This is a genomic window from Lactobacillus melliventris, from assembly GCF_042679465.1.
GTDB lineage: Bacteria > Bacillota > Bacilli > Lactobacillales > Lactobacillaceae > Lactobacillus > Lactobacillus melliventris.
Genome location: NZ_JBHTMT010000002.1, coordinates 57,672 through 115,342, shown reverse-complemented (window position 1 = coordinate 115,342; position 57,671 = coordinate 57,672). Strand labels below are relative to the sequence as shown.

Here is a 57,671-nt window from a genome sequence, read left to right as displayed (position 1 = left end):
CAAGCTTTTCGTGGTTACTTGTTGCCCAACTAATGATACCTAATGCGTCATTAATTGCTGCTGGATAAGGGTTTTCTGGAGCTAGTCGATAATGGGGAAAGATAACTGTTGTTTGTGCCTGTTCAGCAATATATTTCATTTGTTTACCAAATTCTTCTATTTTACCGGTCATATAGGCTCCACCATGAAAATAAACTAAAATGGGATTGTCATGGTTTGCATTTTCAGCTTTAAAAATAAAGGTATCAATGTAATGGTCATTATCAATTTCAACTAATTGTTCTTCTTCAATTACCTTACTAGTTGTTAAATCATAGGTAATATTTTCTGGACGATTGCGGTCAAAATTTAGTGAAAATGGTTTAGATCCTATACCCTCATCCATCTTTTTCTGAATAACTTTTTTAACATATGGATCTACTATATTTAGCTTTGTTTCTCCTGTTTGACCAGGTACAGGTTTAACAGTTTCTTTAACGCCATTAATATTTTTTTCAAAAGTCTTCGTCTGTAATTCAGTTATTAAAGACTGTGAATATTGCCTTTCCTCCATGATTGCTCTCCTTTTTTGCATAAAAAAACCGAAAAAGCATACTTACATATACTTCTTCGGTTTCGCCAGTTTCTAAGCTGTTACGATCCTAACTAACTTTTAAAATTATATTAACATACTTTTATGATGTTGGAAAGCGCTTGCTTAAAAATTTTTTCACAGCAATGACTTAGCTCCTAATAATATAAGCAAAATACCGATTGTAGGTTTCATGTAACGAGTAATTTTAGTTTTAGCTAAAATCTGGGCTAGTCTTGGTGCAATTATTGCACCTACTATGGCACCAATCATCAAGGGTAAGCCAGCAGTCCAGTCTACCCGGCCGTCAGCAATATGAAAGATTGCGCCTGTAATGGTCATAAAAACTAAAACGTAAGTTGAAGTTGCAGTAGCTTGAAAATCTTGTAACCCCAGCAAAAATAAACCACCGATAATAACAGCACCACCGCTCATGCCGGCTACGCCAACCATTAAGCCGCCCAAAATACCATAAATTCCAGCTTCCATTCTGGCAAACTGCGTTTTCTTAACTGTTTCTGCGGTTTGCGCTTTTTTCTTAAATAACATATTAATGCCAAGCACTACTAAGACAATTCCTATTAGCCACTTATAAATTTTAGCGGGAATATATTTTGAGACCAGTGCCCCGATTATTACAGCTGGAATTGCCGTGAGTAACATTTGATTACCCACTTTAGTATTAATTTGTCTTTGGTGGTAATAACTAATTGCTCCGATTATTAATGAAGGTAAAGCAGTCACTAGTGAAGTTGAAGAAGCTGTTGCCGCATTTAAGCCAAACAAACCGGTCAAAATTGCCAGGTAGATGGCTGCGCCGCCACCACCAAAAAGAATAACAAAGGTTCCTATTACTAACCCTATTAATCCTAATAAAAAAATTTTCATAATGCTTGACCTCTTAATTTTTGCCATATCTTGTGTTATAGTTACAATATGTAATTATAATTTACAAGTTGTAAAAGTCAAGCAAACAGGAAGTTTAGTATGCCACGTCAAATTTTATCTAAAGAATTAATTATAAAAACCAGTATTAAATTAATTGAAAACAAAAAAGAAAATAATTTTGCGACCATTGCCAGAGAACTTGGTACTCAATCACAGGCTTTATATAACTACTTTCCTAATCAGTTAGCGCTAAATTATGCTATAGTTGCTCGGATAATTAGTTTAATGACTGATCAGCTGCGACGAAACTTATTTGGTAAAGCCGGCATGACAGCAATTATTGATTTTGCAATGGAGTTTCGCCAAATAGCTCTTAATCATTTTCATTTAACACAATTTGTTTTGAAAATGCCGCGTACCAATATGTTTCCTGAAACTAACGCAGCTTTTAATGAACTAAAATCTATCTTTAATCAAATGATAGCAACTGAGTTTACTGATCCTAAAAAGCAATTACTGGCAAGCAGGTGCATTAGAGATTTAGCAATAGGAGATATTGTCAACGTTGGAACAGGTTGGTTTGCGGATAAATCGTTACCAGCCGATAAAAGCTTTCGCAAATTGCTGGAGCAAAGTCTTTGCGTTATTGCAAATTAAATTATATATGTTATCTTTATTTTAGATATTTGTTCAATAATAGTTTTTAATACTGGGAGGAAAAATTGAATTTTAATCATAGCGAGTTTATCAATGTTAATACACAAGCTAATACTGTTGACCTAAAGGAAGAGCCCATTCTTCGTGTGATAAAAGCTAAAAAACTCGCAAAGCCTGATGAAAATACATTTACTAAATTAGCTAATTGTAATTTTCATAATGGTATCATAGAGGTGCAAGTTTTAAGTCGACTATTGCCGGATGCTCCAGACTATGCACGTGGCTTTATTGGAATTGCTTTTCGAATTAATAAAGATAATTCGGCTTTTGAATCTTTCTATATCAGACCCACAAATGGTCATACAAAAGATCCAATAAGAAAGCGCCATGCTGTTCAATACTTTTCGTATCCACATTATACTTTTAAATACTTTCGCGATAATAAGATTACTAAATATGAAAATTCAGCAGATATCGGGCTCAATCAATGGATCACCATCAAAGCAGAAATAAAAGATGAAACTGGAAAGTTTTACTTAAATAACAACAGCAACCCTATTTTAAAGGTCTCGAGCCTTAAACATGGTTCAAAAGCCCAAGGTAGTGTCGGCCTTTTTGTTGATATTGGTACTGAAGGCTTCTTTAAGAATCTAAAAATTATTTCGACAGATTAAAAGATTCTGGTGAATAACAAAGTCTAAATTGGATACTAAAGCAGTCTGACCTGTGGTATAATTTCGATACATGACGATTGGTCTCTGACCTATTTGAGTTTGGTAAATAAATAATATCAATACCGAGCAGAATGTATATGAAAAAAGCACTGAGTCGTAAAATGATATGACCCCCAAATTTAGGAGTCATATCAAAACTCAATGCTTTTTTGTTGGTTTGGGAAGAGATAATTTTTTCCCAGACTCTTATGTTCCCGATATTTAAACTTATTCTACTGTTTGGACCCAGCCCTCTGGGCCTTTTTTATTACCATACTGAATATCAACTAATTCATTATAAAGCTTAGTCGTTACCGGTCCAGTTTCTGTTTCACTGTAGATAACGTGCTTTTCTCCCTTGTAGGTAATTGAACCTACGGGTGAAATTACAGCAGCTGTACCCATAGCACCAGCTTCTTTCATGTTGAACGCTTCTTCCAAAGTGATTTGACGTTCAACCGGGTTTAGGCCTTGCCACTTAGCGACTTCCAAAAGTGAGCGCTTAGTAATAGAAACCAAAATCGATTGTGATTTTGGTGTGACAAATTGACCTTCTTGGGTAATGCCGTAGAAGTTAGCACCACCAAATTCATCAATATATTTATGTTCACGTGGATCCAAGTAAAGACAATCGGCAAAGCCGTTCTTGTGTGCTTCAACGGACGGAAGCAAGCTGCTGGCATAGTTACCTGATGTCTTTGCTTGACCAGTACCGGCATATGCGGCACGGTCGTATTCACTAACAATGTAATCTGCAGGGTTCAATCCTTTAATATATGCGCCAACTGGAACCGCAAAAATGCGGAAGGTATATTCGCTGGCTGCTTCAACACCTAAAACTTTTGATGTTCCCACCATAAGTGGCCGTAAATACAGGGTCGCACCACTGTCATATGGTGGTACAAACTCTTCGTTAGCCTTAACAACTTGCTTTACTGCAGCAACAAATCTATCTTCAGGGAAAGGCGGCATGGCTAACCGCTTTGCTGAAAGAGTAAAGCGGTGTGCGTTTTGATCAGGTCTAAACAGGTTGATTTTACCGTCTTTTCTACGATAGGCCTTTAAGCCCTCAAAAATTTCCTGACCATAGTGCAGGACTTCTGCACCTTCAGAAAATGTCATGGTTGAATCTTCAGTCAGTTTTCCTTCCTGCCATTCACCATCTTTATATTTTGCCTCATAGCGATAAGGCAGATCTCGATACTTAAATCCCAGATTTTTCCAATCTAGGTCTTCTACTCGTTGTTTCATTTGAACTGTCCCCTATAAAAAACTACATAAGCTAAAAATTTCTCTTTAGCTTTTAATATTAATTTAATTGTTAACTAATTTAAACTAATTTCTTTTTATTGTCAATAGTTAAACTGCTCTATTCCCCAATAAAATAATTTGAACTTCTAATAATAAAACAAAAGCATACTTTTGTATGTGCATATAGTTTCACGTGAAACGAATATATACAAAAAAAGAGTCATCCCTTTGTGATATGACTCCCCCAAATTTGTCCTAATTTCAGGGCTTACATCACTTTCATAGGATGACTCTCATTTTAAAATTAGTCTTGCTTTGCACTATCTTTAGTTTCAGTATCAGTTTTTGCCGAAATGTCCAAAATTGCGGCATCATTTAGGTATACATGCTTATCATCTGCTGTAAACTTAACTTCTTTAGTGTCAGGCTCCTTCATTAATAATTTGGCAATTGGCGTTTCCAAATCTTGCTCAACGACTCTACGTAAAGGTCTAGCACCAAATTTCTTATCATAGCCCTTGGCTGCTAAATAGGCTTTAGCTTCATCAGAGACTTCAACCTTAACACCTTTTTTGGCCAAAACATGTGCCATTTTATTCAAATAGATATCAATGATCTTATTCATATCATCTTTGGTCAATGAATTAAACGGAACAATAGCATCAAGTCTATTCAAAAATTCTGGTCTGAAGTAGGCCTCAAGAGCTTTAATCAGCTTATCATGATCAACTTTGCCGTCTTTTAATAATTGGTCAGAGTAGCCTGCATTAGAAGTCATGATTAAAATTGTATCCTTAAAGGAAACAATTCTACCTTGAGCATCGGTTAAGCGCCCATCATCCATGATCTGAAGCAAGGCATTGAATACTTGTGGATTGGCTTTTTCAATTTCATCAAACAAAATCAAACTGTATGGTTGATGACGAACTTTTTCAGTTAATTGGCCGCCTTCACAATAACCAACATAGCCCGGTGCTGAACCGATCAATTTATTAACTGCCATCTGATCTTGATATTCAGACATATCCAATCTAATAAGATGATTTTCACCACCAAATAGTTGAATGGCTAATTGTTTAGCTAATTCCGTCTTACCTACGCCAGTAGGACCAGTTAGCAAGAACGTACCAGTAGGACGATCATTGTCTTTGAAAACTTGTTTACGGGCAATCGCATCTGTAATGACGTCAACAGCATTATCCTGATCAATAACTACTTTCTTTAATTTCTCTACCAGATCAAGGTTCTTTTGTCCTGCACTTGCATGCAATTCACTCATTGGAATCTTGGTCTTAGCTTCGATTAAAGCGTAGATATCTTCATCAGTAACATGTGGAGTGGCAGCGTCATCCACGTGATTAGCCTTATCACGCAAGTCTTCGACTTGCTTTTTCAACTCGTTTGCTCTACTATAATCTTCTTTTTTGACAGCTGCTTCTTTTTCACTTTCAAGCTTGTTAATCCGCTCTTTTAAAGTTGCTTCATCGCTGGGAATTGTATCAAGGCCCTTTTTAGCACCTGCTTCATCCATTAAGTCAATGGCCTTGTCAGGTAAATAACGTCCCTGAATATAACGTTGTGACAATTCAACTGCGAGTTTCAAAGCACTGTCATTATATTTTACGTGATGGAAGGATTCATATTTATCTTTTAGTCCTTCCAAGATTTTAACGGTAACCTCTGCTGATGGTTCCGGAACTTGTACCGGTTGGAACCGACGTGCTAGTGCCGCATCATTTTCAATTCTGCGGTACTCACTTGTAGTCGTTGCACCAATTAAGTTTAAATCACCACTAGCTAAAGCCGGTTTTAAAATATTAGCGGCATCACCGTTATTATTCTCAGAATCAGTAGAACCGGCTCCAACTATATTATGCAATTCATCAATGAACAAGATAATATTCGGATTCTTTTTTGCTTCGTCAATCACTTTCTTAAGGCGTTCTTCAAAACTGCCACGCAAGCTTGATCCTGCAACCATATCATTAATATTAATGGCAATAATATGCTTGTCTTTCATTTTATCAGGAACATCGCCTGCAGCAATCTTTTGTGCCAAGCCCTCTACAATGGCTGTTTTACCAACCCCGGCAGGTCCAATTAATACTGGATTATTCTTCTTGCGCCGACTTAAAATTTCAATTACTTCCTGAATTTGTTCATCACGCCCAATTACAGGATCGTACTTATTCTTCTTAGCTTGTTCAACCAGATCAACACCGATTGGTTTTTGACCTTGTTTTTGTCCCATTTGTCCACCTTGATTCAAATCTTGCGGAGAAATATTCATACTACTGGAGTAATGAATAGGAATAGCACCACCGTTGTCGTTAGTATTGTTAAAGAATGAATTGTTTAGTTCGTTAAATAAATCGTCAAAATCGTTATCAAAATATGCCATATGCAAACACCCCTTTGATAGGTTATAAATTTGTAATTAGCACTCGTTGCGTTCGACTGCTAATTACTTACATATAATATTATAGCAGGTTATCCACAGAAAGCAATAATTATGATTAACTTATCCACAGATTTTCCGTTTTTTTCCACAAAAGAAAAAAGCCTTAATATAAAAGCTTTTATACTTCTTTTAAAGACTTTTCACTGCTATTTTTGATACAATTTAAATTGTTTTTGCAAATATTTACCTGTTAAACTATTAGACTTTTGCGAGATATCCACAGGTGTGCCACTTGCAATAATTTTCCCACCTTGCAGCCCACCTTTTGGTCCCATATCAATCATATAATCACTGTTAGCCATAATATCTAAATCGTGTGTGATTGTAATAATAGTTCCTTTTTGCTCAAGTAATCTTTGAAAAACATGCAAAAGAGTTCTGACATCTTGTGGATGTAAACCAACGGTCGGTTCATCAAAAACAAATAATGTTCCTTTTTGTCTTTGGTGGATATGACTGGTTAGTTTCAAGCGCTGCGCTTCTCCTCCTGATAAAGCTGGAGTAGATTCTCCCAAGTGCAAATATCCTAGACCCATATCATGCAAAGTTGTGATTGTTTTATTGATCTTTGGTTCGTTTTTAAAAAGTTCTTTGTCTAGCGCATCATCAACGGAATAATCTAAGACATCCGCAATACTTAAGTTATGCCATTTTACTTGTAAAACAGCTTGGTTAAAACGGTGACCGCCACATACAGAGCATGTTTCAACCATGTCTGGTAGATATTGGATGTCAAGTGAAATTACACCGGTTCCGTTACATGCCGGACAGGCACCCTCTTTGTTATTGTAAGAAAAATGAGACGCACGGTATTTTAATTTTTTTGCTAATGGCTGCTTGGCAAAGAGTTTACGCAAATTATCCATAATATCAGTATAAGTTGCAACAGTCGAACGTTGATTTTTACCAACAGGTGTAGAGTCAACACTAATTACATTTTTAATAGCATCATTTTTTAAATTTTTTACCCAATCAGGACCATTTTTAAGATTTTTTTGTGCTTTAAGTGCAGGAATGAGGGAATCGAGAATTAGGGTAGTCTTACCAGCGCCAGAAAAGCCGGTAACGGAAGTTAAGCGATTGAGTGGAATTTGCGCGTGAATATTCTTTAAATTAAAACGTTCAGTAACATCAAATTCAACCTTACCGTGTTTAAAAATTTGGTCAGTTTTGGCCCTGTGACGAACTAGGAGTGGTGCCTTACCAGTTAAGTAAGGACCAATTAGAGACTGTTCACTTTGCTCAATCTCACTAGGTATTCCCTGGGAAATAATCTCACCACCCCGGCTGCCTGAACCAGGACCAATTTCAATTACCCAATCGGCTGCCTTAATGATTGCAGTTTCATGATCAACTACAACTAAAGAGTTTCCTTGATTAACCAGTTCATGAAATATATCAATCAGTCCAGCCACATTATCAGGGTGCAAACCAACAGATGGTTCATCTAAAACGTAAAGCACCCCGGTGGTTTCCGTACGCAAAGTTCTACCAAGCTGAATTCGTTGCAGTTCCCCCGTAGACAGACTGGCAGCCTGTCTATCTAAACTCAGATAGTCTAAGCCTAATTTTAGCAGGGGCTTGACTTGATGCATCAATTCACCAGTTAAATTTTCCGCTAATTCCTGCATATCTTGCGGCAGGGAAGCTAAAATCTCACTCATATAGTGGCTCAGTTCACCCAAAGTTAATTGTTCAGCTGCTACAATACTTTTTCCAGCAACTAACTGCTGCCAGCGACTTGGATCAATGCGATAGCCTTGGCAGCGGGGACATGTACTGAATTTATAAAAGGAGTTAATTCTTTGCAGTCCGCGTTCAGACTTAGTAGTTTTGCGTGAATTAGCTATCGCATTATAAGCATTCTCATATAGCGCATCTAGATGATATACGCGACCAGTTGAAGTTGGCAAATCAATCGGGACTTTCCGCTCTTTTCCATGAAGTACAATTTCTTTTTCTTTAGCATTCAGCTCTTTATATGGAATATCGGTCCGTACCCCTAGTTCCCGGGCAATACGCCACATCCAATTTCGTCCGGGAATTTGCCAAGTTGCCACTGCTCCATTTTCAAGAGATAAATTCTCATCTGCAATGATTTTGCTATCATCAATTTCTTCAACAGTTCCCAGTCCCTGGCATTTTTGACACGCACCATCAGAATTAAACGCAAAATCTTCTGCACTAAAAGCATAAAATTGTCTCCCACATGTAGGACAAGTTAATCGTCCCATGGCTGCCCCCGTTAGATCCATGGCTTCAGCTATTTTAATCGTTGCTGGTACTCGGTGACCGTTGGGGCATACAGGTGAACCTAAACGGGAAAAAATCAACCGTAAGATGTTAAAAACTTCTGTAACTGTACCTACCGTGGAACGGACTCCAGGCACAGCAGGCCTTTGCCTTAGAGCTAAAGCTGAAGGAATATGTTTTACTTCGTCAACCTGTGCACGACCAACTTGACTAATACGTCTTCTGGTGTAAGCTGCCAAGGAATCAAGATAACGTCTTGCACCCTCTGAGTACAAGATTCCCATCGCTAAGCTTGATTTGCCAGATCCGCTTAACCCCGATATCGCTACAAATTTATGCAGGGGAATATCAACGTTGATGTTTTTTAAGTTATTAACTTTACCACCAATTACTTCAATTTTGGTCGGCTGCTTTTGATATTTCATTAGTGATTGCCCCTTCTTTTAGCCGGTTTTAACGGCTTTTCTGGCTTCTTTAATAAGTACTGTCTTATGGCCTGAATTACTTGCTTGTTCTGCGGCAAATCAGAATGATCTGCCTTTTCACCCGTAACTGTTATCGCAGTATAGTTTTTTACTTGATTTTGAAAAATAAATTTACCTGCAGCTACACTTGATTCAGGTACAATACCATCAGATTCGTAATTTTTGCCACCAGAAAGAGAATAAACCTTTAAATAGGTTGGCAGTGCTGAACGCTTTTTAATAAAATCAGCCAGCATTTGTGTTCTATTATTAATATTATTTTCAGTAAAATTATATGGCGTACCTAAAGTCATTAATTTCTTGATTTTGATATCATTTGAATACTCAGAATAATAGTGCTCCAGCCAGTAAGTCCAAATCAAACCGCCGTTAGAATGACCAAACGCCTTAAAATTATTGAACTTATAATTTTGAATTAACGATTCAAATGCAACATTTAGCCACTTAGCTTGTTTTTTAATATTGGAATAGCCGTCTTTATTGTTATCAAAACCAATAATAATAAAGGGCTCCAAGTCATTTTTACCTATAGAGCCAGTGTAAGTCAATTTTGCTTCACGTGAAACTCTAATTTTTATTACGCTATGCCTATTAAGTGTCGTTTTATTAAGTTCATCAATTAACTGGTTAAAGCGTTCGGTGGTAGCACTTGAACCCGGGACCATAATTACAGGCGAGAGAAGCGATTTACTGAGTTCTGCTCGTGATTTATTATCTTTTTTCATCCAAAAGAAGCTGGGAACAGCAAGCATAATTAAAATAATAATAATCAGGAGCAACCATTTATAGTTAGGATTTTTTTGCATCTGCTATTTCATCTCCTGCTTTTTAATTCTTAATTCAACTTTTTCATTTATCTTAATTACAGGTAGTAATAAAAAGATATCTAATAAAAACAACAATAATGTAAAAATTAGTGTTGCCCAATTGCCGTTAGTGCCAAAAAAGGAAACCAATAGTCCCGGAGTCCCTTTTAAATTCTGGTAAACGCAAACTGGGATAATGTGTAAACTAATAGCTGCCACGGCTATTGTCATATTAATCAGAGGAATTAAAATGCTCGGTAAGATAAAAACAGGATTTAACATTAAAGGTAAGCCAACTGTAAATCCTAGTCTTGAACCAAAAGCAGCAGGCAACAAGTTAATTTTAGCATTTATTTCGTTTTCCCTGTTATCTCTTCTGATAAGCAGTAACACAATAACAGCCAAAACAACACTGGCACCGCCCATTATGCCGTAACTGTTAATAAGTGAGCTGCCCAGATATTTATATGGCACATTCCAAGAATTACCGTGTTTTAATGTATATGTTAAATTCTCTGCAGTAAAGGCGTTATTTACTATTCCCGCTAAGGAGTGCAACGGATAACCAATTCCAAGCCAATCAAAAAAAGTAATTACGGCTGTCAATAACAGCACTTCGCCAAAATTATTAGTAGTCTGAACCCTGCTGACAATTTCAGTAAAACTGGCGGAATTAAGTAATTTAAGCTGTAGTTCATAAATTAAAATACCTAAAAAGACACCCAATAATAATGAAACAGCGCTTGGTAAAACGGCATCCCCTGCTCTTTTTTGAATTACTTTTGTGCCCTCATATTCAACGTAAGAAAAGTCCTTTCCTAATAAATGAAATATTTGGCCCACACAGTATCCTACAATTAAGGCAATAAAAACTGCATTAATTTGTAATAAACTGGCGGTAAAAGGCATACGAGCATTGCGTCCACTACTGGAAGCATATGAGCAGAAAAGCATTATTAAAACTGCTGTTAGACCTGCCATAGTTGAATCTTTATGGTAAAGGCGTGCGGTGTAACGAGCCATAAAATAACTGGCATAAACGCCAAAAACCCCAAAAGTAATTTCTACCATTCCCCGGCACACAAAAGAACCGCCATACCAAATGTGATCTGATAAAACTTTATCCAAATTGAAAATATTATAGATTAACCCGTTAGGTGTAAAGATCAAATCACCTAAAAGTTTAAAATAGGAGCCAACTACAGCAATTGGCATTAGCATCGCCATTGTCCGTCTTGTGGCTCGAAAAAAAGAAAATTCCTGCAGGCGAGCTATAAAATTGATTGTACATTCTGTCATTATTTCAAACCTTTATTTTAATTATTATATTTAAAATAAAATAATACTCTATTTTTTTAATGCAAGCCATTTTTGTTACCCATTATCTTTTTTATTATTAGTTGTGAATAAAATGGTATAATGAACTTGTATTTTAAGAGGCGAGAACATGAGCAGAAAGAAAATTGAATTAACTGACAAAGTGGCAAAACTGACTGATAAATACTTAGAAACCAATGATACAGATTTTAATGCCCTAATTAATAAGGCATTAAAACTGTACCTATTAGATCATTTAAGTTCCAGCCAAATCAAAGATGCGCTTAAAAAAACAGATGATTTTACTTCTGAATATGCGGGAAAATGGTTTCAGGAAAGTATTGAGGATTTAAATAAATACTAAACTTTCTTAAAGCAAAACAAAAAGAGCAAGACAGTTATTGTCCCGCTCTTTTTGTTTGTTACCAATTTACTTTTTTAAATACCGCTCTCCGGCCAATTGCCGATAAAAATTAGCTTTGGTTGTGCGTTCATAGGGAATCAGCCAAATAAACCCAATACCTAAAGTAATAATACACAATAGGTACCAGCCAATAAAGCTTAAATCAAGCACGAACAATTCCCACTTATGACCAGCCATTAACTGGCGACTTGCAGTAATTGCTGTTGTGGCATGCACCTCTTGTCCACTTTCCACTAAATCATTAACAATATATGGTGTCATAGCATAAGAATAGGATTTGATTATCCCAGGAATGAATAATAATAAAGTCCATAAAAATTGAAAAATATAGCTAAAAAGAAAGTTCAAAAATTCCGGAATAAAGCGACCATCAGTAAAAACAGAAAAAATTCCCTTAAAAAAGCTTAACCTTTCTCCGCGAGCAAAATGTAAAAATGTTATCACCATACTCAACATGAAAAAGCTGCCAATAAAAGTTAAACCTGTATCAGGTCCTATTTGTCCTGCCCAAAACGCTGGCTTAAACAGTGAATCAATTGAGCCGGTTCCCATAACATCATTTACATTATTCGCAGTCTTAAGTGAACCACTTACTGCTGGTCTAGCAAAAAAGAAGCCGACAAATAGCGTCATTACGATACCAATACTAACTGCCCAGCCCCAGTTATGACGAAGCCGATTTCTAGCTTCTAGTTTCAGTTCTGCTCTGTTCATAACTTATCTCCTTATCTAGTATATACTAATTACATTTTACTCTCGAATAATGGTACATCGCAAAGAAAAGACAAAAAAAGCCTAGTTCCACCAACATCGGAACTAAGCTCACACAGTGTTTGTGTCACCACTACTGACCACATATAGAAATTTACATTTTCGCTACCGGAGAAAATGATTACTTCCCTATGGCGACACAACAGAATTTTAGCATGCAATTAACCAAAAAACAAGTTTTAGCCAATTATATTTGCACTGTAAGCCTTACGGCCAAGCAGTTCCAACATAATTTGATTTATTTGCCCTTTTAGTTGGCCAAATCGACCTTCACGAGTTTTATTAGACTGAATAATCAGAATAGTTTTGGCATTATTAGTGCTACGCATGAAAGTATAATAGCCTTGTCCGGCTCCATTAGCCGTTTTGGTTTTCAGCTTAATATTGTTATAAAAGCCACCATTATAATAGGCTGGAGGGGCCGCTTGGTAAAGCAATTTGCGACTCCTGCGAGTTAGTAAACTACCAGTCAGCAGATACCGTATTACTTTAGCTAAATCATGATTGGACATTACTACTGACCCTGCGCCTAACTCACTATGAGCATCCCTGAGAGCTGCTTGATGCTTAACTACATCATAGCGGCCTTTGCGGTAAATCATGCCCGGTACTAAATGACTGGCAATAATTTTGCCTGGCTTTGACCACAAAAATTCTGTTTGTCTCAACTTTAACGGTCTGACATAGGTGTCGCGGAATAACTGCTCGTAGCTTTGACCCGTTATTTTACTCATAATGCCGCACAAGTAAACATAATTTAACGAGCTATAATGCCACTTATTTAACAAACCAGGCTCAAAAACAGTGTTAGCAGCATCATGTTGGATATTATCTTGATCCGAAACAAAATGCTTTTGTCCCAGTCTTGCCCCTGGTTTAAGATCAAGACCGGCTGTCATTGCCAGCAGGTTCTTCAGCCTAACCTTCTTTGCCCCAGCAATTTGCGGATAAAATTTATTTAATTTATCCTGCAGACTTAACTTGCCCTCCTGCACCAAGTGCATGATAATTGCGGCGGTCATTGATTTTTGTACTGAATTAATTAGATAACTAGTGTCAGTGTTATTGCCTAAAGCATAGTTAAGCATTATTTTGTCATTTTTAATGACTAGAATTGAGCCCTTTATTCTGAGAGCATCAATTTGCTGGCGCACTATTTTCCTTTTAAAGATTCTTTTGCAGTGCCATTTACCGGATTTTCATCTGTTAAACTAATCTGGTACGGCTTTTTTTGCCACTTTTTACTATAAAAATAGTTATGAATATTATAGTTATGCGGCACATTTGCTTGCGCCATAAACGGTTTTACTGCCCGGTCGACTGCTACCCAACCGCGCCAACCTAGGTGAATCGTATCTTCCATGAAATACTGTTCACCGCCGCGCTTAGACAAATCGGTAACGTTAGCAAAGCCCTGGCTGGCCAGCTGGTACTTAATCTTGGAAACGGCCTTTTGGTACATCGTTTGTGACAAGCCCGTATAATTAGACCACTTTTCATTGATCGGCGGGATAATGAATAGCACATTGGTATGCTGCTTGGCAAACTGGTGCAACATCAGCTCAAAATCACTGTATTCTACTGATTTAGTGTAGTTAAAGTGGCGCTGACTGCCCTTCAATTTAACCAATAAACGTTTATTCAAGCGCCGCTTAAAAAAGCGGTTATTAATACCAAAGCTATTCGAATTAGTGTTAAGTTCAGCCTGCTCACTTGCCACTTGGTCTAAGGCCTTGACTGAATAAGTAGCCGGCAAAAGTTTAGCCTGCTTATTGATCCTTTTGATCCGGTCACGTAATTGAAAGGTACTAAAGAACTTGTCTTCATTGTTAAGTATGCGCCGCTGGTTCTCCAAGTAGAAACGCTGAAAACCGGTCAGCTTTTCCCCGCGGGCAACTCTTTTCATTCCCAGCTTAATAACGCCTTTTACTTCCGGCATCTGCAAGAAGCGTTTAGCCGCATAGCGGTTTGTCGGTGTATCTTTTTTAATCCCTAACAGAAAATTGCAGGCCTGCAGCGGTGAATAATACAGTGCGAAGGCATCAGGATTTTGCCCTTTCTTGGTAAACCATTGCGGTGAAACAATCACCACGGCTTTTTTGCCCTTAAGCTGTTTTGATGTGCCCTGCATCTCTAAGAAGTGTGCCAAAGACTGGCTACCTGGCCCACCTAATAAAAACGGCCGGTAATTGCGGTGATATTTTTGCGCAATTACACTCGGGTGCAGCGGGTCAAGCCGTGACAGTTCACTTGAGCCATAAAAAGGCACATAGTCATCTTTAAAGGCATCCTGTTTCATTAAAGAGCCTTTAAAAATGGTCGTAGTCTGGGAATTAGCTGCTTGGTAAATAGCACCTTGCGAAAAAGTTCGTTCCCACGGCAGTAAAAAGATGACCAGTAACAAGATGGCGGCGCAGAGTACTGGGCCAAAAATCTGCCACAGCCGGCGTTTGTTACTCATTTTCTAAATTTTCCACCTTTGCCACAATTTTATTAGGCGTATCCCATTCGTTTCTATCAAATTCAGAAACTGGTACATCAATTTGAAATTTTTCCTGTAAATTTAACAACATTTGGACACTAGCCATTGAATCCATTAAACCGTTGGCAAAAATATTTTCATCCATTCTGTCTGCTAAATCTTCACCAGTTAAATCTTGTAAAATTGCTAAAACTTCTTTTTTGGTATCCATTGTAAAAAACTCCTTAGATAAAATTCTTGCTTACTTCCAGCCAAACCAGAGTTGACTGAGAAAACCTGAGAATATCAGGAAACTAAAACACACTACATTAAAAGTAACAAAAATTGCCAGCCATTTAGTGTATTTATTAGATGGCAATTTGTCTTTGTGCTTCTTCTTAAACCGCAGCCAGCAATCATTGATGATAATGGCCACAGCATGAAACAACCCATAAACAATATAATACCAGGTTAGTCCATGCCAGAAGCCCATCACTAAGAATAATAACAGATAAGCTGCTTGAGATAGTCTGACCGGATTCTTGAACAGCTTTTTCTTCATGGCGAAGAAGGTAAACCGCATATAGATGTAGTCGCGAAACCAAAAGGACAAAGTCATGTGCCAGCGGTTCCAGAATTCTTTAATATTTTGTGAAATAAACGGCTTATTAAAGTTCATTGGGGTGTGAATACCCATAAAGTAGGAAATTGACACGGCAAATAAAGAATAGCCGGCAAAGTCAAAGAACAAATACATGCTGTAGCAGTACATATAAGCCACTAACCACCAGGAAAGTTTTAAACCGCCATTAGCCGTACCTGTTATCATTGCTGCTCGGGTAATTCGAGGCAGCCAGTAGGTACCAAAGAACCAGCCCAGAACAAATTTATATAAGAATCCTTGAAATAAATAGCGGGTTGCCAGCTCTAAATCGTTTAAATATTGCTCACGCTTTGGCACCGTGTCACATTCTTTGGCAAATCTGCGGTAGCGATCAATTGGTCCGGAAGAAATGGTGGGAAAGAACAAGAGAAAGCGCAAATACGTTCCCAGATTAAGTTCTTTAATAGCGCCATCGCGCACTTCCATCACAACCTGAACGGTCTTGAACGTAAGATAGGAAATACCCAGAAAGGCCAAGACCCCCGGAATTTTAGCTTGCGGAAAAGCAGTCTGCACTTTCACTAAAATCAGAGGCACAATTGCTAAAATCACCGCTAGGTAAAAGACCCAGGTTTTATTCGGACTATTTTTACGCCTGCGATAATAGAGATAGCCATAGGAAACCAGGAGCTGAAACAGAATATAGATGATCAGGCTAACGCCCTGTTGCCATTTTTCACCATCAAAAATGAGAAATAAAAAAACTAACGAGAACACAACTTCATAGATTTTGAAGCGGTGACCCCAATACAGCCCGATAATAATGGGAATTAAACCAATCATCAAATACACAAAATAATGCGGATTAGAGTATGGCTGTAAGTTAATGAAGTTAAAGTTCACTACTCGTTGACCTCCTTAATGACGGCCTTAATATCAACTTTGCCATTTTGGGAGACTGGTAATGTTTCACGGTAAACATAACGTTGCGGAATCATGTATGGCATCAGATCTTTAGCTAAATCATCCCGAATCATTTTGGTAATTTCTGCTTCGGAATATTGTTCTTTAACGCCATCTTTCAGCTTAATTTCGGCAACAATTTGCTTAACCGTATGATCCTGATTGTATTTAGGTGCAGCTACTCCGTGATCAACCAATTTATTCATCCCGATATAATGGTTGATTTCTTCCAGTTCAATGCGGTAGCCGTTAAATTTGATTTGGAAGTCAATCCTGCCTCGATAAAAGAGCATATCCTGGTCAAAGAAGCCTTCGTCGCCTGAACGATGACTGAGATATTGGTCACCCGGCTTTTTAAAGAAAGCCTTAGCGGTCTTCTCCTGATTATTCATATAACCCTTAGATGTACTTGGGCCAGTAATAATAATCTCGCCTTCATCAGGCTGATCACCCTTAGTTTTGTCAATAGTGATTTTGGTGTCCGCTTTAACCTTGCCAATTGGCAAGCGGTCATATTTCTTTAAAACTGCATCTGTAATTTCTACTTGAGTGACTGCAACTGTTGTTTCGGTAGGTCCATAGGTGTTAAAAATGCGTGCCTGAGGAAATTTCTTTTTTAGCATTACTACTTCATTGTGGGGCAATTCTTCACCACAGAACAAAAAGTGCGACAAGCTTGGGTGATAAGCAGCAGTAAAAGTTTTATCCAAAAAACACATTTGCGCAAATGACGGGGTTGAAACCCAAACATTAAATTGTAATTGAGGCAGAGTCTGAAATAATTGAGCAAAATTTTGTGTTACTTCATGCGGCAAAGCCACTAACTTTCCTGCTCCAACTAAAGCTGGATAAAGACTCATCACTGAAAGATCAAATGAATACGGTGCTTGTGACAAAAATGCGGGATGCTCGGGCAGATCAAAGTCCGTCATTTCCCAATTGATAAAGCTAAGCAGGTTATTATGACTAATCTGCACGCCTTTAGGTTTCCCACTGGTGCCTGAAGTAAAAATAATGTAAAAGTTAGCATCACCTTGGACAAAGTTGGCAGGATCGGGTTCATAATTTCCCTTTTCTACATCTTGAGGATGTACAACCTTAATAGGTGGTAAGTCAATTTCAGGCAGATCATCAATTGCTAAAATTGCTTCAGACTGAGAAACTTCTTGAATCATAACTATCCGTTCTGCATTAGAGTAACTGGCAATGGGGATATAAGCATGACCTGATTTAACACAGCCCAAGAAGCTGGCAACCATTTCAAAGTCCTGACCGCCCCAGACCATAACGGGACTTTGCGCTGAAAGTCCTAAACCAGTAATTTTATGAGCCCATTCATCTGAGCGTTTTTTGAGATCACCGTAGGTATTAGTTTGACCTAAATAGTCATAGGCAATGCGTTCAGGTTCTTTTTGGGCAACTTCATCAATTTTTTTAATTACATTTTCAATCATGATTTGTACCAGCTTAAAATTCGTTATAAATAAAGTGAACAGAAGTCAGCCCACTATATTGATATAAATAAATCAACACCATTAAAATGACACAATAGATAACTGTCGTTAAAATGAACTTCCCAATACGTTTTCCACGTGAATCATTTTTCTCTTTTTTAGCCATAATTTCATATCTTTCTCAATATTAATAAAATGTACTATCGAATATAGTACTACTAAAGTTTTGTCACCCAAAAATCCACCTCAAATTTTTACCAAATTTAAATATTTTCCCATTTCAACCGTTTATCGTTCGTCGTTTAGCTTGCGACAATCATTATAAGCAAAACAAAGCGGAATTAAAATTATGAATGAACCAAATAGTATAGTAATTACTAATAAGATAAAAAGATTAGTTGGCTTTAACCAGCGCTCACTCTCTGCTGTAGTTAAAATATAAGCAGCAAATAAAACTGTAAAAATTAGTTCCCCTAAAATCGTGTATGCCAATGCGCCTTGACCAATTAATTGGTATAGCCGCAGCCAGACGCTTGCCGGAAGTAAACAAAGCCACCCAGAAAAGCGTAACCAGAAAGTGATTTTTTTACGATAATCTTGTCTACCCATTTTTCTCCTTAAAATCTCAATTATCCCTTTCAAATAAAGTAAACCTAATTATAACAATGAGTTTTGTAACAAACAATTTTGTAGCAACCAAAATTTGTATTTTGCCATTTTCGTCATACTTTTTTCACATTTTATAGTTATACTATAATTGTGATATAGGAAAGATATAGATCTTTTTTATATCATACTCAACTTTTTGTTTTTCATTCATACTCCTCCAAGTATAATAATGAAAAAACCGAAATGACTTTACAGGTCATTTTCATATCTATCCCTTTCGACTCACGTGCGTTACGTGAGTTTTTCTATACTCTTAAACAGTTCTAAAGAAATTCTTTACTCTTTTATAAGAGATTTTCTACCTTAACTTCATAATTTAGAGATATCATTTTAAATGTAGTAAGCAGTAGCAATGCTTACTACATACTCCCACTTTTTTATTTCATTCATTCTTACTCCTTCAAAGTAGATGAAAACTAACAGGCTCGCACACCTTGCGAGCCTTTTTTCTTTGTTATAGGATTAATTTAGTTATTTATTACTTATTAATATGAGAGGTTTATATTTAATGTTCTCACCCACAATAAAACACTTACTGGAAGAAAAATCAGGTTCATTCATTATCCCTGCTTCCCGTATTGCATTTGTCGAAGACGACAATCCTTTGTACCACGCCTTTATGATCTTGACTCGCGTAAAATACTCAAAAATTCCAGTCCTTGACCGCCAAAGCCGCGTTGTTGGCCTACTGAGCTTAGCAATGATTACAGATAAAATGATGGAAACGGACGACATTTCTCTTGAACCATTAAATCAATTAAAAGTGCGTGATGTCATGCAAACCAAGTTTGACAAAATCAACTTTGTGCAAACTACCCTGGAAACGCAGCTTCATTTACTAGTTAACAATGCCTTTTTACCCGTTGTTGATGACTATGGCGTTTTTCAAGGACTATTGACAAGACGCGAATGGATTAAAGCATTTAATTACATAGCGCACAACTTTGAAAAGGAATATAAAGTTACTCCTATTACTAAAAATAAGCAATTATGAGATATACTGTAAATTTATAATTATTTATTACATTTTTAGTGTACTTTATTTCAAATTAAGCTATAATATAATTAGCTAGGGAAATCTAGGTTTTATTTGGTAATCCAGCTATTTAGTTAATACAATGTAAAAATTCGATTTTAATTTTGTGTTATTTTTTAAACATATACGAAATTACAATATTAACATCTTTAATCTTAAAAAAATTAAATAACGCTTTGCTAAATTAGTTATTAAAAATTAATAGATATTTCTTGAATAATTAGAAAAGAAGAGCACTAATATGGCAAGTAAAACAATTTCTGCGCAATTGACATTTTTGATAAGCGCAATTATAAAAAATTGGACTTACCCAAATGATCAAGAGCTATCACTAAAAGACAAAGCTGAGCTGGTTTCTCAACTAAAAAATTTGACAGAGAGTCCAGATAGTATGGATGATGCTGCTAAAATTACTGATGCTTTTTACAAAGATAAAATAAATAAGCGGCTTAAATCAATAGATTCCAATTTTTCGTGGATTTTTATAATTTTGCAGCATGAATTGGTATCAGCTTCGCGCTTACACGCTCTTCTCCTTGATTTAGCCAAAGAAGAACACTTTTCAGAAAAGGGAATTGCGAAGATTAACCAGTATTTTGCAGAAACTGATGATTATGGTGATAATAATGACTTTATTACAATGTCTTCCTCCGATTTGATTGACTCATTAGGACGGACTAAAATTTTCCACATTCATCCAGCTAAAGATGAATACAAGGCTTTTAAAGTTAAAAAACACACAACAAAAACTACATCCAAGTCAATTAAAGCGGAAAATCAAGCAAATAAGATCATTAAGTTAAAAAAGCACTAATTAAAAGGAGCAGTCAGATGACTGGTCTTTTTTTTACCTAAAATTTAGCACTAATTTAGAATAAGTCTAAATTAGTGCTAAAATATAATTATATTTCTTTTTGTAGGAGGCATAATGCATGAGTTTTAAACGTCAATGGAAGTTTTTTTGTGTTTTAGCTATCGGAATAATAGCTCTTATTTGTCAGTTTGGCTTAAAAACAAAAAGTCTTTTTCAACTGGGAAGTCTGCAGTTCCCGATCCAAACTATTTTAATGGATTTAGTCGGTATTATAATGGCATATTCCTTGATCACTGAAATAGTTGGCGACTTTAAATCGGGACGTTACGGCGTTGATATTTTAGCTGTAATAGCAGTCGTTTCTACTATTCTAATTGGTGACATTTGGGCTGAATGGATGATTCTAGTGATGATGACTGGCGGGCAAGCTTTAGAAGATTACGCCACTGGTCAAGCGGATAAAGAACTTCGTTCACTTTTAAATAATTCTCCTACTATTGCCAACAAAATCAGTAATCAAAAAATTATATCGGTAAATGTAGAACAATTAGCAATTGGCGATCACATTCTAATTAAGCCTGGTGAACAGGTACCTGTAGATGGGAAAGTTATTAAAGGTGAATCCAGTTTTGATCAATCTTCTTTAACCGGTGAGTCGGTGCCAGTTGCCAAAAACCCCGGGGATCAATTAATGTCCGGTTCAATTAATGGCAATGTTGCTGTTGAAATGGCTGTTACTAAAAAAGCCAGTGATTCAGAATATCAAACTATCGTTTCATTAGTTAAATCTTCGCAAGCGCAACCGGCTAAATTTGTCAAAATGGCTGATCGCTATGCTGTTCCTTTCACTATTATTTCCTTGGTAATAGGAATCGCCGCTTGGATTCATTCCGGTAATCCAATCAATTTCGCAGAAGTTATGGTTGTTGCTTCGCCCTGCCCATTATTAATAGCAGCACCTGTGGCATTAGTATCCGGCATGAGTTCCATGTCTAAACACCATATTATTGTCAAATCTGGTCCTACTTTAGAGAAATTAGCCTCAGCTAAAACTTTTGCCTTTGATAAAACTGGTACTTTAACGGAAAATCAACTGGTAATTGATGAAATCATTCCCGCTGATAATAGCAGTTATAGTGCAGAAACTCTGCAAAGCTACGCCACTAGTGTCGAACAACAATCAAGTCATATTATTGCCAATTCACTAGTTAGGGTAGCGGATAACAAACTCTTAAAACCCGCTACACAAATTAAAGAATCAACTGGTCAAGGCGTTAGCGGAATCGTTGAAAACCATTTAGTCAAAGTGGGCAAGCTGAGCTACATAAAACCAGAAGATAATTCGCAAAAAGTGCAGGAAACCAATGCTACAGCTATTTATATCTCAATCGATAATAAATACGCTGGCTATATTACATTTAAAGACCAAGTTAGGCCTGAAAGTGCGCAGACTATTAAGCGTTTACGGCGCCAAAGCAATGCTCATATTATGATGTTGACAGGAGATCATAAAGATGTTGCAACTAAAATTGGCGAAGCACTTAATGTAAAAGATATTCGCTATGAATTATTACCAGCAGAAAAAATAGCTGCGATTAAAAATGTAAAGAAAGAAAATCGACCAGTTGTAATGACTGGTGACGGAATTAATGACGCACCTAGTCTATCTGCTGCTGATGTTGGTATTGCGATGGGAGCCAAGGGAGCCTCGGCAGCCAGCGAAAGTGCAGATGCTATTATTATGGTAAATGATTTATCTAAAATTAACGATGCCGTAGCTATTTCTAAGCATACGATGAAAGTCGCTAATATTGATGTATTAACAGCTATCACAATAGTAATTATAATTGAATTAATTGCCTTTACCGGTGCTATTCCCGCTTTTTGGGGTGCTATTTTACAGGAAGTAGTAGATATGATTTCAATTAGCTTGGCGCTTTTAGCTAAAACTACGCCTACAAACCCAGAACAAACAGGAATCAGTAAAACTACTAATTAAGAAATTTTCCTATTTAAAAAAGCCTGATAAATCAGCGTTTTAGACGAGACGTAATTTATCAGGCTTTATTTATAGGAATCCTAAGGAATTAAAAATCATATGGGATAAAATCGAATAGCGTAAATCCTTGCTAGTAGTGTAAACCCATGCTAATACACAACCTAAGGCCCAATAAACGAGCAGATATTTGGTTAGTCCGGGATCATGAGCATAACCAAAAATAAGTCCACTTAAAAGTATGCCCAACCATTTGTTACTACTTGTGTTTTTATTGAAAAAAGTATTAAAGAATAGTCCGCGAAAAATAATTTCCTCAAATATTGGTCCCACAATTATAACCATTACGGGGAAAAAGTAACCTGCCTGATAAGAAATTTGATCAAGAAGATTTTGATTAGTAGAAGTCTGATTAGTATTAAAACCTAGAGCCAATTGAATAGTTGCACTGACAAAAATGAGCATTATTGCCCCTAAAAGAGAGAGCAATACTTTTCTAATCTGCCAGTGTGGTTTACTATTATAATTTTGCTCGTTACTACGCCTTAACTGCAGGCAATAAAAGTAAAATACTAAAAGCAAAGCTATGATTGTAATTATGGCAGTCAGCACCACAAAAGGAATATTGCCTAAGCCCAATGATTTTCTTAACTTGTAAGGATAAAAATAAAACTGTTGTACAATCGTATAAAGTATAAAAGCAAGCACTATTGTAATTAGATTTCCTAGAAAATAGAAAAACTTTTTCATTCACTAAGCTCCTTTCTGACCAAAATAAAAGCAAAGCCATAACTAATTTATCTAGTATCTCAGTATCAATATAACCAGTCTTTATTTGATGTTATGGCTCAGATATCATAATAAGGCCGGTAATTATTTCCTGGGAAATAACTTTCTTATTCTAGCATACTTTAATTTACTAGGACTTTTTAAACATATTTATTATAATAGACTTATCTCTAGAGCAAAGGCAGGTTATTATGATTAGACTTTTTGAGATTCTAAACCAGAACCGATCTTTTATAATTCTTTCACTTATTATGTTAGCAACACTCACTGTTTTTTTGGTTTCTTGGTTAAAAGAACCTCGGAGATTACTTAATGGTATTCTTTTCACGATTTTTTTGTTAACATTCGGTGTTTGGCTCACAGTAATGATTCTATCTACGAGCTTAAGGCCGCTCATTTTAACTTATGAAATTCTAGTAGTTTTATTTGTAGCCGCAATTACTCTGATGGCTGCCTTTTCCTGGCTGTTTTTCTTATGGAATGCTTATATTGTCTGGAAACGCGAAAGTCACACACTATCAAACTTATTAACACTCTTTATTGGTATCGGAATAATTGTCGTGTGGTTAATTGCACTAATTGGTCCGTTTAAAAATATGCCGTCTTGGATCAGAATACTATTATATGCGCCAACAGCTGTTTTCGATTATCTGCTTTTTGTTGCTTATAACTTTTTAGTAAATTTGACTTTCTATCAAATTGTACCAAGACAGTATAACCAAGACTACTTAATTGTTTTGGGCGCCGGGCTGTCGCAAGGTGAAACAGTTACACCACTTTTAGCTAGTCGCATCAATCGTGCAATTGAGTATGCTCAAAAGCAGGTCACTAAGGGAAGAAAAAAGCCTAAGTTTATTATGTCTGGTGGTAAAGGCGGAGACGAAAAAGTTGCTGAAGCACAGGCAATGACTGAATACGCAATCGCTCGTGGAATCGAGCCTAATGATATATTACTAGAAGATAACTCCAAGAATACCTACCAAAACATGAAATTTTCAGCTGAAGTGGCCGCAAAAGATTTTGGCAGTAAAAATTACAGAGCAAAATTTTTCAGTAATAATTATCACATTTTTAGGGCTTCCCTTTATGCTAAAGCCGCTGGGCTTAATGCCAATGGCGTAGGCTGCTATACTCGTTTTTACTTTCTGCCCAATGCAATCGTGCGTGAATTTGCTGCAGTTTTACTTTTAAACAAGAAACGGCATATTATTGCTATTCTATTAATTGTATTATTCTTCATTATTTATGCTTTATTTGATTTAACTGGACTTATTCATTAAAATAGTCATCTTCTTTTGGCTTTGCTCTTTCATTAATGTTAAACTATCTGTTATTAATTAATTATTAAAAAGAAAGAGAAAAAGACATGTTACAATTAAAAGATTTACGCAAGTCATATCATGTCGGTGATACGGTTACGCATGCACTTGATGGTGTTTCCATATCATTTCGTAACCAAGAATTTGTGGCAATTTTGGGTCCTAGTGGGTCTGGTAAAACCACGTTATTAAATGTCATTGGTGGACTTGATCGTTATGATAGTGGAGACTTAATTATTAACGGTAAATCCACTAAAAATTTTAAGGAAACAGACTGGGACGCCTACAGAAATAATTCTGTCGGCTTTGTTTTCCAAAACTATAACTTAATTTCGCATTTATCAATTATTGCTAATGTCGAATTGGGCATGAATTTATCCGGAGTTTCTGCTTCTGAGCGTCATAAGCGAGCAGTAGACGCTTTAACCCAAGTTGGCTTAAAGGACCATATTTCTAAAAACCCCAATCAACTATCTGGTGGTCAAATGCAGCGTGTCGCAATTGCGCGCGCTTTAGCCAATGATCCTGATATCTTACTGTGCGACGAACCGACCGGTGCTCTTGACACTGAAACATCTGAGCAAATCATGAAGCTGATTAAAAAGCTGTCAAAAGACCGCTTAGTAGTTATGGTTACACATAATCCTAATTTAGCTCAGGAATATGCCACCCGAATCGTCAACTTTCAGGATGGTAAAATTTTAAATGATTCCAATCCTTTTAATCCAGAAAAAGAAAAAGATACTTTTAAGCTGAAACGGACAAAAATGTCGTATTGGAACGCCATCAAGTTAAGCTTTACCAATATTATGACTAAAAAAGGCAGAACAACTTTGACAGCCTTTGCGTCAAGTATCGGAATTATATCTATCGCAGTTGTTTTAGCCTTATCCAACGGCTTTCAAAAGCAGATTGATACAACGATGAGTAAGGCACTAGCCAAATATCCCGTTACCATCAATCAAACCGCCACCGATGCTTCAAGTATTGAAGACCGTAACGAATCTGATAAGAATGTCAAAAATCGGGGCTATTTAACTGTTGAAAAAGATAGACTGCAAGAATCGACTCATCAAAATAAAATTAGTCAAAAGTATGTTAATTACATTAAAAAAATAAATCCTGATTATGCTAACAATATTTCCTATCAGCGTGGAATTAACTTAAATTTACTAACACGTAACGATAATAAAATTAAGCGAGTCCAATTCTCCCCCATTTCTGCTAGTTCAGACAGTTCTCAAGCAGCTGCCCAGATGCGGATGCAAGCAATTAGTGCTACTGGGTTAGGCTCATCAGTATTTCCTACTACACTTAATTCTGGTAAAAGTAATTTCCTGAAAGAAAATTATCAACTTTTGTCTGGAGCGTGGCCACATAAAGCTACCGATTTAGTCTTAGTAACAGATAATGAAAACAAGTTAAATATTAATATTATTAAAAACCTAGGTTTCAAAGTTAAAGCTGGTCAAAAAATAAAGTATCCCAAATTTGTTGGTAAAACCTTCAAAATTGTCGCCAACAATGACTATTATCAGAAATTACCGACAGGTATGTTTATTCCGCAAAAAATCAGTAATTCTATGTACGATAATAGCAAAACCAAACTGCGGATTGTAGGCGTCATCAGGCCAAAAGACCAAAATTCTATGGCACTTTTGTCAGCAGGAATTGCCTACAGTGACCAGTTAACACAAAATGTTATCAATAAAAATAAAGCTTCAGAGATAGTAAAAGCCCAGAAAAAGACCACTCAAAATGTCATGACTGGTCAAAGTATGAATTCTCAGGAAAAGAAACAAATGATGCAGTCAATTGGTGGTTCCACCATACCAACTAGTATGATGATTTATCCTAATGACTTTGATGCCAAAGATAAAGTACTTGATTACTTAGATAAATGGAATCGTGGTAAAAAGAAAAAAGATAAGATTATCTATACTGATATGTCAAGCGCTGTTACTTCGATGACCGGCGGCTTGCTTAATGGTATTACTACTGTCTTAGTTGCCTTTGCCGCAATCTCTTTAGTCACATCAATGATTATGATTGGTATTTTAACTTATACTTCTGTTTTAGAAAGAACTAAGGAAATAGGAATCTTAAAGGCACTTGGTGCCCGTAAAAAAGACATTACCAGGGTATTCGATGCCGAAACATTTATTTTAGGTGTTTTTTCTGGGGTTTTAGGTGTATTCATTGCTTGGTTGCTGGTCTTCCCTATTAATAGTCTTCTTTACTCAATTACTGACTTAAGCAATGTGGCGCAGCTTAACCCTACGCATGCCCTGATATTAATCATTATCTCAACCATTTTAACTATGATTGGCGGCCACTTGCCAGCGCGGATGGCAGCTAAGAAAGATGCAGCAATTGCACTAAGAAGTGAATAAAAACAGTATTTTAGAGTTTGCCTAATATTTGTTACATGTGAAACAAATATAGGTAAGCTCTTTTTTGCATAATTTTAAAGTAATATCTATTGTCGCATCCTGTTGACAAATTGGAATATACCAATTTATAATTAACTTAACTAATATGGAGGCGTAAATAAAAATGAAAATTATTATCACAGAAGATAAAGCCAGTGGCAGTAAGAAGGCTTTTGACTTATTTAAAGATAGTATTGCTAATGGCACTAAGGTAATCGGTTTGGCAACCGGCTCAACTCCCGTTACTTTATACCAGCAATGGACCGAAAGTGATTTGGATAACAGCAATTTAATTAGTATTAACCTTGATGAATATGTTGGCTTAACTCCCGATAATGACCAAAGTTATCATTATTTTATGCAAAAAAACTTGTTTGATAAAAAGCCTTTTAAACACTCTTATGTTCCTGATGGAATCAAAGCCATTAAGGATCCCGAAGGTGCTTCAGCTGACTACAACAGAATAATTGCAGAAAATCCAATTGATCTTCAATTATTAGGATTAGGACAAAACGGTCACATTGCTTTTAATGAGCCTGGAACTTCATTTGATTCTATTACCCACGAAGTACAATTAACAGAGAATACCATTAAAGCTAATTCTCGCTTCTTCAATAACATTGACGAAGTCCCTAAATCAGCTATCTGCATGGGCATTGCAAATATAATGTCTGCCAAAGAAATAGTAATTATGGCTTTTGGCGATAATAAGGCTGATGCTGTACAAAAGATGGTTGAAGGTCCAGTAACAGAAGACGTACCAGCTTCAGTTTTGCAACAACATCAAAATGTCACTCTTATTGTGGACCAGGCTGCAGCAAGTAAATTAAGTTCAACATACAATAAGTAATTAACTGATATTAAGCTAAAAAGGGCGGTGCATTAAAACACCGCTCTTTTTGTGCGCAATTTTGCGAACTGTTATTGTATACATATGGTGCATATTATTAGTCTGTTAAAATAATCAGTATTATTATTAAGATGAACCCTGAGAGGATGGTGATAAGTTGAAGAGGAGTAAAAAGTGGCTATTGGTATTAGGCATGTTATTACTATTACCTGTGCCTTGTTACTTAATATGGGAAACCAGTAGTTTTTGGCAAAAGTATTTAAAGATTAAATTACCTCATTTAGGTACTATTAACCCGATATTTGCCTGGTATTTAATTGGTATTAGTATAATTGTTTTTATAATACTAATTGTTAGTTTAATTGTCATCCTATTTTGGCCAGTCCAAAGAAACTTTAATTTAATTCATAAAAGTGATGGTCAAGTTAAGGTTACTTCCAAGGCCATTAATGGCTATGTAATGAATTCACTTGCCGATTTACCTTATTTAAATAATGCAAAGGTTAGTTCCAAGTTAACAAAACGCCGAATTAAAATTAAAATCGGCGGTGACTTGGGCCCTGGTGAAAACATTGCTGCCCTGCTTAACGACTATCTTGAAGAATTAAAAAAGAATCTGAAGCAATTGCTAGGAATTGAGCAAAAACCAAAAATTAACATCAAGTTTATCAATTATCACAAAGCAGATAAGCCTGAAAGGCGCGTTCAATAAAGGAGGTCAAAATGAAAGAAGAATATAAAAAATACCTCCCAGAAATAAGCGGTGCCGTAATTGGCGTGTTACTGGCATTTTGCTTTTTGATACTGGGATTTTTCAAAACTATTTTCGTCATCGTAATGTTAGTCTGCGGCTTTTTAGTTGGACATTACTGGCCGGTATTCAAAAAAATGTTGCAGAATAAATAATTTATATAAGGAGTATATACAATATGGTACAATCAAGTTCAAATCAAAGTAGTTCAAAGCCTGAAGTTAAAGGCGATTTAAAATATGATTCAAAGGTAATTCAAAAAATCGTGGGTATTGCCTTATCTGACATTAAAGGTCTTTTAACAGTTAACGGCGGCTTTTTCTCAAATATTGCCGATAAAATTGTTAATAGCGATGACGTCACTTCAGGCGTAAATGTTGAAGTAGGCAAAAAGCAGGTAGCCGTTGATATTGAGATCGTTGCAGAATATGGCGTAGACATTACCAAGCTATATGATCAAATTAAAGAAAAGATCCAAGAAAAAGTTAAAGAAATGACCGGTCTTGATACAGTTGAAGTCAATGTTACAGTAGTTGACATTAAAACTAAAGAGCAACACGAAAAAGATTCTGTCAGCTTACAGGACCGTATCACCGGTGCTGCTAATGACACTAAGGATAAAATCAGCGATCAAAAAGACAAAGCTCAAGATAAAGTTGAAGAAAAGAAAAAGGAATCTAAAGAATCTAGAGTTAAATAATAAGCATAATTTTTGATGTTAACCCTAAAATTTGGACACTTTTTTAGTTGATATCTAAGGACTAATTGCCGATATTCAATCGGAGTTAGTCCTTTTAGTTTGATTTTAATTTTATCTTGTTTAGATAATTTAGTCATAAAAATAGCCTCCAAATTTGTCCTAAATTTGGGGGTCATTTCATAACTCTACTACCTTTTATGAATTAATGAAATTAACCGTAATATTGATCCTGGTCTAAAGCAGTTTCATCGAAATTAACTATCATAAATTCATAGTTTGAAAAACACTCCATCCAATTGTTAAAATAGTCGTTCTCTTTTTTTAGCGACTTACTGCTTTCTTCTCCTTCTATTATAAAAGGCTTTGAACGTATATTAAAATTTGCATGTATTGCACCCAGCAAGTTCAATAAACACAAGAAATCTTTTGCTGAATCCACACTTACATGAAAAGATTTAAACGAGTTATTATTTTCGCCAAGATATCTTTTTGCTCTATTATACTCATCAGCAGATTCTGCCTTATAATTTTCAACGCTATTTACATTCTCTTCAATAATAGCTGTCGGAGCTTGATTTTTAAAAAGATCTAGTATCTTTCTTAATTTAAAAAATTGTTCATCATTCATTTTTATCATTCCATTTAAAAGGCGGTGCGTGGAAACATTATATCTCCTAGGAAGCCATCAATTTTGCCGCTTATTTCTGCAGAATATTAGGTAATAGCTACATTTGCATTTAAGAGTATCTTCATTGACTGTATCTGCATAAAACACTATGCCCATAATCTAAAAGACTAGAGTTTCACAGCTTATTTAATTGGTCAATAAAAGACTCAGCATTCTATTTTCCTAATTCAATTACTTGATCAAACTGCTTTTTAATTTCAGGTCGCAAGTGGTGGGAAATGTAGACTAGAGTGATATCGTTCAAATTGAGCAAGCTCTGTTCGATTTTTTGTCCGTCCTTTTCATCAATTGCGGAAGTAATTTCATCGGCCAAAATAACCTGCGGGTTACCCAGCAATTGCCGTGCCAGTGCAATTCGCTGCTTTTGCCCACCCGAAATATTGTTACCGGCGTGTTTTAAAACAGTGTCAAGCCCGCTGGCGCTGTCAGCGACAAATTTTTCCAAACCTGCACGTTTAATCGCAGTCTTCAGCTCTTCTTCAGTTGCCTCACGATCTAAAGTGATGTTATAACGCAGGCTGCCATCAAAAATATAGGCTGACTGGTCAATATAAGCGATCTGCTTATGTAGCGACCGCAGACTAAGCTCACGGTATTCATTGTTATCCCAGGTAAGTGATCCTTGGTAGCCGGTTAATAAACCACCAATTAATTTTACCAGGGTCGACTTACCGCAGCCTGACGGTCCAACAATAGCTACCCGTTCTCCTCGCTTAATGCTGCCGGCAACATTCGTTAAAATAGGTCTATCACTATTGGGGTAGCTGAACGAAAGATCGCTAAATGCAATTTGCTGGGTCAAAGGAGCAACATCCTTGTCCCCTGTTTTTTCCTGCGTATTAGCTAATTTATTATATTTGTCAAAAATAGGTTGAACTGCCCGAATTGAAGTTAGATCAATACTGATTTCTGTCAAGCTGCCAAAAACATTCCCGGACATTGAACCAACAATTAAAATAGCTCCAATTGGAATCTGATTGTGAAAGGCCAGGTATCCGGATTCAACAGTTAAAATAGTTTGAGCAGATATACTTATCAGATTAATCAATGAATTAGAGAATGACATTTCCGTAATGTAATTAACCCGAGCCTGTCCAGTCTTATCTGATGCCGCAAGAACTATTTTATTGAGCAATTTTTGCTGACCAAGCGTGAGCAGGTTGACAAAGCCCTCAAGAACATCGGTTATTTTTGACGTTAACACCTCATTTTGCTTGCTTTGTTTTTGCGATAATTCCTCCAACTTTTTCTTAAAAAGACGGGGAAATAAAATCATAATAACAGCAAAAACCAAAGTGGTTACAAATAAGAGTGGATGGTAAAAAAACAGGATGACACTGGCAATAATTCCTAGGAGTGCGCTGCTAAATGTTTGCTCTAAACTGAAAAAGCCATCTTGATTAATTTGGTTAATATCGTTAGTAAACCAGGAAACATAATCAGCTTCCGTGTGCTTGTTGAAATCTTCATACTCTTGGCGACCAATTATATGGGCTAATGCGTTCCTAATGGAATTATCGACGGCCTTGATGATTACAGCGGAATACCGTGAACTACAAAAAAAGAAAATCAGAAAAAAGCCCCAGCTAAGCAAGTTTAAACCTGTATCAACAATAAAGCCCTTTAAACTGTGCTGAGTCAAAGCAGTAAGTGCATTACCTTTAAAAATGCTGGCAGCAGTTTGTGCTAAATTCCGCCCAAAATAGAGGATGGCTAAAATTACATACATGCCTGAATTACGTTTAATGTAGGTCCAAAGCGAAAATTTTGTTATAGTATCGTCCATGATTTACTTCCTGTCTAAATCCCTATTTTTAGAGTTAATACTAAAATGATTTTGGTTTAATAGAATAATATGGTTTTTGCATTACTTCTTCAAAAGACTCTTAAATGGTACTTACAGCAGGAGTTGTACTATCTAAAGATAAAAATCTTTTCAAGATATCAGTTATGCCCTCTTACTTCCATCATTTACTAATAATTTTATAATTTACTTACTATCTTATATCTTTTTTAACATTAAAACAATTTCTTTTTAATTTTCATTCTTAGAATTTTCCCATAGCAGCAGTATATAAATATCAACTGCAACTTTTTCGAGCCTTAAAAAAATAATTCGTTCTATAATTGCAAAATCACTTATTATACTTAATGCAATCAAAACGAGCAATTATTGACTACTTTATTTATCACAGCATCGAAAGAATCAAAGTACAGAATAAAAGGGCTTAACACCGAATGATATCGGCATCAATCCTCAGTAAAATAATTAATTAAGATTTATCAGTCAGATTTTTTGGTTTCACGTGTAACATCTAATTTTGTAATAAATTATTTACTTGAATACTTAATTTTTTATTCTGTATTATACAAAATTACTTGACTTTTTGATTAAAATTTTAATTTACTTTTTGCTTGTATACCACTATATCTCGTATTAAACTAAATAAGAATCTATATATTGTATTTATGAAAGAACGTGATCCAAGTTATTGTTTTAAGTGGGCCAATTGGAGCCGGTAAATCCAGTTTAACTAGTATTTTAGCTGAGCACTTAGGTACACAAGCCTTTTATGAGGGAGTTGATAATAATCCTGTTCTTCCTTTATATTACCAAGACATGAAACGCTATACTTTTTTGCTTAATATCTATCTGCTTAACCATCGTTTAGCACAAATCAACCAGGCAATTCGTGAAAAAAATAGTGTATCAGACCGTTCAATTTATGAAGATGCACTCTTTTTCAAAATGAACGCGGACAGTAAAGTAGCTGACCCTACTGAATTTAAGATATACGACAGTTTACTCGAAAACATGATGGAAGATACCCCAGGTAATCCCAGCAAAAAGCCAGATTTACTAATTTACATTCATGTTTCCCTGGATACAATGCTTAAACGCATTAAAAAGCGGGGGCGTTCATTTGAGCAAATCAGTACCGATCCTAGTTTAAAAGACTATTACGCTAGGCTAATTAAGTACTATGAACCATGGTATGAGAAATATGATGCATCTCCTAAGATTAAGATCGACGGGGATAAATACGATTTTATCTGCGATGAAGATGCCAAAAAAGAAGTTTTAAATCAGATTGATGACAAATTGCACGCAATAGGCAATTTAGAATAGAGAAGGAACGTGATGACAGTTATTGTTTTAAGCGGGCCAATTGGAGCCGGTAAATCCAGTTTAACCAGTATATTAGCTAAGTATTTAGGAACCAAACCATTTTATGAAAGTGTCGATAACAATCCTGTATTGCCACTTTTTTATGCTGATCCTAAAAAATACGCATTCTTACTTCAGGTATTTTTCCTAAACACTCGTTTTCGTAGTATCAAGGATGCATTGACTGATGATAACAACGTTCTTGATCGTTCAATCTATGAAGACGCCCTTTTCTTTCAGATGAACGCAGATATTGGTCGGGCCACCAAAGAAGAAGTAGCTACCTATTACGAACTGCTTAATAATATGATGAGTGAGCTCAAACATATGCCTAAGAAAAATCCAGACTTGCTGGTTCATATTAAAGTTTCATACGATACCATGATTAAAAGAATTCAAAAACGTGGTCGACCTTATGAACAATTGAGCTATGATGCAACACTGGAAGATTATTATAAGCGGCTTTTACGCTACTATAAACCTTGGTATGAAAAGTATGACTACTCACCTAAAATGGAGATAGATGGTGACAAGCTAGACTTTATGACTGATAAGCAGGCTAGAGAAGTTGTACTTGATCAAATTGTTGCCAAATTAAAAGAAATGGGTAAATTACCCGAATCATGGAATAAGTCTACAAATATTCAAATAGATTAACAATAAATAAATTATGATCAAAAGGTCATTAGAACTATGTGCTAATGGCCTTTTTATGTTGCCTATTGCTATTTTAAAGTACTGTTTAATTTATAGTAAAAGCTCTAAAAGTGAGCTCTAGCAATTAGATAGCTGGATGACAATTTAAATATTTTGTTACTTACTCAAATAAAAAATCAGAAAACTATGTTATTATTGAATCATATATTTTTCACATATTTTTTTAATCAATTTATCCAGTTTTATTTGCTCGAGCAGGCTAATCATTTACCCGCCCTATTAAATTAACTTTATAAGAAGGAGAAAAATGAATTATATCCTTTCAATTATGCCCTCTCTCTTTGCAGGTGCAAAAATGACATTAATTTTATTCTTTTGGACTTTAATTACTGCTATTCCCTTAGGGATTATAGTTAGCTTAGGCTTACTGTCACATTTTAAGCCTCTACGATTAATTCTAAAATTTTATATCTGGATTATGCGGGGTACCCCACTCTTGTTACAATTAATTTTTATTTTTTATGGCTTACCCATAGTCGGAATAATTTTTCAACGCTACGATGCAGCGCTTTTTGCTTTTATCTTAAACTACACAGCTTATTTCGCAGAAATTTTCCGTGGAGGCTTTCAGTCAATTCCAATAGGACAATATGAAAGTGCACGGGTTTTGAGACTAAATTACTGGCAAACTTTGACACATATTATAATTCCGCAAGTTAGTAAAATTGTCATACCCTCAATCGGAAACGAAGTTATCAACCTGGTTAAGGATACTTCGCTTGTTTATGTCATCGGTCTAGGTGAACTTTTACGTGCCGGCAATGTTGCTACTGCCAGAGACGTAACACTGATTCCTTTAATGATAGTCGGGATAATCTATTTACTAATGACTGGTATAGCATCATTTTTGCTAAAGAAAATTGAACGCAATTTTGCAAAGTGGAAGTAAATTAAAGGAAACAATATGCTAGAACTTAAAAACATTACCAAAAAATTTGGCTCACGCACTATCTTAAACAAATTAAACCTCACTATTCCTGACCAACAGATTTTGGCCATTGTAGGACCTTCGGGAGCGGGAAAAACCACTTTATTGCGCTGCTTAAGTGGTTTGGAAAGAATTGATTCAGGTGAATTCTTATGGGATGGGCAAAAATTCGACCCGACTGCTCCTGATAGCAAAAGTCATATTATCGGAGTCGTTTTTCAAAGCTATGAGCTTTTTCCTAATTTAACTGTAATTGAAAACATTACTTTGGCACCAACCCTAGTTTTAAAAGAAACTGCAGAGCAGGCGCAAACTCACGCACAAAAGTTATTGCAACAACTGGATTTAACTGGTAAAGAGGATCTTTATCCCTATCAGCTTTCTGGAGGTCAGCAACAAAGAGTAGCTATTGTACGTGCGCTAGCAATGGAGCCTCATATCTTATGTTATGATGAGCCCACCTCTGCTTTGGACCCAGATTTAAGAACAAAAGTCGGAAAAATAATTTTAAAACTTAAAAATAATAACAAAATGACACAAATTATTGTGACTCATGACATGGAATTCGCCAGTCAAGTTGCTGATCAAGTATTTAGAGTTAAAGCATTAGATGATAAGAAGGTAATATAAGTGAAAACTAAGCGCCTCTTAATTCTTGCAATAACGCTCGTCTGTTCTATCTTCTTTGTTTCTGGCTGCAGTGGTGTGTCAATTAATAGAAAAGCTAACGAAGTTGATAATTGGTCCCATATCAAGCAGCGTGGGTATGTTACAGTTGGTGTAGATGATACTTTTGTGCCCATGGATTTTAGGCAAAAAAATGGTCAGTTAATTGGTTATGACGTTGATCTAGCTAAAGCAGTATTTAAGCAATATGGCATCAATGTCAGCTTTCAAACTATTGACTGGTCTATGAATACTACAGAGCTTAAAAACGGCACAATCGATCTGATATGGAATGGTTTTAGCAAGAATCCAGAACGTAAGGCCAAAGTTAATTTTAGTAAAACTTATCTGTATACTTCACAAGTATTAGTAAGCCTCAAGAAGAATAAAATTAATACTATTGCTGCAATGAAAAATAAGACTTTAGGAGTTCAAACCGGCTCTTCTGGCTATAACGATGTAATGAAATACCCTAAAGTTTTTAAAAACCATATTAAAAATCATGATCCTATTCTCTATGATTCCTTTACCAATGCTTTTATAGATTTAACTGCTAGCAGGATTGACGGCCTTTTAATCGACAGTTCTTATGCAGACTATTACATTTCTAAGCAAAAGCATCCGGAAAATTTTACCGAAATCGATAGTCCCTTCCCTAAAGAAGAATTTGGTGTCGGTTTGAGAAAAAGTGACGTAACCATGAAGCGCAAAATCAATCAAGCACTAGAAAAACTAGCACGAAACGGTACTCTCACAAGAATTAATCACAAATGGTTCGGTAATCAAGCACGATCTCCCTTGCTTGAAACGAACTAAGCTCTATTAATTTATTTTGTCAAGGACTGCTGCTATGCCATCATGATTGTTGTCTAAAGTAGTTGTAAATTTTCTCTTTAGGTCCTCCGGTGCATTCCCCATTACTACAGGGTGACCCACTGATTGCAGCATTTTTTCATCATTATAATTGTCGCCAAATGCCCAGCATTCTTTTAAGTCTGCGCCCAAGGCCTGAGCTATTACTTTTACACCCTGACCCTTAGAAACGCCCTTAACAACAACTTCCAATAAATTTGCAGCAGATTTTACGATGTAAAATTCAGGATAAAGTTGCTGCAAGTCTTTTTGCGTAGCATCTAATAAATCGGGCGTGCCCATCAGCAAAATTTTATGAACATTTTCAAGTTGGCTGATTTCAGCAATTGAACTTGGTTGCGCCCTGAATTTAACTATTTTTTCCTCGTTCTTAACTAATTCATCATTATTACCTGGGAAATAATACCAGTTGTTACCGCTGTAGACATTCCAAACCACACCATTATTTTTATGTTCAATATAGGTGCATATTTCTGCAGCTTTTGCAGAAGGCATGGAACGTGAATCAAGCGTGTGACCCATTTCATCCAAAACCAAAGCTCCATTATATGCAACCATTGGACATGCTTTAGTAATTTCACCGACAACTGACATAATTGCCTTGGGCATGCGGGCAGAAACTGGCACAAAAACATTACCCTTAATAATTTGCTTCCGAATAGCCATTTTAGTTTTAGGTGTAACTTCTTGTTTTGAGTTAATTAAAGTACCATCTATATCTGAAAAAATTAAATTTCCCATTTTTTCTCCTATCGAGTTTCATAAATTAATACAGTTTTACCCTCATTTTACCGATTAAAGTATTAACAGGTCAATTTGTTCATAAATGTAACTATTAATAAATTATGCTTATTTTGCCTAATTATAGCTAGTATTATTCGTGTTTGCATTATTTTAAATGAATGGTAAACTAGAATAGTCGTTAGTTTGATTTAAAACACGAACAATATATTTGGGAGAGGTTAGATGAATTTTATAAAGAGTTATTTTCAACTCGATAAATACAAAACCAATGTTAAAATTGAATTTCTTGCTGGGTTAACAACTTTTATCAGCATGTCATACATTTTATTTGTTAACCCAAGTGTCTTGGGAGCCAGTGGCATGGATAAAGGGGCAGTTTTTACAGCCACTGCTTTAGCCAGTGCTTTAGGTACTGCTATTATGGGGATCGTTGCCAACTATCCTATTGGAGAAGCTCCTGCCCTTGGTATTAATGCGTTTTTTGCTTATACCGTTTGTGTAGGTATGCATGTTTCATGGGAAACAGCCTTAGCCGCTGTCTTTGTGGCCTCTATTATCTTCATTTTAATTACTATGTTTAAGTTAAGGGAAAAGATTATCAATGCTATCCCTGCTGACTTAAAATTCGCTATTTCTTCCGGAATCGGCCTGTTCATCGCATTTTTGGGAATGCAAGATGGTGGTTTAATTGTAGCAAACAAATCAACACTGGTCGGCTTGGGTTCACTTCATGATCCGGCTGTCTGGATTACCATTTTCGGCCTTATTGTTACTGTTGTTTTAATGATTTTAAATGTACCGGGAGCTATTTTTATTGGTATGATCCTGGCAGCTATTTTTGGTGTAGTTACAGGACAAATCCCTTTACCAACTAAAATAGTTTCAGTAGCACCAAGTATTGCCCCATCATTTGGCCAAGCGATTTTCCATGTTAAAGATATTAATACTCTGCAAATGTGGGTAGTTGTACTTACCTTCCTCTTAGTAACTTTCTTTGACACTGCCGGTACTTTAATTGGCTTAGCCCAACAAGCCGGCTTTATGAAAGACAACAAAATGCCCCGTGTAGGTAAAGCTCTGGCGTCAGACTCAACTGCTATGATGGTTGGCTCCGTTTTAGGAACTTCACCAGTCGGTGCTTTTGTTGAATCAAGTGCCGGTATTGCTGTTGGCGGCCGGACTGGTTTAACTGCTGTCTTTGTGGCTATTTTCTTCTTAATATCAATGATATTCAGTCCCCTGTTAGGCTTGTTTACCACACATGTTACAGCGCCAGCATTAATTATTGTTGGTGTTCTGATGGCACAAAACACAGCACATATTCAATGGGACAAGATGGAAATTGCAGTTCCTGCTTTTCTAATTTTAATTGGTATGCCTTTAACCTATTCAATATCCGATGGTTTGGCTTTAGGGTTAATAACCTACCCTATATGCATGGTTGCTGCCAAGAGAGTTAAAGAAATTACACCAATGATGTGGATTCTTTTCTTCGTCTTTATTGTCTTTCTATGGGTACTAAATTTCTAAGACTTACTAATTGTTAAAAAAATATAATATGATAAACTAAGCAAATATATTGATGTCAATCGTACTCATATATTTGCTTTTTATTTTGGAAGAGGTTTTTATGAAAACAATAGATTACAAAAAATTTATATTGCCACTATTGTTTGGCCTTATATTCTGGTTGACGACGCCAATTCGTCCAGCCGGAGTATCAGTTCAAGCCTGGCATATGCTGGCAATATTTATTGGAACAATTATTGGCTGTATCACATTGCCAATAGCAATCAGCGGCGTCACTTTAATTGGCTTTACTTTAACCATTTGTCTTGGACTTGCACCACTTGCAGACAAAATTGTTAACGGAAAAGTAATCGAAAAGGGAGCCATTAATGCATTTGCAAATTCATCTGCCTGGCTTATAGTCATGGCTTTTATGATTTCGCGAGGTATCGTAAAAACCGGCTTGGGGCAGAGAATTGCTTTATATTTTGTTAAGTGGTTTGGTCATAAGTCCCTAGGTTTAGGTTACGCAATAGGAGCTATCGATTTAATAGTATCCCCTGCAACTCCTTCAAATGGTGCAAGAGCAGGTGGTGTGGTATATCCATTAATTCAATCATTAGCAAATACATTTGACTCTAAGCCCAATGATCCTTCACGTAAAAAGATGGGAGCTTACCTAACTTTTACGGAATTTCAAGTTAATATCATAACTTCGTCATTATTTATGACCGCATGTGCGCCTAACTTAATCGCCGTTGCACTAGCCGGTAAGGCCGGCGTAACTCTTAGCTGGATGCCGTGGCTTATGGCCAGCATTGTACCTGCAGCAATTTGTCTAATTGTGGTGCCATATTTTGTTTACAAACTTTATCCACCAGAAATTAAAGAAACTCCTAACGCCAAAGAATGGGCCGATGGGGAATTAGCAAAAATGGGAAAGCTTACTTTATCTGAAAAATTAATGGCAGCCATTTTTGCAATCACCTTAGTACTCTGGATGCTTTCCAGCACTTTAGGAATTGATGCTACACTAATTGCTTTCATTTCTGTTTCCCTTTTGTTACTTACTGGTGTATTAACACCTAAAGACTTGTTGAGTGAAACTGGCGCCTGGAATATTTTGATTTGGCTGTCAATTTTAGTATTCATGGCTGAGAAGCTTACTCAGTTTGGCTTGATTGGCTGGATATCAAGTAGCATTTCTAGTGCAATGAAAGGCCTCAACTGGTTAATAGTTTTGGTAGTTCTAGCATTGGTCTTGTTCTATACCCACTACTTATTTGCCAGTGCTACAGCTCATAATTCAGCAATGTATCTGCCATTATTAACTGTAGCAATTTCTGCCGGTGCACCTAAATTACTGGCAGCACAATTTTTAGCTCTATTTTCTGCAATCATGGGCTCTACTACCCATTATTCCAGTCCTGCTGCATCAGTCTTAGCTTCTTCTGGTTATGTAAAACAAGATGAGTGGTGGAAATTGAGTTTTACATTTGGTATTTTTTATATCTTAATTTATGGCATTATCGGATTAGCTTGGATGAAACTAATCGGTATGTGGTAATTATGCAAAGCAAATCTTGATAGGTTTGCTTTTTTATTTCCTGGGAAATAATTTTGCATTACATGGTCCATTTACTCCCAATAAGTTATATACTAGATATATTAGTTCTTTATAATTTTAATATTTTTAGGAGGAAAAATGACGACACTAGATAAAGTCTTTCATTTAAACGATGCTCATACCACTGTTAAACGTGAATTAATAGCTGCATTAACCACGTTTGTCAGTCTCTCCTACATCCTTTTTGTTAACCCAAACATTTTGCATGCAGCCGGTATTGATAAAGGGGCAGCATTTACAGTTACTGCAATTTCGATTGCAATTGGCTGCTTCATTATGGGTCTAGTAGCTAATTACCCCGTTGCTCTAGCCCCAACATTAGGTAGCGCAGCCTTTTTCGCTTACAATGTCTGCGGAGGAATGCATATTAACTGGCAAACTGCCTTAGCTGCTGTTTTAGTTGCATCTATTTTATTTATTTTAATAACAGTTTTGAAGCTGCGTGAAATAGTAGTTGATGCTATTCCACAAGATCTGAAATATGCTATTTCTGCTGGTATCGGCTTATTTATCGCCTTTATCGGCCTGCAAAATGGTAAGTTAATTGTCAATAGTGATTCCAATTTAGTTACTTTAGGCAAGTTTAATTCACCAGCTGTCTGGATTACTCTTTTTGGCTTGACCCTCACCGTAATCTTAATGGCAATGAATGTACCCGGATCAATTTTTATTGGTATGGTCATTACAGCTGTCTTTGGGGTTATTATTGGCCAAGTTGCTGTGCCAAAGGGTATTATTGCGAGTGCTCCAAGTATTGCTCCGACATTTGGTCAAGCTGTATTTCACTTAAAAGATATTAATACCCCACAACTATTCATGGTAGTTTTAACGTTCCTACTTGTTACGTTCTTTGATACAGCAGGTACATTGATTGGAATGACTGAACAAGCAGGCATGGTAGATCAAAATGGTAAGATTCCACGAATTGGAAAAGCTTTCGTTTCCGACTCTTTAGCAATGGTCGAGGGGGCCGTCTTAGGTACTGCGCCACTGGGAACTTCTGTAGAATCAAGTGCAGGAATTGCCATGGGCGGACGTACTGGTTTAACGGCAATTTTCGTAGGAATTTTCTTCCTAATATCAATGATTTTCAGTCCACTTCTGGCGGTTATTCCCACCACTGTTACTGCACCAGCACTAATTATCGTTGGCGTACTCATGGCCGGAAATCTGAAAAAAATCAATTGGGACAAATTTGAGATTGCTTTCCCAGCATTTTTAACAGTAGTTGGTATGCCATTGACTTACAGCATTTCTGACGGCTTGGCACTCGGCATGATAGCTTACCCAATTACCATGATTGCTTCTAAGCAAGCCAAAAAAGTTTCACCAATGATGTATATCCTATTAGTAATATTTGTTATCTTTTTCTTGATTACAAATATGTAAAGATATTAGTTTAATTACAAAAGATCACTTCAGTTTGAAGTGATTTTTTGTTTGTAATCATTCATAAATCTCACTTTACTTTTTAGTTATTTAATACTAAAATTCAGAAATAAAATTTTAAATTACCACTAATGGGAGGGAATTATTTTGCATAATACTAAAGAAAAAGCAATCAATCATTACACTGGAACTATTACTTTCTTTTTTGTTGCTCTAATAACCAGCTTTAATTCTGGCTTTTTCCCTTATTCCATTGCTGGCAGGCTCTGCGCCATTTTGTGGCTAGTCACATTCAGTCTCTTAATTTTTGCCTTTGAATATTTTGATCAATCATATTAATGTCGAAAATAAAGGCATAGCAAAAGCAGCAGTAAATTCCGGTATCTGGCTTTTAGCAGCCTTGGTTCTGGTACTATTCAGCGTGTTTACGGCCGCAGTTTAAGCGCCTTATCTGGTAACGTCTTTGCGCTGCTTGCGCATCGTAGCGTACCTTTGCCGTGATACCAAGAAATCTGGCCGCGTTCAAGCTCATATTTCACGGTTGTAGGTGAACAATTGGGACTGGCGGCAACTTGACGCAGGAACTGACCTTGGCTGCGTAAAACCTCGAGCGTCACCCGATCAGTTAAGGCAAGATGTTGGCCCTTTTGGTGAGTAGATATGGTAGAATTAAGCGAGTTCATTGGTAACTTCTTTCTAGAATTGATTGGGTTAATTACATTCTATCAGAGAAGTCCAATGGACTTTTTTTATTTTCTAATCAGTGCAAGTGTTCAACTTCATTTTACAATTTACCAAAATAAAATATTATCGATTTTTCTAAAACTAAAACTCACATTATTCTTTATCAAAATTACTTTTTTATTCCGTTATTTATAAAAGCCCTTTCAAAATTGTAGGTGAAATGTTAAACTGTACATGTACAATATCATAAAGTGCTTACATAATTTAAGAAAGGTATAATTATAATGAAAAGTTTCATGAATGACAAAGTCTTGCCTACAATAATGAAATTTGTTAATACTCGCCCAATTAAAGCGATTAAAGATGGAATGATCTATCCTACTCCATTTATAATTGTTGGTGCTATTTTTTTAATTTTAGGACAGTTCCCTATACAATCTGTTCAAGATTATTTAAACAAAATTGGTATTGGTCCTGTTTTAATGCAAGCAAGTAATGCCTCATTTGGAATTATGGCACTTTTTGCTGTTTTCGGAATTGCTTACTGCTGGGTTAAGGATGCTGGCTTTGAAGCTGCACCAGCGGGACTCTTAGCCGTTACTGTCGATATTATATTGCAGCCTGATACAATAAAAACCGTCACTAATATTGCGAATCCTAGTAAGACCTCAACTTCTTGGCAAGCCACTAACCTAATAGATAAAAATTGGTTAGGTGGCAAGGGAATGGTAATAGCCCTAATAGTTGGCTTATTTGTTGGATGGCTTTATTCATGGTTTATGAAACATCAGTTAGTTATTAAAATGCCAGAACAGGTTCCAGCTAATGTTGCTGCTTCTTTCACTGCTTTAGTACCAGCTGCCGCAATTATTACTATTGCTGCAATTGTTTGCGGAATCTTTAGTCTTGGTTTTCATACCACATTGGCAGAGTGGATTTATAAAGTAATCCAAATTCCACTACAACATGCAACTGATGGCATTGGTGGAATGTTAATTATTTCTATTTTACCGGTTTTCTTATGGTTCTTTGGTGTTCATGGCTCAACTATTGTTGGGGGCATTATGACCCCACTTTTAATGTCTAATAATGCTGATAATTCAGCATTGTATAAGGCAGGAAAGCTTACTTTAGCTAATGGTGCACACATTGTAACGCAATCTTTTATGGATCAATGTCTAACCGTTACTGGAGCCGGAATGACGATTGGATTAGTTGTGTTTATGTGCTTAAATGCTAAATCAGTTCAAATGAAAATTTTAGGTAAGTTGGAAATAGTACCTGCAATTTTTAATATTAACGAACCAATTCTTTTTGGCCTTCCTATCGTCTTAAATCCATTAATGCTAGTGCCTTTTGTCTTAACACCATTTCTTTCAGGCAGTGCAACTTATGCTGCAATTGCTCTAGGCATTATCCCACCATTTAATGGCGTTTATGTACCTTGGACAACCCCCGCAGTACTTTCTGGACTAATAGTTGGCGGGTGGAAAACTGCACTATGGCAACTTTTAATGTTAGTAATGAGTTTCTTTATATATTATCCATTTGCCAAAAATTATGACAAAATCTTAATTGCCCAAGAAAAAGCGAAAGTAGAAAAATAAGTCAAGGAAAATTATGCTAAAGTATGAACAAGTTGCGAAATGTCTTGTTGAGATAATAAAAAATAACAATTTAGAACAAGGCGACAAGCTACCAAGTTTAAACGAGTTAGGTACCCAATTTAAAGCAAGTAAAACAACACTGTTAAAAGCATTGTCAGAATTAGAAAGCGAAGGATTAATTTATCAAGTTCAAGGTAGCGGAATTTATGTAAGAAAGCTACCAAAAGATGATTATATTAATTTCAGTAAGACTACTCATGGCTGGACTAATGAGCTCATGAACGAGCAAGTAGAAAATGCTAACGCTTCTTTGGAGCTGGTCACACCAAACTTAGACTTAGCTCAGAAATTAAAATGCACAACTAATACTAAAGTATACAAGGTACACAGGAAAAAAATGTTACATAAAAAAATCTTGTGTATTGAAACTTCTTATTACAATTCCCAACTCGTACCCTTTTTGGATCAGTCTATTATTGAGGGGTCAATTTTTAACTTCTTAGCTCAAGCATATAAAATTCATGTTGGTTTTTCTGATAAATACTTTTACATTCGCAAACTAACAGATCAAGAAGCTTCTGAACTCGACCTAGAAGCTAATAGTTTTGGCTTAATAGTTAACGAAGTCTTTTATTCTACTAGTGGCACTATATTTGACTACTCACAAAATATTTTCAATTATCAAAATTCAAAATTCTATTTATAAATTTCCAGATGTTGACAACTGCTATGACAAGGCAATTCAATCAAAATATGGAACAATGCAGGATTTTAATTCATTACTAGATACCATTCCCAAAAACGGGATGATTTTACCAGTGTTTCTTCATTTACCTAATTTGGGCATTCGAAATTGCGCCTAAATTTATACCAAAAAGTTGAATAAAAAAGTTATCATAAAAAGCTAATAGGTCAGAATAAGCTCTGATTTATTAGCTTTTTTAAATTATAAATATTATAGAATACAGTTAAAAACAATATGCTAGCCATCATATCGGACTCTTTGCATTTGCTTGATTTGACTAAATACCTGACCACGACGGCCTGCATCAAGAGTTAGAACCAGAGAATCACCGGCTTTAATTACCGATTGACCGTTAGGAATTACATACTTGCCATCACGATATATTGCTTTAACTAAAGTATGCTTAGGCCACTTGACCTGCATGATTTCTTTTCCCGCAAGCTGGCTGTCTTCATAAATTGGCACAGTTAGCTGGTCAGTTTTGCCGGAAACTACCGCTGAATGTTTTTTATTTTTTACAGACATTGCGCGAGCAAGCGTACCGTAAATGGGATCACCATTGAGCAGTTCATCAACCAGCAGTGCAACAAAAGCTACCACAGCTAGCGGCATTAAATGAAGCAAAGACCCAACCATTTCCGTAATAAGGATGATGGCGGTAAAAGGAGCCCTAATTACGGCGGCGAAATAGCCAGCCATTGCGAAAATAACCAAATTAATCACCAATTTTGCCGGCAATAAATGTAATTGCACCAAAATAAGACCGTAGCTGGCACCAATTACTGCACCCATTGTTAATATTGGTAAGAAAATACCACTTGGTAGTCCTGAATCGTAAGAGATAATAGAAAACACAATTCTAACAACAAAGAAAAATAAGAGTAAGCCTACTATTTTCCAACTGCTTTGTTTAATAATCTGCGGTAACGCTAATATTAAGCGATTACCCGGACCAGTAATTAAAGGGTAAAAATAAGCGATTGGTATTAATAAAGTAAGAGGTATTAGTCCGTATAACCAACTTGGTAAAAAAGTAATTTTCGCATATAACTTTTTCACTTTAAATAAGCCAGTTTTATAAAAATGACCTAGTAAGCCCAAAATTAAGCCCAAGATGAGCAGATAGCCATACAGCCTAACGGGAAAAGTATGACGATAAACCAGAGATAGTGCTGGCTTTTGACCAAAAATATTTGAAACTACAAAATCTGAGACTAGTGCACCTGCAAGTGCATTTAACCACACCCGTGGTGAAAAGTTATGAAAGACTTCTTCAAGCACAAATAATGCACCACTTAATGGCGCTCCAAAGGCTGCGGCTAAACCACTGGCCGCTCCAGTAGCTAGTAGTACCCGAGCATTCGTTTTTGACTCTTTAGTGCCCCCGCCAACACCTTGACCGATAGTTGAACCGATCTGCAAAGAAGGCCCCTCAGGTCCTAAAAACAGGCCCGTACTGATAACTAAAATACCACCAATAACTTTGCGCCATAATGTAGGCCACCACTGCAGAGTTAGATTTCCTTCCAGTTGTAGTTTTACTTCCGGTATACCAGAGCCGCCAACATGAGGATATTGCTTAACAAAATAACCAGCAATTAAGCCTACTAAAATGAGTCCCAAAATGATTGGGATAAACCATAATGCATTTTGATGTGCCACGTGAAACAGTCTAAGCCATAATTCTGTCATTTTTTGAATACCAAAGCGAAAAAAGCCCACTACAATCCCGCTTGCAAGGCCTACTAGCATTGCTTCCAGCAACAGCTTTATTTGTACTTTTTTATCCCTCATAATACCTCTACTTTTTCAATATAATTAGCACTACTAAAAAACCAGTTAAGTTTTAACTTTAACTGGTTTTTAGTGTTACACGTGTAACAACTTATTTTTCCTCATACCATTCAGTGTGATAAACGCCTTTACGGTCATTTCTAAAGTAAGTATGAGCGCCAAAGTAATCACGTTGTCCTTGAATTAAGTTTGCTGGTAAACTTGGATTAAAAATTGATTCCAAGTAATTCAGTGATGCGCTCAATGTCGGAGTAGGAATACCTGCTCTAGTGGCGAGTTCAATCACTACACGCAAAGCAGCGATATTCTTATTCATTAAGTCCTTGAAATATGGATCTTGGAACATGTTATCAAGTTTCTTACCTTCAGAAAATGCCTTTTCAATGTCTTTTAACATTGCTGAGCGAATAATACAACCTGCTTCCCATGATTGAGCAATCGCCGGATAGCGCAAGTCCCAGTTATAAGCATCAGCGGCCATTTTCAGTTGTTGGAAACCTTGAGCATAAGCTACAGCTTGACATAATTGCAAAGCCTGACCAAGATTATCAATTAAATCTGCTGGTACATCACCATTCCATGTTATTTCTTTACCCTCGCGCGTAGTAGCTTTAGACATAAAACGGCTAATTACAGCTTCGGCAATAACGCTGATTGGAGCACCCAGATGAACACCATCTTCCAGCATCCAGTTACCAGTACCTTTATAAGAAGCAACGTTTAAGATATGATCAATTACATGGTCAGGGGTTAAATTATCCTTTTGCTTTAGCACTTCAGCAGTAATTTCACTTAAATAGGCTTGAACCAATCCTTCATTCCAGTGCGCAAAAATGGCTGACATTTCATCATTTGTTTTGCCCGCAACCTTACGCAAAATATCGTAAACTTCGGAAAATTCCTGCATAATGCCATATTCAATACCATTGTGGACCATCTTAACGTAATGACCACTGCCTTCAGGTCCAATAAAGCTGACACATGGATAGCCTTCGGAATTCTTAGCTGCAATTGCTTCTAATATTGGTGCAACCTTTTTATAGGCATCTTCATCACCGCCTGGCATCAATGCGGGACCTTTTAAAGCACCCTCTTCTCCACCAGAAACACCCATACCAATAAAGTGAATACCATGTTGTTCCATTTCATGATAGCGCCGATTAGTGTCATGAAAGTTCGAATTACCACCATCAAGCAAAATATCGCCTTTATCTAGTAGTGGCAGTAATTTTTGTAAAGTTTCATCAACAGGTTTACCAGCCGCAATTTGAATTAAAATCTTTCGTGGCTTCTCTAAAGAATCAACAAATTCTTCCCAAGAATATGTTGGCTTTAATTTATCATCTTCATATTTAGCAAAAGCATCTACTTCCGGCTTATCAATTGAAAAACCGGAAACGGAAAAGCCGTTATTTCTCACATTCAAAGCAAGGTTCTTACCCATTACTGATAAGCCTATAACACCGAACTGTTGCATTTATAGTCCTCCATCATTTAATTTTTTTCTTAATTACTAGTATACCTGTTTTAGCGTGTTTGCGCACAACTTGCTTCATTTACCAGACCTAATATCATCTTTTACCAAAAACTGGAAATTAATAGTTATTCAACCGCTAACCATTCTTCTGTCATTAATTGCCTTACTTTGTTCCACTTCTTTTCCATAGTCACATAAATAGCATGGTTTGGGGAATTAACGTTGAAAACTTTTGCTATTTTCAATTCTTTTTGAATCATTAATGGTGAAGCAATTATTTTTAAGCTTATCATCGCCAAGATGGCAGCCCCTAAAGCAGAAGCTTCAACTGATTCAGGCACATAAACTTTGTATCCCGTTATGTCTGCCAATAACTGGTCAAAAAATTGGTTTTTAGCCATCCCTCCGACTAATATTAAAGCTTCAGGCCTTTGTCCATTAAATTGATTGAGTTCCTTTATGATCAAATTTATATTATAAAGCTCCCCTTCCAATACTGCTCTGGCTAAATCTTTATTTGTATGAATTGCAGTTAATCCCATAAAGCCACCAGAAGCATCAGGATTCCAAATTGGTGCACGTTCACCAAAAATATAAGGCACAAAGAATAGCCCTTTAGCGCCTACAGGGCTTTTTTCGGCTAAATCATTTAGTTCCTCAAAAGTAGCTAAATTGAAAATCTTATCTTTTAACCACTGCCACACATCCCCAGCATTATTAGTGGGTGCTCCAACCACCCAATTATTTTGATACTGATAATATGTAAATAATTTACGATTTTGACATAGTCTTAAAGTGTCAATATTTGTTCTGACGGCCGCAGAAGTCCCACAGCTAACCGTATAAAATCGTTCATCAATTTGCGGATTGCTTAAATTTGCCAGAGTCCCATCAGAGCCGCCAATTATAAGGGGTACTTTAATGCTACTTTCAAAATTTGGCACTTGAAAAGTTGTGTCTACTAACTGAGGGAGCTGTTCCTTTTTTATATTTAAATATTGCAGGATATTATCATCCCAATTTTTGGTATAGGTATTAAAAAGCCCTGAGGCGTTCGCAGTTGCAAAGTCAACATAGTAGTGCTGAGAGAACTGATATAAAATATAGCTTTTAATATCAACAATAAAAGCAGTTTTATCCCATAACTGTTTATTTTTTTCTTTAAGCCATAATAATTTACCTAAAGGGAGCATAGGATGTAATGGTGCACCGGTATTTTTTGTCAGATCAAACAAGTCATCTTTGATAATATCTTTTTTAAAAGTATCCGTTGCTCTATTATCTGCCCATGTATAAACATTAGTCAGAGGATGATTATTTTTATCAATTAAGATTAAAGTATGCATAGCAGAGGAAAAGCCTATCCCTTTAAGTTCAACAATAGCAATTTTACTTTGTACCTCTGTTAAGCCTAGCTTGACTGCTCTTAAAATATCTTGAGGTCTTTCCTCCGCCTGACCTGTTTCTTCAGTAATTAACGGATAATCATAGCTAGTTTGATAAATTATATGACCCAGTTCATCAAAAGCAATGGTTTTTGTACTTGTTGTCCCAATATCTACACCTATTACAATGGACATTTGTTACTTACTCTTCTTGATCCCTTCTATTAATCCGTATAAATATTCTTCAGCTAATGCTCGGTCAAATAACCCGTAAGCTTTTTCATCCCATCTGACAGTTTATAATCTAAAAATGTTATTGTCCAATTAATTACGGATATAGGCTTGAATACATAACTTAAAATATAAATGTTTAATTAGAAAGCCTAGGCTTCAAGCTAAATCATTGAAGATGCATCGTTGCAGCTGTTAGATTATCACCTGATTATTTTACAAATTTGACCAAATAAAAAGAACGCCCTATTGGACGTTCTTTTTTAAGGTTTTACACTTAATTAGTGAGCTGAAGCACCTGAAGTTGTGTCAGGTTCTGGTTCTGGCTCTGGCTCAGGTTCTTCTTCAGCTTCTGAAGCACCTGAAGCAGCATCTTCTACTAAGCCATACTTGTCAGCAAAGTAACTAAATGGTTTCAAGCCTTCAGCTTGATACTTCTTAACAAATTCTGGGTCATCAAGAGTATTCAATTCAGTTGAGTAAGGCATATCATGAGTGAACTTAATGTCAACTAACATTGGTCCATCCATTTCCTTGAATTCTTTAACTGCGTCTTCGAATTCTTTCTTAGTACGTACAGTTACACCTTTTACATTCATACCTTCAGCAACTTTAGCCCAGTCGTTGTTTGGCAGAATAACACCTGATAAAGGTTGGTGTGATTCATCAACTTGTTCAGCTTCAATGTAACCTAAAGTATCATTAGTGAAGACAACGTTCATAATGTGCATATTGTAACGAGCTTGAGTCAACAACTCTTGGTTCATCATGGCAAAGCCACCGTCACCACTTAAGTTCCAAACTTCACGCTCTGGGTGAGCAGTTGCTGCTGCAAGTGCAGCTGGTGAACCAAAGCCCATAGTTGCGTACAAGCCTGAAGTTGCCCAAGTTTGGTCATCATGCAAGTTTACTAAACGTTGGAAGTCAATGTTAATGTTACCAACATCAATAGCAAATTGTGCATCATCATCAGCATATTTATTGATAATGTCAAAGATTGGTTCACGGCGAATTGGCATTTCGTCTGAATCATCAAAGCTGTGTTCCCATTCTTCCCAGTTTTGACGGTCAGCAATAGCAGCCTTGTAAATTGGTGATTCTTCACGAGCTTGACCTGCGTCAATCATAGCTTGTAAAGTCTTAGCACCATCAGCCAAAATTGGAACATCAACAGCGTGACGCTTGCCTAATTTTTCTGAGTCAACATCAATTTGGACAACTTTAGCCTTAGGATCAAAGAAGAATAATGAGAATGGTGAGTCATTACCAACCCAGATAACTGCATCAGCATAAGTTTGGATATCATCACTTGGCTTAGGTGCAACACGACCAATTGAACCCATGTAAGCTGGGCACTTATCTTCAACAACACCTTTAGCCATAACTGAGGACATCAATGGGGTCTTGAATTTTTCAGCGAATTTTTCTAAGACATCGCCATGACCCTTCATACCTAGACCAAAGTAAACAACCGGGTTCTTTGCTTCTTCAAGAAGCTTAACAGCTGCTTCAACTTCATCTTTCTTAGGAGCTGCATAGTTTGGAACAGCTTTCATTGCATTGTAATTTACACGGTAATTGTCATCAATCTTGTCCCAGCCAAAATCCTTAGGAAGAATTAAGACAGCTGGACCCTTCTTAGCATAAGCTTGGCGAATTGCTTCATCCATCATTGAAGGGATTTGCTCTGCACGCTTAATTTGGTGGTTCCAAACAGCAACCGGATCAAACCAAGGCTTCTCGTCAAAAGCTTGGAAGAAGTCCATATCCTGACGACCAGTTGGAACGTTAGCTACAATAGCTACCATAGGAACTTTGTCGTATTTTGCATCGTACAAGCCGTTCATCAAGTGAACAGCACCAGGGCCAGCAGAACCGAAGCATACACCGATCTTGCCAGTAAATTTATATTCAGCTGAAGCTGCTAAAGCACCAGCCTCCTCGTGCCGAACTTCAATATACTTTAACTTACCCTTAAAGTCGTGGATAGCGTTCATTGTTGAGTCAAATGAGCCACCCGGAAAACCATAAATATGATCAATATGCCAGTCCAACAAAACTTGGAGCATGGCATTTGCGCCATTAATTTTTGCCATTTTAAAGTGCATCTCCTTAAATACATGTTTACTTACATATTGTATTAAAACATATAATTTCACAATTTCAAGTAAGCAAAATTAGTTATTAGCACAACATGTAAGCGCTTTGTAAAAATATTATCTTCACAAAGTTAAGCGCTATACTAATGACATTCAGATAACAGCAATAATTCCATTTGTGATTAGCTGATCATAACGACCAAATTTGTGCATTTTTTGGTGTATTTAATCCTCAGAAAATATTTTTTATAAAGTTTAAATTTTTACTAAATTTAATGTTGAATTTTCTGATAACGACCATTTTGCACGTAAACGCTTAAAATGGCCATATCTGCTGGATTGACTCCTGAAATACGTTCAGCCTGTGCTATTGTCTCAGGTCTGATTTTGGCAAATTTCTCTCGTGCTTCTGTTGCTAAGCCATCTATTGCACTGTAATCAATGTCCACAGGAATTTTCTTTGCTTCCTGCCGGTGCAGTTTATCAATTTGTTGCTGTTCTTTTTTGATATAACCGGCATACTTAACGTTAATTTCAATCTGCTCTCTGACGTAGCGCTCATTTGAAATATGCATACCTGTCAAACGCTCTATATCAGTCACCTTAACCTTAGGTCTTCTTAAGAAAACATCGGCCTTCACGCCAGCCTTTAGCTTTTCTTCTCCAATACTTGCAAGATACTCCTGAACTTCTTCAGTAGGATGAACCGTGATCTTTTTAACAGCTTGAGCAGCTTGAGCAATTTGTTCTTTCTTTGCTAAGAACTTAGAGTAACGTTCTTCAGAAATTAAACCAAGTTTAAACCCATAATCCGTCAAACGTAAATCAGCATTATCATGACGTAAAATCAAACGATATTCTGCTCGTGAGGTCAATAAACGATAAGGTTCTTCTGTTCCTTTAGTAACTAAATCATCAATTAAAACGCCAATATAAGCTTCATCGCGGCCTAGGGTAAATCCCGGCTGACCAGCAGCTCGCAAAGCTGCATTAATGCCAGCAATCAGTCCCTGCCCGGCTGCTTCTTCATAGCCGGAAGTTCCGTTCATCTGTCCCGCAGTAAACAAGTTTTTAATATTTTTGGTTTCTAAAGTATGCTTTAACTGCCAGGGATCAATCACATCATACTCAATAGCGTATCCGGGCCGCATCAATTCCGCATTTTCAAGGCCAGCTACCGAATGCAGCATTTTTAACTGAATTTCTTCAGGCATTGAGGTTGAAAAATCGCCAACATAAACTTCTTTGGTATTTTTACCCTCCGGCTCCAAGAAAATTTGATGACGCGGCTTATCCGCAAAACGAACTACTTTAGTTTCAATTGACGGACAATAGCGCGGTCCTACACCCTTGATTTCTCCTGAAAACATAGGCGAACGGTTTAGATTTTGGTTAATTATTTTATGCGTGGTTTTATTTGTATATGTCATCCAACATGAAACCTGATTCTTGAGGTAATCTTCATCTTTAGTTTCATAAGAAAAATGACGCGGAATTTTATCGCCAGGTTCTTCCTCAGTTTTAGAATAGTCAATGGTATTACTGTTAACGCGCGGCGGTGTACCAGTTTTAAAACGGCGTAATTTAAAGCCCAGTTTTTCTAAATTTTTTGAAAGCTTAATTGCCGGTACAGTGTTGTTGGGACCGGATGAGTAATTCAATTCGCCAATAAAAATACGCCCGCGAGCTGATGTTCCTGTTGTGAGTACAACGCTTTTAGCATGGTACCTGGCTCCTGTGTTGGTAATTAACCCTCTGCAAACTCCATCTTCAACAATTAATTCATCAACTGTCGCCTGTCTCAAAGTCAAATTAGGCGTATCCTCAATCACTTTTTTCATCTGTTCGTGATACTGCCACTTATCGGCTTGTGCGCGCAATGCCCGTACAGCTGGCCCTTTACCTGTATTTAGCATCCGCATTTGAATATAGGTAGCGTCAATATTTTTACCCATTTGACCGCCCAAGGCATCAATCTCGCGCACCACTGTTCCTTTAGCTGGGCCTCCTACTGACGGATTGCAGGGCATAAAAGCAACCATATCAAGGCTAATCGTCAAAAGTAACGTCTTTTGGCCCATTCTGGCACTCGCCAGGGCTGCTTCACTGCCCGCATGACCAGCACCAACAACAATGACATCATAATCATTTGAGTCATAACTTTTAATCATTAATTTTCACACCTATTTCCCTAAACAAAATTGACTAAACAATTCATTAACTAACTCATCAGGACTGCTTTCACCCGTAATTTGGCCTAGAGTGTCCCAGGCGCCGTTGAAATCAATTTGGGCAATGTCTATAGGAACTTCATCTTTTAGTGCCTGAACAACGTCTTGCAGCTGCTTTTTGGCCTTTTCCAATAAACCAACCTGTCTTTGATTAGTTACCATGACCTGGTCATTTGAGTTCTCAATCCCCTTGAAAAACAGTTCTTTGATTGTTTTTTCTAATTGCTCAAGATTTTGTTTTTGCAAAATTGAAATGGCAATAACCGGACTCTTGGTTAAATTTGTTATTTCGGCAGTAGAAATTTTTTGGCCCAAGTCGGTCTTATTTAAAATAACAATGCGCTTTTTCTCAGCAGTAGCTTCAATCAAGGCATAGTCTTCTGGAGTTAACTCCTTACTTGCATCAAACAAGAGCAAAACTAAATCAGCCTTTGCCAGTGCTTTTTTGGAACGCTCAACCCCAATTTTTTCCACCTTATTATCAGTGTGCCTGATACCTGCAGTATCAATTAATTCTAAAGGTACACCTTTAACAGAAACATATTCTTCCAAAGTATCACGGGTCGTACCGGCAACATCGGTAACGATCGCCGTATCGCTTTGAGTCAGATAATTAAGTAAAGATGATTTACCCACATTCGGCTGGCCAATAATCGCAGTAGCTAAGCCGTTACGTAACGCCGTTCCTTCACTTGCCGTTTTGAGCAATTTATCTATTTTAGCAATAACAGACTGAGAAACACTCACCATTTGCTTGGCCGTGACAGTATCAGCATCATATTCTGGATAATCAATATTAACTTCGACATTGGCTAGCGTATCCAAAATTTCCTGTCTCATGGCCCTGATTTTCTCAAGCAGACCGCCTTCCAGCTGCTTTTCTGCCACTTGCCGGGCCTTATCGGTTTTAGCGCGCACAATATCCATCACGCTTTCAGCCTGTGTCAAGTCAATGCGGCCGTTAACAAATGCCCTTTTAGTAAATTCACCAGGATCTGCCATGCGCGCACCAGTTTTTAATAATAATTGCAAAATATGATTAGTGACGACAATGCCACCATGACAATTAATTTCAACAATGTCTTCTCTGGTAAAAGTCTTAGGAGCCAGCATTACAGATACCATAACTTCGTCAATCACTTGCTCGCTTAGTGGATCAACTATATGTCCATAATGAATAGTATGCGTCGGCACTTTAGTTAAATTCGCACCCTTGAAAACCTGATTGGCAATTTTAACTGCTTCTTCACCAGACATGCGGACAATAGAAATCCCACCTTCACCAATTGGCGTTGAAATCGCTGCAATTGTATCAAACTCCGTTAAAGTTTGTGACATGATTTTCTCCTTTTCAATAAAAAAAGCGCATTATTCCACCATGAATAATCATGATGGATAAAGCACTTTGACTACTTTATCTAAATCATTAATTTAGATTAAAAATTATTTTCTGCGTTTTAACCGCTTATAAGTTTTGCGCAATTGACGCTTACGTTCGCGCTCTTGGCGCTCTTTTTCTTCCTGTTCACGCCGATATTTAATAGGGTTTTGCAGAATGAAAGTTTGAACCACCTGGAACAGGTTGGAAATTACCCAGTAAACTACAATAGCTGACTGGAAATATATACCCATTACACCAACCATAATTGCCATACCATAAGTCATAATCTTAGTTGACAAGGTTTGTGATTCTTTTGGCGTAGATAATTGACTGATATAAGTTGATATAAAAGTCAAGACCATAGACAAAATTGGCATAATAAAGTATGGATCCGGCTTACCTAAATCCATCCACATAAAGTGGCCAGTTTGCAGTTGTGGTGTTTGCCAAATCGCACCATACAAAGCATACATAACCGGTAACTGAATAATTAAAGGCAAACAACCAGCATAAGGGTTAATTCCTGCCTCTTTATAGAGCTTATTTGTTTCTTGCGAAAGCAAAGTTCGCGATTCTGTATCACTACCGGGATACTTTTTACGTAAAGCGTCTATTTCCGGCTGAATTTTCTGCATCTTGGTAGTACTCTTAATCTGAATAGCACTAAGCGGATACAAAATAAGACGTACTATAATAGTAAAGATAATAATTGCCCAACCATAGTTGTTGCCTACCAGCTTCGATAGCCACAGCAAAAACGTGGACATGTAATAAATGACCCAGCGATTCCACCAGCTGCCGCTTGTATGTGAAACAGGTTCTGGCTTGCCGTTTGATGCACATCCTGTTAAGACAACCGCTAATGCAACTACTGTCAGCAGTACAAGTAGACGCTTGACATTCTTTTTAGTTAAAATGTCTTTCACTCTAATCTTCCTCAACTTTATTCGGTATCTCTTCAATTATATTGGCTAAAAAGAGTGCATGCAAGAGATTCTTATGAACATCATCCCATTTAAAATCGCGCGCATATGGTCTAGCAATGACTAAAAAATCAATATGTGGTTTAATTAAAGGTTTATTTTCAGTAAGAACAGCGCGAATATAACGTTTGAGGCGATTACGCACTACAGCGGTGTGTCCGACCTTTTTACCAACAGAAATGCCAACACGAAAATGCTTGTTTTCCGGTTTGTCCATTTGATAAATCACAAAAGCACGATTTGCTACTGAATTGCCTGACTTAAAAACTGTCTGAAAATCATTTTCTGTTTTAACACGATAAGACTTTCTCAAAACGTTTCATTCCACTCTTAAAAATTAAAAAAACCACTGGGATTTCAGTGGTTTAAGCAGATAAGACTTTTCTACCCTTTGCGCGGCGTCTAGCCAAAACCTTACGGCCATTTGATGTACTCATCCGTTTCATAAAGCCGTGAACTCTTGAACGGTGACGCTTTTTAGGTTGGTAAGTTCTTTTAGTTGTCATTAAACTACACCTCCAATTTTTGTATGCAGACTGCACAATTTAATATCTAGGATACCATGATTAAAGTAAAAAACCAAGTAAAAAGAGAAAAAACATCAGGATTAATTACCAATTTAGGAATAATTTGTGACCTGGCTTAAACTGGCCGTAAAAAATTCTTGCAGTTTTCTATAACAAATCAGCCTTAGCAATTTCAATTGACGGGTAATGTCCAAGTGCTGACAAATCGGTATCAAGCGGGCAAGAATAAACCATATAATAATCGCCTTCCGCCTGTTTGGCCGTCAATTCTTCCAACTTTTGTTTGGCACGTTCAACATTCTGCGTAATATAAACTACACTAACAACGCCCACCTTCTCTGCTTCATGTGCACTGATTGCAACACTGCCTTTTAGTATCACCTTTAAATTGCCGTCGTCTTTTAGTCCCAACTCAACATAATCTTGATAATCCATATTGGCACCTCACAATAAATAAATATTTTTATTTGCTGTTAACCAGCCTATTCAGCACTTGGAGTAGTATCAAATAAAAAGCTTACTCATACCATTACTCCATCAATTATAATGGTGCTTTCTTTACAATCAAGTTTGATTATAAGCTTTGTATGGACTTTCACAAATTACTTTAAATAATAAGTATTAGGTTATTGTATCAATTCTGAGACTATTTTTAAGATTGCCTTTACGCCGCTACAATGACACCATACTAAAAGCAATTTGGCTTACACAGCATTTCACATTCTTTACTCTTTTTTAATCATTCTATTACTTATTGATGATAAAATTATCTTTGGAGGCAA

General features: G+C 36.6%; 53 protein-coding genes (1 of these 53 only partly in view). 23 read left to right on the top strand and 30 right to left on the bottom strand.

What is annotated here, in order from left to right:
- Positions 1–553 carry the 5' portion of an alpha/beta hydrolase gene (locus tag ACFQ32_RS03260; RefSeq protein ID WP_046325706.1) on the bottom strand. 527 nt of this gene lie to the left of the window's left edge, so the window shows 553 of its 1,080 coding nt (coding positions 1–553); the start codon lies at positions 551–553; its stop codon lies off the left edge, out of view.
- A gap of 156 nt (positions 554–709) precedes the next feature.
- Positions 710–1,459 (bottom strand): sulfite exporter TauE/SafE family protein, encoded by a 750-nt coding sequence (locus ACFQ32_RS03255; RefSeq protein ID WP_046325707.1) that lies wholly within the window; start codon positions 1,457–1,459, stop codon positions 710–712.
- A 99-nt stretch (positions 1,460–1,558) separates the two neighbouring features.
- On the opposite strand from ACFQ32_RS03255, the gene ACFQ32_RS03250 reads away from it, so the two are divergent.
- Complete coding sequence (locus ACFQ32_RS03250; protein ID WP_046325708.1) at positions 1,559–2,116, top strand: TetR/AcrR family transcriptional regulator; 558 nt, start codon at positions 1,559–1,561, stop codon at positions 2,114–2,116.
- A 65-nt stretch (positions 2,117–2,181) separates the two neighbouring features.
- On the top strand, positions 2,182–2,790 hold the full coding sequence (locus ACFQ32_RS03245) for a hypothetical protein (protein WP_046325709.1): 609 nt from the start codon (positions 2,182–2,184) through the stop codon (positions 2,788–2,790).
- Between the two features lie 267 nt (positions 2,791–3,057).
- Here ACFQ32_RS03245 and ACFQ32_RS03240 read toward each other — a convergent pair whose 3' ends face one another.
- The 5 genes from ACFQ32_RS03240 to ACFQ32_RS03220 all read right to left on the bottom strand — a co-directional run bounded on the left by ACFQ32_RS03240 (position 3,058) and on the right by ACFQ32_RS03220 (position 11,384).
- A complete protein-coding gene (locus ACFQ32_RS03240) occupies positions 3,058–4,080 on the bottom strand; it encodes a branched-chain amino acid aminotransferase (protein WP_046325710.1) in 1,023 nt (340 codons plus the stop codon).
- Positions 4,081–4,384: 304 nt separating this feature from the next.
- Positions 4,385–6,481, bottom strand: a complete 2,097-nt coding sequence (locus ACFQ32_RS03235) for an ATP-dependent Clp protease ATP-binding subunit (protein ID WP_046325711.1) — start codon at positions 6,479–6,481, stop codon at positions 4,385–4,387.
- A 206-nt stretch (positions 6,482–6,687) separates the two neighbouring features.
- Complete coding sequence (locus tag ACFQ32_RS03230) at positions 6,688–9,219, bottom strand: ATP-binding cassette domain-containing protein (RefSeq protein ID WP_046325712.1); 2,532 nt, start codon at positions 9,217–9,219, stop codon at positions 6,688–6,690.
- Positions 9,219–10,085 carry an alpha/beta hydrolase gene (locus tag ACFQ32_RS03225; protein ID WP_046325713.1) on the bottom strand — a complete coding sequence of 289 codons (867 nt, stop codon included), beginning with the start codon at positions 10,083–10,085 and terminating at the stop codon, positions 9,219–9,221. The genes ACFQ32_RS03230 and ACFQ32_RS03225 overlap by 1 nt, the downstream gene beginning before the upstream one ends.
- Before the next feature lie 3 nt (positions 10,086–10,088).
- Positions 10,089–11,384 (bottom strand): PTS sugar transporter subunit IIC, encoded by a 1,296-nt coding sequence (locus ACFQ32_RS03220; protein ID WP_046325714.1) that lies wholly within the window; start codon positions 11,382–11,384, stop codon positions 10,089–10,091.
- A gap of 148 nt (positions 11,385–11,532) precedes the next feature.
- On the opposite strand from ACFQ32_RS03220, the gene ACFQ32_RS03215 reads away from it, so the two are divergent.
- Complete coding sequence (locus ACFQ32_RS03215) at positions 11,533–11,766, top strand: hypothetical protein (protein ID WP_046325715.1); 234 nt, start codon at positions 11,533–11,535, stop codon at positions 11,764–11,766.
- Between the two features lie 66 nt (positions 11,767–11,832).
- Here ACFQ32_RS03215 and ACFQ32_RS03210 read toward each other — a convergent pair whose 3' ends face one another.
- From ACFQ32_RS03210 to ACFQ32_RS03175, 8 genes are all read right to left on the bottom strand, one after another.
- Entirely contained in the window at positions 11,833–12,540 is a 708-nt protein-coding gene (locus tag ACFQ32_RS03210; protein ID WP_046325716.1) for a DUF975 family protein, read from the bottom strand.
- A 236-nt stretch (positions 12,541–12,776) separates the two neighbouring features.
- Positions 12,777–13,751: a serine hydrolase domain-containing protein gene (locus ACFQ32_RS03205; RefSeq protein WP_046325717.1), complete on the bottom strand. Its 975-nt coding sequence runs from the start codon at positions 13,749–13,751 to the stop codon at positions 12,777–12,779.
- Positions 13,751–15,058 (bottom strand): D-alanyl-lipoteichoic acid biosynthesis protein DltD, encoded by a 1,308-nt coding sequence (gene dltD / locus ACFQ32_RS03200; RefSeq protein ID WP_046325718.1) that lies wholly within the window; start codon positions 15,056–15,058, stop codon positions 13,751–13,753. Before dltD ends, ACFQ32_RS03205 begins: the two co-directional genes overlap by 1 nt.
- On the bottom strand, positions 15,051–15,290 hold the full coding sequence (gene dltC / locus ACFQ32_RS03195) for a D-alanine--poly(phosphoribitol) ligase subunit DltC (protein ID WP_046325719.1): 240 nt from the start codon (positions 15,288–15,290) through the stop codon (positions 15,051–15,053). The genes dltD and dltC overlap by 8 nt, the downstream gene beginning before the upstream one ends.
- A 30-nt stretch (positions 15,291–15,320) precedes the next feature.
- The gene (gene dltB, locus ACFQ32_RS03190) at positions 15,321–16,565 is read right to left on the bottom strand and encodes a D-alanyl-lipoteichoic acid biosynthesis protein DltB (protein ID WP_046325720.1); all 1,245 of its coding nucleotides are present in this window, start codon (positions 16,563–16,565) and stop codon (positions 15,321–15,323) included.
- The gene (gene dltA, locus ACFQ32_RS03185) at positions 16,565–18,079 is read right to left on the bottom strand and encodes a D-alanine--poly(phosphoribitol) ligase subunit DltA (protein ID WP_046325721.1); all 1,515 of its coding nucleotides are present in this window, start codon (positions 18,077–18,079) and stop codon (positions 16,565–16,567) included. The genes dltB and dltA overlap by 1 nt, the downstream gene beginning before the upstream one ends.
- A 13-nt stretch (positions 18,080–18,092) precedes the next feature.
- Positions 18,093–18,245 (bottom strand): teichoic acid D-Ala incorporation-associated protein DltX, encoded by a 153-nt coding sequence (locus ACFQ32_RS03180; protein WP_046325722.1) that lies wholly within the window; start codon positions 18,243–18,245, stop codon positions 18,093–18,095.
- A gap of 122 nt (positions 18,246–18,367) precedes the next feature.
- The gene (locus ACFQ32_RS03175; protein WP_046325723.1) at positions 18,368–18,688 is read right to left on the bottom strand and encodes a hypothetical protein; all 321 of its coding nucleotides are present in this window, start codon (positions 18,686–18,688) and stop codon (positions 18,368–18,370) included.
- Positions 18,689–19,256: 568 nt separating this feature from the next.
- Here ACFQ32_RS03175 and cbpB point away from each other — a divergent pair.
- From cbpB to ACFQ32_RS03160, 3 genes are all read left to right on the top strand, one after another.
- Positions 19,257–19,742 carry a cyclic-di-AMP-binding protein CbpB gene (cbpB, locus tag ACFQ32_RS03170; RefSeq protein WP_046325724.1) on the top strand — a complete coding sequence of 162 codons (486 nt, stop codon included), beginning with the start codon at positions 19,257–19,259 and terminating at the stop codon, positions 19,740–19,742.
- A gap of 283 nt (positions 19,743–20,025) precedes the next feature.
- On the top strand, positions 20,026–20,598 hold the full coding sequence (locus ACFQ32_RS03165; RefSeq protein WP_046325725.1) for a hypothetical protein: 573 nt from the start codon (positions 20,026–20,028) through the stop codon (positions 20,596–20,598).
- Between the two features lie 118 nt (positions 20,599–20,716).
- Positions 20,717–22,597, top strand: coding sequence for a heavy metal translocating P-type ATPase (locus tag ACFQ32_RS03160; protein WP_046325726.1), 1,881 nt, complete (start codon positions 20,717–20,719; stop codon positions 22,595–22,597).
- Positions 22,598–22,666: 69 nt separating this feature from the next.
- Here the strand turns inward: ACFQ32_RS03160 and ACFQ32_RS03155 are convergent, their stop codons facing one another.
- Positions 22,667–23,344 carry a CPBP family intramembrane glutamic endopeptidase gene (locus ACFQ32_RS03155; protein ID WP_046325727.1) on the bottom strand — a complete coding sequence of 226 codons (678 nt, stop codon included), beginning with the start codon at positions 23,342–23,344 and terminating at the stop codon, positions 22,667–22,669.
- A gap of 227 nt (positions 23,345–23,571) precedes the next feature.
- Here ACFQ32_RS03155 and ACFQ32_RS03150 point away from each other — a divergent pair, with 227 nt between their 5' ends.
- The 6 genes from ACFQ32_RS03150 to ACFQ32_RS03125 all read left to right on the top strand — a co-directional run bounded on the left by ACFQ32_RS03150 (position 23,572) and on the right by ACFQ32_RS03125 (position 29,435).
- Positions 23,572–24,663, top strand: coding sequence for a YdcF family protein (locus tag ACFQ32_RS03150; RefSeq protein ID WP_046325728.1), 1,092 nt, complete (start codon positions 23,572–23,574; stop codon positions 24,661–24,663).
- A gap of 86 nt (positions 24,664–24,749) precedes the next feature.
- Complete coding sequence (locus ACFQ32_RS03145) at positions 24,750–27,095, top strand: ABC transporter ATP-binding protein/permease (protein WP_046325729.1); 2,346 nt, start codon at positions 24,750–24,752, stop codon at positions 27,093–27,095.
- 163 nt (positions 27,096–27,258) lie between these two features.
- Complete coding sequence (locus ACFQ32_RS03140) at positions 27,259–27,984, top strand: glucosamine-6-phosphate deaminase (protein ID WP_046325730.1); 726 nt, start codon at positions 27,259–27,261, stop codon at positions 27,982–27,984.
- Positions 27,985–28,141: 157 nt separating this feature from the next.
- Positions 28,142–28,696: an alkaline shock response membrane anchor protein AmaP gene (gene amaP, locus ACFQ32_RS03135; RefSeq protein WP_143444031.1), complete on the top strand. Its 555-nt coding sequence runs from the start codon at positions 28,142–28,144 to the stop codon at positions 28,694–28,696.
- Between the two features lie 11 nt (positions 28,697–28,707).
- Positions 28,708–28,890, top strand: coding sequence for a DUF2273 domain-containing protein (locus ACFQ32_RS03130; protein ID WP_046325732.1), 183 nt, complete (start codon positions 28,708–28,710; stop codon positions 28,888–28,890).
- A 14-nt stretch (positions 28,891–28,904) separates the two neighbouring features.
- Complete coding sequence (locus ACFQ32_RS03125) at positions 28,905–29,435, top strand: Asp23/Gls24 family envelope stress response protein (protein ID WP_370448600.1); 531 nt, start codon at positions 28,905–28,907, stop codon at positions 29,433–29,435.
- Positions 29,436–29,646: 211 nt separating this feature from the next.
- Here ACFQ32_RS03125 and ACFQ32_RS03120 read toward each other — a convergent pair whose 3' ends face one another.
- Both ACFQ32_RS03120 and ACFQ32_RS03115 read right to left on the bottom strand, forming a co-directional pair.
- Positions 29,647–30,063 (bottom strand): hypothetical protein, encoded by a 417-nt coding sequence (locus ACFQ32_RS03120; RefSeq protein WP_143444032.1) that lies wholly within the window; start codon positions 30,061–30,063, stop codon positions 29,647–29,649.
- A gap of 214 nt (positions 30,064–30,277) precedes the next feature.
- A complete protein-coding gene (locus tag ACFQ32_RS03115; RefSeq protein ID WP_052724678.1) occupies positions 30,278–31,909 on the bottom strand; it encodes an ABC transporter ATP-binding protein in 1,632 nt (543 codons plus the stop codon).
- A 693-nt stretch (positions 31,910–32,602) separates the two neighbouring features.
- On the opposite strand from ACFQ32_RS03115, the gene ACFQ32_RS03110 reads away from it, so the two are divergent.
- The 5 genes from ACFQ32_RS03110 to ACFQ32_RS03090 all read left to right on the top strand — a co-directional run bounded on the left by ACFQ32_RS03110 (position 32,603) and on the right by ACFQ32_RS03090 (position 36,419).
- On the top strand, positions 32,603–33,253 hold the full coding sequence (locus ACFQ32_RS03110; protein ID WP_046325735.1) for a deoxynucleoside kinase: 651 nt from the start codon (positions 32,603–32,605) through the stop codon (positions 33,251–33,253).
- Between the two features lie 12 nt (positions 33,254–33,265).
- The gene (locus ACFQ32_RS03105; RefSeq protein WP_046325736.1) at positions 33,266–33,949 is read left to right on the top strand and encodes a deoxynucleoside kinase; all 684 of its coding nucleotides are present in this window, start codon (positions 33,266–33,268) and stop codon (positions 33,947–33,949) included.
- A 307-nt stretch (positions 33,950–34,256) separates the two neighbouring features.
- The gene (locus ACFQ32_RS03100; RefSeq protein WP_046325737.1) at positions 34,257–34,898 is read left to right on the top strand and encodes an amino acid ABC transporter permease; all 642 of its coding nucleotides are present in this window, start codon (positions 34,257–34,259) and stop codon (positions 34,896–34,898) included.
- A 15-nt stretch (positions 34,899–34,913) separates the two neighbouring features.
- Positions 34,914–35,567 (top strand): amino acid ABC transporter ATP-binding protein, encoded by a 654-nt coding sequence (locus tag ACFQ32_RS03095; protein WP_046325738.1) that lies wholly within the window; start codon positions 34,914–34,916, stop codon positions 35,565–35,567.
- Positions 35,568–36,419: an amino acid ABC transporter substrate-binding protein gene (locus ACFQ32_RS03090; protein ID WP_046325739.1), complete on the top strand. Its 852-nt coding sequence runs from the start codon at positions 35,568–35,570 to the stop codon at positions 36,417–36,419.
- A 6-nt stretch (positions 36,420–36,425) separates the two neighbouring features.
- Here the strand turns inward: ACFQ32_RS03090 and ACFQ32_RS03085 are convergent, their stop codons facing one another.
- On the bottom strand, positions 36,426–37,217 hold the full coding sequence (locus ACFQ32_RS03085; RefSeq protein ID WP_046325740.1) for a Cof-type HAD-IIB family hydrolase: 792 nt from the start codon (positions 37,215–37,217) through the stop codon (positions 36,426–36,428).
- 225 nt (positions 37,218–37,442) lie between these two features.
- Here ACFQ32_RS03085 and ACFQ32_RS03080 point away from each other — a divergent pair, with 225 nt between their 5' ends.
- The 4 genes from ACFQ32_RS03080 to ACFQ32_RS03065 all read left to right on the top strand — a co-directional run bounded on the left by ACFQ32_RS03080 (position 37,443) and on the right by ACFQ32_RS03065 (position 42,084).
- Entirely contained in the window at positions 37,443–38,750 is a 1,308-nt protein-coding gene (locus ACFQ32_RS03080) for an NCS2 family permease (RefSeq protein WP_046325741.1), read from the top strand.
- A 100-nt stretch (positions 38,751–38,850) separates the two neighbouring features.
- A complete protein-coding gene (locus ACFQ32_RS03075) occupies positions 38,851–40,296 on the top strand; it encodes a DASS family sodium-coupled anion symporter (protein WP_046325742.1) in 1,446 nt (481 codons plus the stop codon).
- Positions 40,297–40,434: 138 nt separating this feature from the next.
- Positions 40,435–41,745: an NCS2 family permease gene (locus tag ACFQ32_RS03070; RefSeq protein ID WP_046325743.1), complete on the top strand. Its 1,311-nt coding sequence runs from the start codon at positions 40,435–40,437 to the stop codon at positions 41,743–41,745.
- A 147-nt stretch (positions 41,746–41,892) separates the two neighbouring features.
- Positions 41,893–42,084, top strand: coding sequence for a hypothetical protein (locus tag ACFQ32_RS03065; RefSeq protein ID WP_046325744.1), 192 nt, complete (start codon positions 41,893–41,895; stop codon positions 42,082–42,084).
- An 86-nt stretch (positions 42,085–42,170) separates the two neighbouring features.
- Here ACFQ32_RS03065 and ACFQ32_RS03060 read toward each other — a convergent pair whose 3' ends face one another.
- Entirely contained in the window at positions 42,171–42,428 is a 258-nt protein-coding gene (locus ACFQ32_RS03060; RefSeq protein ID WP_052724679.1) for a helix-turn-helix domain-containing protein, read from the bottom strand.
- A 285-nt stretch (positions 42,429–42,713) separates the two neighbouring features.
- Between ACFQ32_RS03060 and ACFQ32_RS03055 the strand changes: the two genes are divergently transcribed.
- Positions 42,714–44,036, top strand: coding sequence for a PTS sugar transporter subunit IIC (locus ACFQ32_RS03055; RefSeq protein WP_046325745.1), 1,323 nt, complete (start codon positions 42,714–42,716; stop codon positions 44,034–44,036).
- A 13-nt stretch (positions 44,037–44,049) separates the two neighbouring features.
- Positions 44,050–44,742 carry a GntR family transcriptional regulator gene (locus ACFQ32_RS03050; protein WP_046325746.1) on the top strand — a complete coding sequence of 231 codons (693 nt, stop codon included), beginning with the start codon at positions 44,050–44,052 and terminating at the stop codon, positions 44,740–44,742.
- Between the two features lie 276 nt (positions 44,743–45,018).
- Here the strand turns inward: ACFQ32_RS03050 and ACFQ32_RS03045 are convergent, their stop codons facing one another.
- From ACFQ32_RS03045 to ACFQ32_RS03000, 10 genes are all read right to left on the bottom strand, one after another.
- On the bottom strand, positions 45,019–46,575 hold the full coding sequence (locus ACFQ32_RS03045; protein ID WP_046325747.1) for a ClC family H(+)/Cl(-) exchange transporter: 1,557 nt from the start codon (positions 46,573–46,575) through the stop codon (positions 45,019–45,021).
- A gap of 91 nt (positions 46,576–46,666) precedes the next feature.
- The gene (gndA, locus tag ACFQ32_RS03040) at positions 46,667–48,052 is read right to left on the bottom strand and encodes an NADP-dependent phosphogluconate dehydrogenase (protein ID WP_046325749.1); all 1,386 of its coding nucleotides are present in this window, start codon (positions 48,050–48,052) and stop codon (positions 46,667–46,669) included.
- 125 nt (positions 48,053–48,177) lie between these two features.
- The gene (locus ACFQ32_RS03035) at positions 48,178–49,632 is read right to left on the bottom strand and encodes a gluconokinase (RefSeq protein ID WP_071290287.1); all 1,455 of its coding nucleotides are present in this window, start codon (positions 49,630–49,632) and stop codon (positions 48,178–48,180) included.
- Between the two features lie 317 nt (positions 49,633–49,949).
- The gene (spxB, locus tag ACFQ32_RS03030; protein ID WP_046325750.1) at positions 49,950–51,764 is read right to left on the bottom strand and encodes a pyruvate oxidase; all 1,815 of its coding nucleotides are present in this window, start codon (positions 51,762–51,764) and stop codon (positions 49,950–49,952) included.
- A 275-nt stretch (positions 51,765–52,039) separates the two neighbouring features.
- Entirely contained in the window at positions 52,040–53,938 is a 1,899-nt protein-coding gene (gene mnmG, locus ACFQ32_RS03025; RefSeq protein ID WP_046325751.1) for a tRNA uridine-5-carboxymethylaminomethyl(34) synthesis enzyme MnmG, read from the bottom strand.
- Between the two features lie 12 nt (positions 53,939–53,950).
- Entirely contained in the window at positions 53,951–55,336 is a 1,386-nt protein-coding gene (mnmE, locus tag ACFQ32_RS03020; protein WP_046325752.1) for a tRNA uridine-5-carboxymethylaminomethyl(34) synthesis GTPase MnmE, read from the bottom strand.
- Between the two features lie 105 nt (positions 55,337–55,441).
- On the bottom strand, positions 55,442–56,305 hold the full coding sequence (locus ACFQ32_RS03015) for a membrane protein insertase YidC (RefSeq protein WP_046325753.1): 864 nt from the start codon (positions 56,303–56,305) through the stop codon (positions 55,442–55,444).
- A 1-nt stretch (position 56,306) separates the two neighbouring features.
- Positions 56,307–56,675, bottom strand: a complete 369-nt coding sequence (gene rnpA / locus ACFQ32_RS03010) for a ribonuclease P protein component (RefSeq protein ID WP_046325754.1) — start codon at positions 56,673–56,675, stop codon at positions 56,307–56,309.
- Between the two features lie 52 nt (positions 56,676–56,727).
- Positions 56,728–56,868 carry a 50S ribosomal protein L34 gene (gene rpmH, locus ACFQ32_RS03005; RefSeq protein ID WP_003549412.1) on the bottom strand — a complete coding sequence of 47 codons (141 nt, stop codon included), beginning with the start codon at positions 56,866–56,868 and terminating at the stop codon, positions 56,728–56,730.
- A 168-nt stretch (positions 56,869–57,036) separates the two neighbouring features.
- Entirely contained in the window at positions 57,037–57,324 is a 288-nt protein-coding gene (locus ACFQ32_RS03000; protein ID WP_046325755.1) for a hypothetical protein, read from the bottom strand.
- Positions 57,325–57,671: the final 347 nt, after the last annotated feature.

Bases quoted from the DNA above. Each gene is read 5' to 3' on its own strand.
- ACFQ32_RS03255 (WP_046325707.1), bottom strand. From the start codon at position 1,459: ATGAAAATTTTTTTATTAGGATTAATAGGGTTAGTAATAGGAACCTTT.
- ACFQ32_RS03250 (WP_046325708.1), top strand. From the start codon at position 1,559: ATGCCACGTCAAATTTTATCTAAAGAATTAATTATAAAAACCAGTATT.
- ACFQ32_RS03240 (WP_046325710.1), bottom strand. From the start codon at position 4,080: ATGAAACAACGAGTAGAAGACCTAGATTGGAAAAATCTGGGATTTAAG.
- ACFQ32_RS03235 (WP_046325711.1), bottom strand. From the start codon at position 6,481: ATGGCATATTTTGATAACGATTTTGACGATTTATTTAACGAACTAAAC.
- ACFQ32_RS03230 (WP_046325712.1), bottom strand. From the start codon at position 9,219: ATGAAATATCAAAAGCAGCCGACCAAAATTGAAGTAATTGGTGGTAAA.
- ACFQ32_RS03225 (WP_046325713.1), bottom strand. From the start codon at position 10,085: ATGCAAAAAAATCCTAACTATAAATGGTTGCTCCTGATTATTATTATT.
- ACFQ32_RS03220 (WP_046325714.1), bottom strand. From the start codon at position 11,384: ATGACAGAATGTACAATCAATTTTATAGCTCGCCTGCAGGAATTTTCT.
- ACFQ32_RS03215 (WP_046325715.1), top strand. From the start codon at position 11,533: ATGAGCAGAAAGAAAATTGAATTAACTGACAAAGTGGCAAAACTGACT.
- ACFQ32_RS03210 (WP_046325716.1), bottom strand. From the start codon at position 12,540: ATGAACAGAGCAGAACTGAAACTAGAAGCTAGAAATCGGCTTCGTCAT.
- dltD (WP_046325718.1), bottom strand. From the start codon at position 15,058: ATGAGTAACAAACGCCGGCTGTGGCAGATTTTTGGCCCAGTACTCTGC.
- dltC (WP_046325719.1), bottom strand. From the start codon at position 15,290: ATGGATACCAAAAAAGAAGTTTTAGCAATTTTACAAGATTTAACTGGT.
- dltA (WP_046325721.1), bottom strand. From the start codon at position 18,079: ATGATTGAAAATGTAATTAAAAAAATTGATGAAGTTGCCCAAAAAGAA.
- ACFQ32_RS03180 (WP_046325722.1), bottom strand. From the start codon at position 18,245: ATGGCTAAAAAAGAGAAAAATGATTCACGTGGAAAACGTATTGGGAAG.
- ACFQ32_RS03175 (WP_046325723.1), bottom strand. From the start codon at position 18,688: ATGGGTAGACAAGATTATCGTAAAAAAATCACTTTCTGGTTACGCTTT.
- cbpB (WP_046325724.1), top strand. From the start codon at position 19,257: ATGTTCTCACCCACAATAAAACACTTACTGGAAGAAAAATCAGGTTCA.
- ACFQ32_RS03165 (WP_046325725.1), top strand. From the start codon at position 20,026: ATGGCAAGTAAAACAATTTCTGCGCAATTGACATTTTTGATAAGCGCA.
- ACFQ32_RS03160 (WP_046325726.1), top strand. From the start codon at position 20,717: ATGAGTTTTAAACGTCAATGGAAGTTTTTTTGTGTTTTAGCTATCGGA.
- ACFQ32_RS03155 (WP_046325727.1), bottom strand. From the start codon at position 23,344: ATGAAAAAGTTTTTCTATTTTCTAGGAAATCTAATTACAATAGTGCTT.
- ACFQ32_RS03145 (WP_046325729.1), top strand. From the start codon at position 24,750: ATGTTACAATTAAAAGATTTACGCAAGTCATATCATGTCGGTGATACG.
- ACFQ32_RS03140 (WP_046325730.1), top strand. From the start codon at position 27,259: ATGAAAATTATTATCACAGAAGATAAAGCCAGTGGCAGTAAGAAGGCT.
- ACFQ32_RS03130 (WP_046325732.1), top strand. From the start codon at position 28,708: ATGAAAGAAGAATATAAAAAATACCTCCCAGAAATAAGCGGTGCCGTA.
- ACFQ32_RS03120 (WP_143444032.1), bottom strand. From the start codon at position 30,063: ATGAATGATGAACAATTTTTTAAATTAAGAAAGATACTAGATCTTTTT.
- ACFQ32_RS03115 (WP_052724678.1), bottom strand. From the start codon at position 31,909: ATGGACGATACTATAACAAAATTTTCGCTTTGGACCTACATTAAACGT.
- ACFQ32_RS03105 (WP_046325736.1), top strand. From the start codon at position 33,266: ATGACAGTTATTGTTTTAAGCGGGCCAATTGGAGCCGGTAAATCCAGT.
- ACFQ32_RS03100 (WP_046325737.1), top strand. From the start codon at position 34,257: ATGAATTATATCCTTTCAATTATGCCCTCTCTCTTTGCAGGTGCAAAA.
- ACFQ32_RS03095 (WP_046325738.1), top strand. From the start codon at position 34,914: ATGCTAGAACTTAAAAACATTACCAAAAAATTTGGCTCACGCACTATC.
- ACFQ32_RS03085 (WP_046325740.1), bottom strand. From the start codon at position 37,217: ATGGGAAATTTAATTTTTTCAGATATAGATGGTACTTTAATTAACTCA.
- ACFQ32_RS03080 (WP_046325741.1), top strand. From the start codon at position 37,443: ATGAATTTTATAAAGAGTTATTTTCAACTCGATAAATACAAAACCAAT.
- ACFQ32_RS03075 (WP_046325742.1), top strand. From the start codon at position 38,851: ATGAAAACAATAGATTACAAAAAATTTATATTGCCACTATTGTTTGGC.
- ACFQ32_RS03070 (WP_046325743.1), top strand. From the start codon at position 40,435: ATGACGACACTAGATAAAGTCTTTCATTTAAACGATGCTCATACCACT.
- ACFQ32_RS03060 (WP_052724679.1), bottom strand. From the start codon at position 42,428: ATGAACTCGCTTAATTCTACCATATCTACTCACCAAAAGGGCCAACAT.
- ACFQ32_RS03055 (WP_046325745.1), top strand. From the start codon at position 42,714: ATGAAAAGTTTCATGAATGACAAAGTCTTGCCTACAATAATGAAATTT.
- ACFQ32_RS03050 (WP_046325746.1), top strand. From the start codon at position 44,050: ATGCTAAAGTATGAACAAGTTGCGAAATGTCTTGTTGAGATAATAAAA.
- ACFQ32_RS03045 (WP_046325747.1), bottom strand. From the start codon at position 46,575: ATGAGGGATAAAAAAGTACAAATAAAGCTGTTGCTGGAAGCAATGCTA.
- gndA (WP_046325749.1), bottom strand. From the start codon at position 48,052: ATGCAACAGTTCGGTGTTATAGGCTTATCAGTAATGGGTAAGAACCTT.
- ACFQ32_RS03035 (WP_071290287.1), bottom strand. From the start codon at position 49,632: ATGTCCATTGTAATAGGTGTAGATATTGGGACAACAAGTACAAAAACC.
- spxB (WP_046325750.1), bottom strand. From the start codon at position 51,764: ATGGCAAAAATTAATGGCGCAAATGCCATGCTCCAAGTTTTGTTGGAC.
- mnmG (WP_046325751.1), bottom strand. From the start codon at position 53,938: ATGATTAAAAGTTATGACTCAAATGATTATGATGTCATTGTTGTTGGT.
- mnmE (WP_046325752.1), bottom strand. From the start codon at position 55,336: ATGTCACAAACTTTAACGGAGTTTGATACAATTGCAGCGATTTCAACG.
- rpmH (WP_003549412.1), bottom strand. From the start codon at position 56,868: ATGACAACTAAAAGAACTTACCAACCTAAAAAGCGTCACCGTTCAAGA.
- ACFQ32_RS03000 (WP_046325755.1), bottom strand. From the start codon at position 57,324: ATGGATTATCAAGATTATGTTGAGTTGGGACTAAAAGACGACGGCAAT.